Source organism: Acinetobacter sp. LMB-5, from assembly GCF_001541635.1.
Taxonomy (GTDB): Bacteria; Pseudomonadota; Gammaproteobacteria; order Pseudomonadales; family Moraxellaceae; genus Acinetobacter; species Acinetobacter pittii.
The window spans coordinates 230,687-286,953 of record NZ_LRDR01000007.1 but is presented as its reverse complement, the minus strand read 5'-3'; the positions used below and the strand labels follow the sequence as shown (position 1 = coordinate 286,953).

Genomic DNA, 56,267 nt, shown 5'->3' with positions numbered 1-56,267 from the left:
AACGGCATTGACTCGAATTCCGTCTTTAGCATGTTCAAAAGCAAGCGATGCCGTTAAAGCATTTACACCACCTTTAGATGCTGAGTAGGGAATACGGTTAATACCACGGGTTGCAATTGAAGATACATTTACAATCACACCTGCTTGTTGCTTAATCATGGCGGGGAGCACAGCGCGGCAACACCATAACGTTGGAAACAATGAGCGATTCACTTCCTTAATGATCTCTTCTTCAGAAAACTCTTCAAAAGGTTTCATCCAGATCGCACCACCCACATTATTAATCAGGATATCTACCCGACCATAGTGTTCGATGGCTTTTGCAACTACCGCTTGCGCACCTGCATAGGTTTCAAGGTCAGCATTAATCGTGACAGCATCACCGCCTGAACTCAGAATTTCTTTGAGAACTTCTTCGACATATTCAGAGCGGTCAGCCATGATGACTTGTCCGCCTTCAGCTGCAACTTGCAGTGCCACACCACGACCAATGCCTTGAGCACTACCTGTGACAATTACGACTTTATTGGTAAATCTTTGACGGTTTGACATAGATAACTTCTCCACCTTGAATTAGTTTGCAGAGAATTTTTCAAACAAGAAATTAGCAGGTTTGATATTTTCAGTTTCTAACCAACCACGTACCGCTTCTACCATTGGAACAGGTCCACATAGATAAACATCGACGTCGCCACCGTTTAACCAGTCACTTTCAATATGACCAGTGACATAGCCTTTACGTTCATGGTTACTCTCAGGGCTTGCGACCACAGTTCGATATTCAAACCATGGGAATTTCGCCTGCAACTCATTGAGTTTTTCTAGAGCAACCAAATCAAAGTCATTGGTGACACCAAAGACTAAACGTACAGGTTGGTCAGAACCTTTCTCTTCGAGTACTTGTAGCATTGACATAAATGGGGCAATCCCAGTACCGCCTGCGAGCATCAGCACTGGACGCGCTACATTACGCAAATAGAAGCTACCGAATGGACCGGTAAATGTCATTTTGTCGCCAGCTTGGGCATTTTTGCTCAGGAATTCACTCATTTTGCCGTTCGGTACGTTACGGACCACAAAGCCTGTTAAACGATTGCCCGGTTTTGAGCTAAATGAATATGAACGTGTTTCGCCAGTTTCAGGAATTGCAACGTTAACGTATTGGCCTGCAAGGAAATGAATATCTGGTTGACCTTCATCAAGTTGAATATCAAATGTGATGGTTGAGTCTGATAAATTTTCAACGCGAGCTAATGTACCTTGGAAGCTATGAATTGCAGTTTTGCAAACATCTGACGAGGCTTGAATCTGGAATACCGCATCTGAAGTTGGTCGACATTGGCAAGCAAGAATATAGCCTTGCTCAGCTTCTTCTGGGGTTAGTGCATCTTCAATATAGGTTTCTTCTGGCATGTCATAACTGCCGGATTCGCAAAATGCGCGGCAAGTTCCACATGCACCGTCACGGCAATCCAAAGGAATATTAATTTTTTGGCGGTAGGCTGCGTCAGATAGGGTTTCGCCTTGAGCTACGTTAATGAAACGTGTAACACCATCTTCAAATTGAAGTGCGATATTGTGGTTTGACATGGCATGTATCCTACAAAATATTTGAAACTTTTACCCTCAGCCAACAGTCCGTTTAACTGAGGGGGTATGTCTTAAAGGTGGTAAATATCAATCACTTGATTGATGTAGTCATTTTTCAAAACGACATACTTGCTCAAGATTTTTGGTTGATCACCTGAAAAATCGATCACATAACGTGACATACCGAAATAGCTATAATTTGTCTTGTAACGGAAACTCAAGGTATTCCAGTTAAAGCGAACAGTAACTTTGTCGCCGTCGCGCTCAACGACTTCAACATTGGCAATATTGTGGCTTGTGCGAGTATCTGGCATGGTTGCAGATGAGCGCTCGGTTTTAATACGGAACACACGATCTTCTAAACCTTGACGGTCTGGATAATAAATAAGTGAAATTTCAGATTGTGGGTCTTCAGTTAATCTATCGTCGTCGTCCCAAGCTGGCATCCAAAAAGAAGCTTCAGGTGCGTAACATTCAAGCCAGTCATCCCATTGTTCATCATCTAAAAAGCGAGCTTCACGATAAAGAAACTGAGCAATATTTTCTAAAGTTGCTTTGTCTTGAGTGCTCATGCTGTTTCTCCCTGATCAGCAATTTCTTTCTCTGATGCAATCGCGTGTTTCATGGTGTGTAACCAATATTGATGTTGGGCAAGATAAAGTCCCTCATCTTCAGTTTTTATCCCACTTAACATGGGTTTTAAACCGATTTCATTCGCTGCATCGTCTGGTCCATAAATCCAGTGTTTTGAACCACGGCACATGTCATTCCATTCAAGGGCAATACCTGCGTAGCCTGCCTGACAAGCACGGAACTCTTCTAAATCGTCTGGTGTTGCCATGCCTGAAGCATTAAAGAAATCTTCATATTGGCGGATACGACGTGCGCGAGCTTCGGGTGCTTCGCCTTTAGGCGCGATACAGTAAATGGTGACTTCGGTTCTATTGACCGAAAGTGGGCGAAGTACACGAATTTGCGAACCGAACTGATCCATCAAATAAACGTTTGGATAGAGACACAAGTTACGTGAGCGCTCGATCATCCATTTCGACATCGCTTCACCGTATTTTTCGGTGTATTCATCTGCTTTCGGGAAGTTTGGACGGTCTTCTGGGTTTGCCCATTGTGTCCAAAGCAACATGTGGCCATTTTCAAAGCCATAGGAGCCACCGCCTTGTTTACCCCAAGAACCTGCACTCATCGCACGGATATTATCGGCAGCTTGAGTTTCTTTACGGTGCTGAGTTGTTGCTGCGTAGTTCCAGTGCACAGCAGAAACGTGATAACCATCGGCACCATTTTCAGCGGTGAGTTTCCAGTTACCTTCGTATGTATAGGTAGATGAACCACGTAAAACTTCCAAACCATGTTCAGACTGATCAACAATCATGTCGATGATTTTGGTGGTTTCACCCAAGAATTCTTCAAGTGAAGGAACATCGGGATTTAAGCTGCCAAATAAGAAGCCTTTGTAGCTTTCAAAACGAGCCACTTTTTTAAGGTCATGTGAGCCGTCTTGGTTAAAACAGTCAGAATAGCCTGCTTCACTTGGATCTTTAACCTTGAGTAATTTACCCGAGTTATTAAACGTCCAACCGTGAAAAGGGCAGGTATACGTTGCTTTGTTACCACGCTTGTAACGGCAAAGTTGTGCTCCGCGGTGTGAACACGCATTGATCATGGCATTCAATTCACCGTTACGGTTACGTGCAATAATGACCGGCTGACGACCAATGTAAGTGGTGTAGTAGTCATTATTGTTTGGAATTTGGCTTTCGTGTGCTAAGTAAACCCAATTGCCTTCGAAGATATATTTCATTTCGAGGTCAAAAAGAGCTTCGTCAGTAAACACTGAGCGATGAAGTTTAAACTCACCTGTATCGATGTTATCGATAAGTAATTCATCAATACGGTCAAGATGGCTAGTATTGATTACAGGAATACGTGGCATGTCCGTTCTCCGACTTTCCAAAAGTGTGGAAGTCACCAAGGCCTTAGCTACGATCTACAAGGTCTTGATATCCTAATATTGTCAATGAAGCGCATGAGTGCGCTAGGTGTTTAACCGTGAATTGATGAAGATGAATAACTGGAAGATTGGCAAGAAGGCTTGTTCACAAAGCAATTCATCACTTCATCGGTTTGTTGCTTGTATATACCTTAAAAGAATGGTTAAACTGTGTCTAAGACTGAATTTGCATTTTTTTATATCTTAAAGGTATGGAAAACTTATGGAACTAAGACATTTACGGTATTTTGTGGCTGTTGTTGAAGAACAGAGCTTTACAAAGGCAGCCGAAAAACTATTTATTGCTCAACCACCTTTGAGTAGACAGATTCAAAATCTGGAAAGCGAGCTTGGCATTCAACTGTTTGAGCGTGGAAGTCGTCCTTTACAAACTACACAAGCAGGGCATTTCTTTTACCAGCACGCCGTTAAACTTTTGTCGAATGCTGAAGAAATAAAAAGTATGACCAAGCGTATTGGTCTCATCGAAAGAAGTATGACCATTGGTTTTGTTGGGTCTTTACTCTATGGTTTGTTACCTCGAATTATTTATTTATTTCGTCAGCAGCAACCCCATTTGAATATTCAGCTCATGGAGTTAAGTACTACTGAACAGCTACAGGCATTAAAAGAAGGACGTATTGATGTCGGTTTTGGACGTTTAAGAATTAGTGATCCTGCTGTGAGACGAATTCTTTTACGTAAAGAGCGTTTGGTGGTTGCTGCACATACCAGCCATCCAATTGCACAGCGCACGGAAGGGGTATATCTAGCTGACTTGATTGATGAAAAGATGTTTATGTATCCCACTTCACCGAAACCCAATTTTTCGACCCAGCTTTTGAATATTTTTGCCGAGCATAGTTTGGTTCCAAAAAATATGCATGAAATACGAGAAATTCAACTGGCTTTGGGCTTAGTGGCAGCGGGAGAAGGGATCTGTATTATTCCGGCAAGTGCCGATACCATTCGATTTCCACACTTAAACTATATTCCGATTTTAGATAACGGCGCGGTCAGCCCAATTTTTATTACAGCACGGGCAATGGACCGAAGTGAAGATTTACAGTCATTGTTTGATTGTATTTATCAGGTTTATGACTTAGAAGGGATACCTTATCAACGGACTGTCTTTACACTTGATCAGAACCCGATAGATGATTCAAATGGTATCGACTTTTAAATAAAGGAGGTGCATAGCCTCAAAGGTTGAAGCTATGCGTTAAATGGTTCTAGAAAGCCCAAGTCAGTTTTAGCCAGCTGGTATGGCCTTCGGGACGATATTCGGCTTCGGTTTCTTTTAGAAATTTGGCTTCGATAGACCAGTTTTTATCGGCATATTGAATGCCTGGCCCAATTGCAAAAGCCTGTCCTTTAAACCCAATGTCACTTCCGTTTACTTTGTCATCTGTGGTTTGTTTAAAAGCATAGCCTTCAACTGCAACTTTGAGTTTGGGGTTAATGCGGTAGCCTAAGCTATAGTCACCCGCAATGTATTGTCCAGACTTATAGTCGGTCGCGTCGTTACGTGTATTCCAGCTATAAGACAGTTTAGTTGAAAGGTCTAAACCTGCTGCGTTGGCATAACTATAGGCAAGAATAGGTCGAATGGTGTGATAGTTTTTTCCGAGATTGGCTTCAACTGGATGTGTCGTACTTGGAGTGTCGTATTCACCTGTCCCAAGTACCGTTTCTAGGGCTGCAATCCAGTGATGATTTCCTTGATGCCAGCCGAGTATACCACCCAAAATCAAGTCTCCGAGTCCTTGGTTTGAGTCAGCCATTCCATTTACTTTGAGTCTTAGATCAACCAATGGCTGGGCTGCATAAAACCCGAGTTGTCCATCCAGAATTTTTTGATCGGTCATCCAGACCAACCGAGGAACCACGGCGTTGACATCAACATGGAACTGATCGGGACCATTTTGAAACTCTGATGCATGATAATTTTGATAATAACTGAGTAGATAAACCCCAGCAGGTGGTAAGGCACCCGCCATCATACCTTCGGCACCTAAAGCAAAAGAGTCCGAGCCATTTTCTGTCGCAAATGCAGAGGGAAGGTAAAGGGCGCTGGTTACACCACATATGATTGCAGCAATTTTGTTATTCATAGAATGTCCTATTCTGTGTTGTTTGGCTTGTCACTAAAAAATGTTATTCCTTAACGGTCTTTAAAAGTTTGAGTCTGTTTAAGCTAAAAATTTGGGATGCAGAACTCCTGTGAGCCTTGTATTTGCTTTCTAAATTACAAATACAAAGCTCATTTGAAAAAGTGGGTGGTTTAACGATTTATCTTTAAATATGTTTGAATAAAGCTGAACGCGATTGTCCAGCAGCGCCATCGGCTGCACTTAAGAACCGTTCAGTATGAATGTCCCGTTCAAATAGGCGGCTTTGCATGAGCGTTGAAATTGCAGAGTCGATCATGATTGGTGGACCGCACAAATATGCTTTGTGTCCACCACATCGATTTTCAAAGTAATCGGCAACAGCCTCATGCACAAATCCGATAAATCCAGTCCATTGGTCTTCTGCTTTTGGTGCATTGAGAGCAGGGATATAACGGAAGTTCGGATAGTCTTTTACGAGTTGTTCAAATAATTCTCGGTTGTATAGCTCTGCCAAGTCTCGTGCTCCTTGGAAGAGGTAAATCGTGCGACTATCTCCAGACTCAAGCAAATCTAAAATCATCGATTGTGGACTTGAAAGACCTGAACCACCTGCAATGAAAATGGCATTTTGATCATCTGACTTGCGTACAAAAAATTGACCATATGGGCCTGAAATATCAAGCTGATCACCTGTAGTAAGTTGTTCATGTACATAAGTCGTTGCTGCACCACCTTCAACTTTACGAATATGCAGCTCAACAATGCCCACTTCACTTGGCGAATTAGCAATTGAAAATGCACGAGTTCCTTCAATATCTGGGAACTGGACATTGATATATTGACCAGCTTGGAACTCAATTGGATAATCTAGTTGTAGTCGGATTCCTTTGATGGTTGGCGACAGGTCTTTTATTTCAATGACTGTCGCTTGATAGTCTTGAACCAAATGACCTAAGAAATCTGGGTCTTCATCGACATCGGCTTCAATGACCATATCGGATTGTGGTTTGCAGCAGCAGGCAAGCACCTTATTTTCATCACGTTCAATATCCATGAGCGCAAATGGAGAGGCTTCACCAACATCGTAAAAACCGTCGGTGACTTGAACCTTACATGTCCCGCAAGTGCCATGACCACAGGCAAAGGGTAACCAAACGCCTTGACGTAAAGCGGCATCTAAAATGGTTTGGTCTTCTTCTACTTCAATCGTTGTTCCGATCGGTTCAATGGTGACTTGATAACTCATGACACACCTCCGAATTAAACGTAGCTGTCGTTATAGCCATTTAATTCTGGCGTAACGAAACGAAGTAATGACTTATGACCAAAACCAAGCTCTGCCAAAGTTTTTGTACTCTCTGGTTCGATTGTTTGACCATCTAAGGTGTATTGCACTTTTGACCAATCAATTTTGTCAAAATCTGGATGTTGAGCAAAACCACCTGTAATTTGTTGCTCAATCAACTGTCCCAAAGTTTGTTGAGGTGAGGCAAGCATGGCATGTGCCGAGCAAAAAAGGGTGTGCTGATCCCAACCTACGTAAATTAAGAATTGATCGCCGTAATTTTTTTGCAGATCAAGCGGTTCAAATTGATAGTTGTTGTGTATCGCGCGAACAGTCATGTTCAATCTCCTTATTTCCGATCAGGCAGCTTGATGACTGCCTGAACAATTCCTTGTGCTTAAGCTGCGTTGCCTTTCCATTTTTTCCAGCGCTGTTGGTCTGGTGAACCTTCAATATCCAGATTGTCGGCGCCGACATTCATGCGGTAATAATCGCGGAGCATGGTTTCGAGGTCACCGCCACCACAGTTGCCTTGCAAAATTTGATTTACAGGTAACCATGCTTGTATATATTTCTCAGGCTCACGTTCGAAAATGTCATGACAGCCATCTGAACAGGTGTGGTAGCGTTCGCCTTGGTAGATGCTATGGCGATAACTAAACTGAGTCGGGTCATCGCCCATTTCGGTAAAGGTCATTGGAATCTGACAAACCTGACAAAGCTGCGGTAAACCTGCGCTATAGAAGCGTTTACCTTCAGCCTCCATTTTGCGAGCCAACTCCCATTTTGTACGGTAGTATTTGTCGAAAGTGTCTGGATATTTAGCCGATAACCAATCCATTTCTTCGTCGGTTGGAATCCAAGTGTGGAAACCAGCAGCATGACCAAAGTTATAGAAAATCCACCATGCTTGATGCGAGACATGTTCTTTTTCTTTCACAATGACATCGCTATATTTCGGCATGCGAATGCCATAACGGCTTAAATCTTTAAATAGCGCACCACCTGCCTGTTCAAAATAAACCTCCCAAGCTTCTTTCCAAGACATCACTTTGTTTGGCAGCATGTAATCCATCATCATGCCTACAATTGAAAGCAAACGCGTTCCACGCCAGAACCATTTATCAATCCATTCCTGAACAATAGGTACGTTGTCCTCATGTTGTTCGAGCAAGAATTTTACGATTTCAAGACCAAGCGTCATGTGACGAGCTTCATCTGACTGCGCACTAAAACCAAAGGTCACGGTTGCCATATCGCCGTTATAAGCTGCACCCGACATAAATGGAACAAACAGTAAGTTGGTAAGTACATATTCAAAAGCAAAACTAATCGCTAATAAAAACTCGAAAGGGCCAGCAGAACGGGCATCTTCAAAAAATGATTTAGGCACAGACAAATACCAAACGCGGTCATGCATGTGCGCCCAATCCTGAAAGCCATCAAAGAACTTGTTGTAATGGCTCATGGCATGAATTTGGGTCTGTACATGACGCAGCTCATCAATCGACTGCATCTGAGAAGCAATACGTGCTCCAATTCCACCAAACTGGCGGCCTACATGGGCATAACCTTGATAAGCTTGATATTCAAGTGGAGTCACCGCCGTTAAAAAGAGCTTGATCGCATTTAAGTAGCGTTCATTGCTGACATTCATCTGACCATTGTTTTGAGCAAAGGCATCAAAAATGGCATAAAGTTTTTTCTCTTTTTCTGCCTGATATTTCCAGTAAGCATCCATGGTTAAACGAAATGGATCTTCCCATTTAGACCAGTCAGTAATTTTGATGCCTTCAAACTCTTCATAAGGGAAAGCATCTTTACGGTCAGCATAGGAAAAGTCCCAGTCCAGATCACGGGTTAATGCACGGTAACGATCTTTAGCATTTAACTTTTTGCTGGTTTCTTTGGTTTGAGTTGTCATGATTGATCATCCTTAAATCTTTGTTAAACAACATCTATGTTGTGATTAATTCCAATGAAGGCGGAAAGTATCGTCATCTTCTTCGACGTTGCCGCCCAGCGTAATCATGTTGAGTTGTAACGATTGGATATCCCAATCTTGGCCTAGTTTTTCAGATACGGTTTCGGCTTTAATGACCAAATCAGTTTCACTTTCAATTCGGATCATGGCGGGTAAATACTGAATTGAAGCTTCAGGGTTATCTTCTTCAATCGCTTCAAGGATGTAGCGTGAAGTATCGTTGTCTTGTAACGCGAGATAGACTTTAGACATGTTGCTTCTCCTTAAGCATTTGCAAGTTCTAGTTGTAGGCCGAGTTTTTTTGCGCGATCAATCACGACTTGTTCTGCTTGATCGACTGCATCTGCTGTTAAGGCTGCTGTTGCCCAAGGTGTAAAGGCTGCTTTTACTTGAGCTAAAGACTGGGTGAACCATTCATTTAATAGCTGTTTGTTATGATCGGATTCTGCTGCCGCAGTTTTAATGACGGTGTCTGACCACTTACGTAAATCACCTAAAGTGTCTTTCATAAATTCAGTCAGCATGGCTAAGTCACGAGCATTTTGACCCACTAACCACTGATCAAACTGTTGATAAACAAGCTCGGTCACAAAGCCGTCAATCACAAGATTTTGTAATAAAAAGAGTTTGAAGTAGTCTTGCTCGGTGAGGCTTTCTTCACACAGACGGCGTAAGCCTTGCCATGCAGGATGTTGCATCCAAGCCTGTTTTGCCTGCTGTAGTGAGTCGCCGCTGTTGCCATCTAAAGCTAAGCCAATCCGTGAGATGTACTGCGCAATTCCTAAATGATCCATCGCGGCATAAATACAAGCTTGGGTAAGTACGGTGCCATAACCATAGGCACTGCCAGACATCATGTGTAAGTTTGCAGTTTGTTCAACGTGGCGAAATGGCAATAGGCATTCAATAACCTTGGCTTTGACTTCGTCAGACAAATGCTCTGCAAGCTGACGTTTTTCAAAAAAAGCAAAATTACTTTCGGCTGTGTCCTGTAAACGCGCACGGTGCTGAACATAAGTTCCATAATAGAATTGACGTGGATCTTTAAATGCATACCAGTCTTGCATTTGCAGGGCAGTATGGGTTTTATCATTTAAGGTCTTTTCAGGTTTCCACAAAGGACGATAGTGAAAGTTAGTTTCTGCCTGTACATCAAAACTTACTTCTTGATATCGAGTTGCTGGCTTACTACCAAATCGTCTTTCGATATAGGCGTAGTTCTGGCGAATAGGTTCGACATTTGATGTCTTGATTTCTAAAGTCATGGCTTTATCTCCTTATATTTTTTACATTTGATCATCGTGATCGTTGCTATTACGTTGCGTGCCGACTAAGGTTGCTTCAGTGCCATAGCGCCATTTTTCTTCCTGAGCATCATTAAAAGCTTGCTGTTCTTGGGTCATTTCAACCACTTGATTGGTCTTACAAAAATCATTAAATGCATGTTTAGGCAAAACCAGTTCCACAAATAGACTTGGGTCGTGAATGGCAAAATCGAACTCAATAAACTCTGCATTTAAGTCGCCAGTGACTCGAATATATTTGGTTAATGCTTCGACTTGAGGTTGCGTCATGCTGTACTCCATCAAGACATGGTCTTGAAATTGATGAATGCTCCTTGCTCTCGCTATAAGCTTTACAAAAGCTATGCCAACTTTATTTTTACAATTAAAAACAATTACTTAGAATTTATATTAAAAGTGCAGCATTTTTAAAATTCACCATTTCATTAATTTTTTTGAGTGGTGAAATAGATATATTCATGATTTGATGAAGAGGGCCGTAAAAATTTCTTTTTAGAATGTTTGAGGCTTTAAAAAGGAGAGATTTAGAAATACTTTTTTAGTATGAAGTTATGTCTTTAAGGTACTAGGACATTTATCTGGTTCTTCGATAAGATGAGATAAAACCCAAATGTGTTTAATGGATTAAAACAGATCACTCATGGCTCGAGTAAAATACGATACAACGGGACGATACGCAGATCATCCGCAAGAAATTCACGATTTGCTGTCTAAATTGCACTTTGATACTGCCCACGGCCAAATCTGGTTTGATGAATATCGGATGCTGCTTTTACACACCAGCATTATGGGATATTTGCGTAAAGACTTAGCGCACATGATTGGGCTTGAACGGACCAAGCGTTTTTTTATTCGTTTAGGTTATCAAGCTGGGTTAAAAGATGCAGAAGTTACTACAAAAATGCGTCCCGATTTAAATGAACACGATGCTTTTATGGCGGGTCCACAAATGCACGCCATTCGTGGAATGGTGCAAGTACAGGCCAACCAGCTCAATTTAAGCCACGATAAAAAACAGTTTTATGCCGATTTAAATTGGCTCAATTCTTTTGAAGCCGATGTGCATTTAGAGCATTTTGGCCCAAGTGATGAACCTGCGTGCTGGATGCTTCTGGGTTATGCGTGCGGCTACAGTAGTTTTGCGACGGGCATGACCATTATTTATCAAGAAATAGAGTGTAAAGCTTGCGGCGATGAGCATTGCCGTATTATTGGTAAGCCTTTAGAAGAGTGGGAAAATGCTGATGAACTGATTCAGTTCATGTCTCCCGAACCCATGGAAAAAGAACTGATTGCGTTGCAGGCTGAACTTTTTGAACTTAAAAAATCAATTTATAGCGACAGTGAAGCCGATTACCAATTATTTAGTTCTGTGGGTAAGTCAGCATCTTATAAACAGGTCTGTGCATTATTAACAAAAGCAGCAGGTTCGAAAGTTTCTATTTTGCTACAAGGTGAAACCGGCGTTGGTAAAGAAGCTTTTGCTCGAGGAGTTCATGCAAATAGCCAAAGAAAAGACCAACCTTTTATTGCAGTAAACTGTGCAGCGATTCCACCAGAGTTAATTGAGTCTGAATTATTCGGGGTAGAAAAAGGTGCTTATACAGGAGCGTATCAATCTCGCTTGGGGAAGTTTGAACGAGCCAATGGTGGTACGATTTTTTTAGATGAAGTGATTGAGCTTTCTCCTCGTGCACAAGCAGCACTATTACGCATTTTGCAGGAAGGTGAATTTGAGCGAGTCGGAGATTCACAGACACGTATTTTAGATGTCCGTGTAATTACAGCAACCAATGAAGATCTTGAGCAGGCTGTAAAAACAGGGCGATTTCGGGCAGATTTATATTATCGCTTAAATATTTTCCCAGTACAGATCCCGCCTTTGCGAGAGCGCCGTGAAGATATTCCTTTATTGGTTGAACACTTTCTTCGTCGCTTTGAAAAAATGTACGGCAAAACCATTCAGGGTGTAAGTGAAAAGACCAAAGTTTTTATGCAGCAATATGAATGGCCGGGAAATATTCGTGAGTTGGAAAATTTATTAGAAAGGGCTGTTTTATTAACGGATGATCAGCAACTGATTAAGTTAAATGCCATTTTCCCACAGATCAAGCATGACCCAGAGCAGGCTGTAGTTGTTGAAACCGACTTTGAGCAATTGTTGCAGGCAGAGTTTAATTTAGAAGAACACGAGAAGCAGTTAATTTTAACGGCTTTAAAAAAGGCAAATCATAATGTGTCTGAAGCGGCACGTTTATTGGGGCTAACTCGGGCAGCACTGGATTATCGAATTAAAAAATTTCAGCTTTGAGTCAATATCAACAAGCTCAAAAATAAAGGCCTAACTTTAAACGTTAGGCCTTATCGACTATTGCACTTTCGCTGGGAAACCATCTTCTTCAAGTGCTTCGGTAATTTTGTCGATGCTTTCACTGCTTTCAACAGTCACGATTTTGGTCGCTAAGTCTACATCTACTTTTGCATTTGGATCGACGTCCTGAATCGTCGCAGTCACTCCACGAGCGCAGCCACCACAAGTCATATTTTCAATAAGTAGTTTCATATTCATACTCCATCAAGAATGAGATATTTGTTTGGATAACACTGAGTCTAAACCTTGTCATGATTGTAAGGTCAAGACCAAATTTTTAAAAAAATATGCTTGACCTTCCCATGATGGGAATCTGTATGCTCAATACAGAATATTAAATTTTGCAGATTTGCAGAGGTGTTTGATGGACTCAAAAACCACAAAATTGCCAGCATATAGTGAAACACTTCCAATCGAAGGCATGACGTGTGCCTCGTGTGTAGGTCGTGTCGAAAAAGCACTTAAAAAAGTTGAAAATATAGAGATTGCCAATGTTAATTTGGCAACAGAAAAAGCGGTTGTTTATTCAAATCAACCAATCCAGCGCGAAGCACTGGTTAAAGCAGTTGAACGAGCAGGTTATGATGTTCCCAAAGCTGCGCCAGTGGAGTTGTCTATTGAGGGCATGACCTGTGCGTCTTGTGTTGCACGTGTAGAAAAAGCCCTTAAAAAAGTAGACGGTGTTCAACAAGCTACGGTCAACTTAGCAACAGAGCAGGCTTGGGTACAAGCAGATGCATCAGTTAATGTTGAAGACTTAATTCGCGCTGTTAAAAAAGCAGGTTACGACGCTAAAGCATCTGAAAAAAATCAAGATGAGCAACTCGATAAAAAAGCGTCAGAGTTAGATCAGCTAAAAAAAGATTTGATCATTTCGATTGTGTTGGCCTCACCTGTGTTTATTTTGGAAATGGGTTCACATCTCATTCCAGCTTTTCACATGTGGATCATGGACACCATTGGCCAATACAATAGCTGGCTTTTACAGTTTGCTTTGACCACATTAGTGCTCGTTTTTCCAGGTCGCCGTTTTTATCAAAAAGGGATTCCAGCGCTGTGGCGTTTAGCACCAGATATGAACTCGCTAGTGGCAGTTGGAACCTTGGCTGCCTACAGTTTTTCAGTAGTGGCAACCTTTATGCCGCAGGTTTTACCACAAGGTACGGTCAATGTTTACTTTGAAGCGGCTGCTGTAATTGTCAGTTTAATTTTACTCGGACGATATTTCGAAGCCAAAGCTAAAGGACGTACTTCGCAAGCTATTCAACATTTAGTGGGCATGCAGCCTAAAACCGCTCGCATTCAGCGTGATGGACAAATAGTGGAAGTTGCAGTTGCTGAAGTAGTCAGTGGAACTATTGTAGAAATCCGTCCGGGTGAGCGTGTGCCTGTCGATGGTGAAGTGGTTGAAGGGCACAGCTACATTGATGAATCTATGATTACGGGTGAGCCAGTCCCTGTTGAAAAAATAGTTGGACAACAAGTAGTTGGGGGTACGGTCAATCAAAACGGTACTCTAAACATTCGGGCAACTGCTGTTGGTTCTTCATCTGTACTGTCACAAATTATTCGCATGGTTGAGCAGGCCCAAGGTTCTAAACTTCCGATTCAGGGCTTAGTCGATAAAGTCACTATGTGGTTTGTGCCTGTAGTCATGTTAATTGCTGCAATTACTTTCTTGGTTTGGTTTATTTGGGGGCCAGAGCCTGCGCTGACTTTTGGTTTAGTGAATGCTGTTGCGGTACTGATTATTGCATGTCCTTGTGCGATGGGACTTGCAACACCAACTTCTATTATGGTCGGTACTGGACGTGGTGCTGAGTTAGGTGTCTTGTTCCGTAAAGGTGAAGCTTTGCAGCTTTTACAAGAAGCGCAGGTCGTTGCAGTTGATAAAACGGGTACACTCACCGAAGGCAAACCGACACTGACTGACTTTAATGTGCAACAGGGCTTTGAACGCAAACAAGTGCTGACTTTAGTTGCCTCAGTCGAAGCCAAGTCTGAACACCCGATTGCACTCGCGATTGTTCAAGCAGCAGAAAGTGAAGGCCTAAACTTATTACCAGTAACAGCATTTAACTCGATTACAGGTTCAGGTATTGAAGCGGAAGTTTCAGGCCAGAAAGTACAAATTGGTGCAGATCGTTATATGCACCAACTTGGTTTAGATACCAGCTCATTCCAAGCGATTGCTGCTCAGTTAGGTGAAGAAGGTAAAACACCGCTTTATGTTGCTATCGATCAGCAACTTGCAGCAATTATTGCCGTGGCAGATCCAATTAAAGAAACAACCTATGCTGCGATTGAGGCCTTACATCAGCTTGGGTTAAAGGTTGCAATGATTACTGGAGACAACCGTCATACGGCACAAGCCATTGCCAAAAAGCTGAACATTGATGAAGTTGTGGCAGAGGTTTTACCCGAGGGCAAAGTGGACACAGTCCGCCAACTGCAAAAACAGTATGGGCGCTTAGCTTTTGTTGGTGATGGTATTAACGATGCACCAGCCTTGGCACAAGCAGATGTCGGTTTAGCTATTGGTACAGGAACAGATGTTGCCATCGAAGCAGCTGATGTTGTGCTCATGTCAGGTAGTTTAAAAGGGGTACCGAATGCAATTGCATTAAGTAAAGCCACCATGCGAAACATACGTCAAAACCTGTTCTGGGCATTTGTATATAACGTAGCCCTAATTCCAATTGCAGCAGGTGCGCTATATCCAGCATTTGGCGTTTTACTCTCGCCAATGTTTGCAGCAGGGGCGATGGCACTTTCTTCGATTTTTGTTTTAGGCAATGCATTACGTTTAAAACGCTTTCATGCGCCAGTAGAGTAAGCGTGCTGAAAATCAACTTTTGGTTTAAGATCATGACAGCAGGTCTTAAACCAAATTTAATATTTGAGGTGTGAGATGAATATCGGTCAGGCATCCAAACATTCGGGCATTTCGGCGAAAATGATTCGCTACTATGAAGAAATCGGTTTACTTGAAGCAGCTCAGCGTTCTGCTTCTGGCTATCGCATCTATTCAGAAACAGACCTTAAAACTTTAAACTTTTTAAAGCATGCTCGAGAGTTAGGTTTTTCATCTGAACAGATGAAAGAGCTTATTTCACTTTGGAAAAATACTGATCGGCATAGTGCAGAGGTGAAAGCCTTAACCGTCAAACACATTGCCGAATTAAAGCAAAAAATTGCCCACCTACAAGAAATGGTTAATATTTTGCAGGCTTCTGCCGATGATTGCTGTGGCGACCAACAGGCTTCTTGTGCCATTTTAGATCATATTGAAAAAGGGGTGGGTGTAAGCTAAATCCCATAAAAATAAAAAGGTAAAATCATGATTTATACAGCTTCTTGTCTTTGTAATGGTGTTCAACTCAGCATTAATGCTGAATTAAATCCCATTATGGTTTGTCATTGTAAGCAATGCCAAAAAGCACAAGGGGCTGCTTTTGCTGCCATCACTCAAGTACAAAAAAGTGATTTAAACATTGTGCAGGGTGAAAACCTGTTACAGGCTTATTTTGCATCACCTAATAAAAAGAGAGTGTTCTGTAAAACTTGCGGTTCACCGATCTGGAGTGAACGTCTAAATCAGCCAGAAGTGGTACGCCTGAGGGTCGGACTTATTAATGAAGAAATATCGACGCCAGTCATCTCTCATGCTTTTGTCAATTCACAAGTGAAGTGGTATCCAATTTGTGATGACGCTCGCCAATATCCAAATGGGGTAGAAAATCCTTAAATATTAAGGTTAGATCGTATTTTGTTCATTTGTAAAAAAACGTGAACAAGACTAGTCATGAATAAATAATGTGCTATAACTGTACATAAGGTAATCGTAATATCTCCTCGCTCCACAGGGAAACTTGGGACAGGGCAAAAGATACGATAAGACCTTACATATAGCTAGCAAAGAGCAAACAAGAGTTGGATAGACACAACGCTTACATTGCTCACCGTTGCAGAAAAGCCCGTGAAACGGGCTTTTTTAATGCCTGTAAAAAAGATATTTCTTATTTGGAAATATCTTATACTTTTAAACTATTTATGAAAAAGTAATGTAAAAATAATAAAATATTTCAAATATACAGACTTTTCTGTATTGCAATTTGTTTTTATTAAGGGTACATTTGGTTAACGGTTTAAAGTTCAAGTTTAATAATGAACTCATGGTCGTTGTGGGAGATCTAAGAGCCTGCATTTTCCCCAAGATGCGGGTTTTTTTTATGCCTGTAAAAAAGTAAAAATTGTAATCAGCTTAAATAAAAAATATCTAATTTACTGTTATCTAAAATATTTTAATTAGCCTACGATCTAAAGATTGCGTAGGCTTAAAATTGTGAATACCACTTAGGAACGATATGCCAGACAAGCTTGTGCGCAAGCAAGACATGCTTTAGCACAAACTTGGCAGTGTTCGTGGTCATGTTTACTGCATTCTGCTGCACAAAGTTGACAAGCGTTCGCACAAAGTTGCATGGCTGATTCTGCTAGTTCAGAGTTTCTTAGTTCTAAAGACGTACAAAGTTGGCAGGTTTCTACACATGTCATGCAATGCTTAATACATTCACGCATCATACTTACATGTTCTTCTTGCAAACATGCTGCTGCACATGTTTTGCAGGCAATCATACATTCAATGCAGGCTTGAATTGAGGTAGAGGTATTACAAAATAAAGAAGAGTTGGTTTCTTGTTGAGTTTCCATAAAAGTTCTCCTGTCGAAGACTATTATTAAAAAACAGAATATTCTTATCTCTTTTCATTTTATAAAATCATTTCTTTGGTAGGTGAGTTTGAAATGAAAGGTCTACAAACGCTCAATAGGGTTTAACCTCGTATAAGAATGTTACATCTAGCTACTTCAGTTATAAATTTCAAAACTATTTGCCCAGCATTAGATTTAAAATTTGATTCGATATAATACTTTTGGCTAATTTCTTATTGTGTGAAAATTGTGCAAATTATCAGTGTGAACTTTAAGGGCACACGAAATGGAAAACGTTAATCAATTTGCTCACGGAGCTGAGCATGAAGTCCACATACATTGCAAACGATCATTAAGCACTTTAATACTGAGTATGCTCGTATTAATTACAACTGGTCGTTAAAAGAAAAAGCACCTAAGGGTGCTTTTTCTATATGAGTTTAAAGTGAAACCTTTACTTAAGAGTCTATAAAGCCACGCCGTTTTTTGTAGGCTTTACGGTCATAAGAAGGGATGTTTGATTTCTGGAGATCAATCGCAAGTTGTTTCTTGCGTTGAAACTGGACTTCACTTAGAAGAGCAGCATAAATTTTGGGGCGATCAGTTTTAAACTTTTCTACATCCAACGGAATCGTATCTTCGTTCTTAACAATGTATAGCACAGAGCCATTGCCATTCATTTCATAAACCGTCCAACCAACTCGTACAATGTAGAGTCCGGTTTTCTGATTCTTACCTAAATAAGATTTAAAACCATCTGGATGAGGGCGAACATAAGCATTCATCATGCATCCTCCATCATCTGATTTATTTGATGAAAGCGACAATCAAAGAATTGATGGGGAACGGGACATCATATTCAGTAAAATCACGATTTCTAGTTGTTTATATATTGATCATTTTTCAAATTTCAAGTCAGAAAAAAGCGTTTATTAAATAAGCTAAATAAGGGTTAAATATTAAAAATAACGGCTTATTTTTCTGTGAAAAAAAGCTTGATTTAATTGTTTAGCGAGCATAAAAAATAGCGCTTATTCTATGTTTCTGTGATCGATTTTGCATATTTAAAATTATTGAAATAGTAAGTGAATTTGTAGTCAGGTGGAGTTAATTATTTGTTTTAAAATTAAAAAAATAAAATTCAATATTTCTTGTTACAACCATTATGTCGACAATAGATATTCCTTTTTGACATATTTCGCCTAGCATAACTAAAGAGTTCGTTGCCTATGGTGTCATTTATGTTTATTGGACTTGTGGTCACCATTTTGTTGACTCCAGGCCCAACAAATACATTGTTAGCCTCGGCTGGAATACAAGCAGGGGTGAAGCAGTCTCTTAAACTTATTCCTGCTGAAGTGATGGGTTATCTCATTGCAATTACTTCATGGGGTGTTTTGCTTGAGTCAGTTTCACATTTTATCCCTTGGCTTCCTGCCTTATTAAAGTTAATAAGTGCAACTTTTATTCTCTACCTTGCATTTAAACTTTGGATAACATCAACAAATGACATCAAATTAGACAACCCACTAATTACGCCTAAGGCTTTATTTGTTGCAACACTTTTGAATCCTAAAGCTTTACTCTTTGCTTCGGCTATTTTTCCACATGCAGCATGGGAAGTGCTTCACGTTTATTTTGTGCATATTGCTATTTTTTTATCATTAATTACACCCATTGCATTTTTATGGATTGCTTTTGGAACCGTATTAATTTCAAACAAAGTAACTTGGTTAAACCAACGTAATTTACAACGTACGGCTGCATTTATTTTAACTTTTTTTGCGATGCCAATCGGCTATTCTGCGATTAGCTCATTTTAAACTTAACCCTTTATTTATATTAAAAAATTTAATTTTCAGGAGATTTTCATGACAAGATTAAAAGTAATTATCAAGGACCAGTTTGATAAAGAATCAATTGCTTTGGCAAAAGTTAGACCCATGAATGACCATGCGCTTGAGCTTCATAAAAGCGTTGAACATATTGAAATTAATGATGATATTATTTTACCCAATATGGATTTGCTCTATGAAAACCCTAAAGATGGCAAAATTTATCAGTTAATTGGTCCATTCAGTGAGGAATAACTCTTAAATTAAATTTAACAATAACCATGAGCAGAGTTTGTGTTTGGTATAGTCTTAGATGGTGAAAATTAAGCCAAACTAACGTATAGACACAATTAAAATATTGAACATCTAAAATGGTTATGGGACTATGCCTGTGTAAAAATGTGACCTAATCCACATTTTTGCATTTCAGGATTAAGTGGATTTCACTAAGCCCATTCCTTCAATGAGAAGTAGGAGTGGGCTTTTTTTATTCTTTGAATGTCTCATCTAGAGCTTGTTGAACAGCTTCTATACGTGATTTACACGCTTTATAAGCCGTAATAGATTCTTCAACAATTTTCATTAAATTATCGATATCCGGGCTTTCCTGAGATTCAAGTAATTCGGCATTTTTCTTCAAAATGTCATGACCATCTTTAAACGTTAACTCTTCATTCTTCATTTGGAATTACCTGTGTAATGTTGGCTTCAACCACACCATCTTGCATCTCAATAGCAATGGCGGGGCTTGAAATTTGATGTATAGAGCGAATCGCTTTTCCTTCTGATCTAACAATTGCATAGCCCTTGGCCTGAACCTGTTTCGGGTTTTGCAAAAGAATTTCTTTCATCAAAGATTCGATTTGGGCTAATGAAAATTTAACTTGTTGCTGTGAGCTAAACTGAATACGTTCTTTCATCTGGTCAAGCAAACGATGTGCCGAGCTAAGTTGACTCTGTGCCGAAGATTTAATGTGATGAAGCAGTTGATCATTTTTGCTTTGATAGGTTGTGATTTGATGCTGAGAAAGTAGCTTAATCGTTTGCAGACTATCTACTGCTTCTTGTACGCGTTCAACAATGTGGTTTCGGATACCAGCAATGACTTTACTTGGTGTATCAAATGAGCGATGGGCAATTTCATCAAGAATAGTACGGTCTTTTTCATGACCAATACCTACCCAAATGGGTACACTACGTTTGCAAAGTAGAGCGGCAAGTTCATAATCATTTAAATAAGCTAAATCATTTACCGATCCACCACCGCGAATAATCACAATCAAATCAGGTGGAAAGTTAAAGGTGCTGGCCCATTGTCTTAAACCTGAACCTAAGGATTCAATCAAACTGGTTGCAGCCGTGTTTCCTTGAAAAGTAGCGGTGTGATACACAAAATGGCAAACCCCATTTCGCTCAAGTGCATCTGCATCTTTTTTAAAGTCACCAAGGCCCGCAGCATTTTGAGGGGCAATGACTAAAACATTTTGAATATCAAAAGGAGTGGGAAGAAGTTTATTTTTATGGATTAAACCTTCTTGAGTAAGTCGTTCAATAATTTGCTGATAACGTTTAGCAATTTCACCCAACGTAAAGCTTGAGTCAATCTCTTCAATATTGACAGAAAATCCATATTGAGGATCAAAACGTGCTCTAATTTTGATGAGTACATTTAAGTCAATTGAAATCTCAATCCCAGTTTCACGTTCAAACTTTAAAACAATTTTACTCGCTGAAAATTTCCAGATTGTGGCTTTACAGCTTGCAATGACTTTATCAGTCTCTGCATCTTTTTCTGCGAGCTCTAAATAGTAATGGCCGCCCTTAATATTTAAATTTCGAATTTCTGCTTTTACCCAAACTGGCTCATCAAAAGCCACACGTATGACTTCCTGAACTGTGCCGAGATATTCACTAAGGGAAAACTGAGGTTCAGACATACGAACTAAAAATTAAAGGGCCAAACTAGATAGTATAAAAGCCATCCAACCAAGGCAATTGTTGTCTATGAATATCGGGTTCTATTTAAAATAAATACAACAATTTAAAGAATTAAAAATTGAAATTGATAAGTGAATTTAGACTGAATGGTTAAAATGAAAAAATAATAAAAAGAGAATTGTTAATAATTACAACCGATTAAAAAATAAAGTTTGCTTTATAAAATAGATGAGCGTATAAAGCTTACTTCCAATTGCGGGGTGGAGCAGTCTGGTAGCTCGTCGGGCTCATAACCCGAAGGTCGTTGGTTCAAATCCGACTCCCGCATCCAAAAATATTATGCTCTGTGATGTACCACTTTTCATAATACGAAAATTATGAAAAGCAATTAGCTTATAAATAACCCTATATAAAGCTAAATATTAAATTCTAGACGAACTGTCCATACCCTAAATCTAGCGTTCTAATTACATACCGTAAAATCACATGAGCTCAGTGATGAGTGAATGATTGTGAATATAGTAAATGAGTGGCACATTGCCACAGCCGTAAATGGCAACGAAATTAATGTGAGGATTGTTCCTCATGTGCGTAAACAAAACTCTCTCGATGGATATCGTTGGGTCGAAGTTGGTAAAAAAATTCAACTTCAATCTGGTGAAGAAATTGAGTTAAACCAAGATGGTAAAAGCTTCTATGCCGGGTTTAATCAACTTTATCGTTTAAATACATATTGTTGATAAAACCATGGTAATAAAGCGAGAAAACCTATCTCTTTTAAAGGAGATAGGTTTTTTTATGTCTATAAGTTATATAAATAATTAAAGTTATAAAAAGGCTGAAGTGATTAAAAATAAGTGCATTATTATTTTAATTATATTTAATAACTAAATTAGCCTGCCCGCCAAAACTGGCGACCCATAACCTTAAAGTTTTTACCGTTCTCTTCTGTTACACGTCGGTCTCTAAATTTTTCATTTAAGCTATGCAAAATTAAAGAGCCATCTGCCTCTTTAAAAATCTGTTTAATCATTCCTTCGCCAGCAAAGTAAACCGCATAAATCTCGCCATCAATGACTTCTGTTTGAGAGATATCAATACCCACCAAATCTCCGTCTTTAATGTAGTCGGTCATGCTATCGCCTTTAGCTTTAATAATACGCATGCATTCTTGAGCAACGCGTTTTTCTTTAAAGAATGAAGCAGGGAATGGAATTTTTCCATTAATAGCATCAAAGTGAAATTCAATAGATTCACCTGTCCCGCAAGAAAAGTTAGCTTCTACAACTTCAATCCAGACATATTGATCGGTAGATTCTGCACTTACTACAGTCGGGCTAAATACATCACTTTCTCTAAAAGAATCTTCAGTATTGCCCGTCGTTAACCAATAACCATCCACTCCTAAAAATTGAGCAATTAAAGGAAGAAATGCGGATTTTAAATTTTTCCCTGACTCTAAAGCCTGATAGGCAGGTTGCGACATCTTTACAGCTTCTGCCACTTCAGCCTGAGTTTTTTTGGCTTTAATTCTAGAGTCTTTTAAACGGTCTTTAAGAGCCATAATGGTTACACCAGTAAACTTATAACAAATATATAACTTAAGTTATATAGAGTAAAACAACTATAGTTATTGACTAATAATAACTATAGTTATAATATCAGTTATATCTCAAGATGAATAGAGAAAATTTAAATGGTACCTAAGTCACTATTTATCGCTTTATCAAAGCTTTGAGATGGAAGCTAAATTTATTTTGTTTCTACAGGTAGCAGAATAAAAGGGAGATAGCTCAATTATTATTTGCAAACAGGCTATCAAAACAAAAATTGGAATAAAAAAAAGCCCGATTCCGTGGATCAGGCTTAATGTTCGTCGATAAAGGGTATCAAGAACATGAAGAATTTAACAAAGATTGTGAGACCTAACAAAAGTTTCCGATATACGGCAAAGCCTTATATGAACTTTTTGGTCAAAAAATTAAGGCGTGTAAAAAGCTTAAATCCAAAAAATTTAATACTTTTTTACATTTTTAGAAAAGGAAATATTTGTTTATAAATTAGTGGCTTAATTGCATATAGTTTGGTTCTTTAGGATTGTTGTACCAGATGAAACGTTTTGAACACACATTTGTAGTCATAGCTTAGCTATATTGCTCAAAGAATGTATCAAAACCTCAAGAATAACAAACGATAAAGACGCCTTACTAACGAGTACATTGAGTTGGAGATAGTGAATGACTACAGCAATGCAGAACAGAGCTAAACAACTTAAAAATGCAAAACGTGGAGGGTATATCCCGACAATTGCCAAAGACGTAAACAAATATAAGGTACAAAAAATAAAAAGGGCACTTGAGGAGGCCAAGCAGATTGTAAATGAGCTTGAAGATGACGCATTCGAATTCGATGATCAAGTCTCTATGCAAAAAGCGATTGGTGCAATCACAGTGATTGAGTTGATTGAACAAGCCTTAAACGGTGCACACTAACAGGCTTTAGCATACAAACATTCTTTCTCGGACCTCTGAAATAAATGGGGTCAAGGATAAGTTCGTCTTGCAATTTAGCGCTGCTTTAAAGCGTTAGTGTTTTTTATTGACTGTAATAAAGAAAAAGAAGGGATTAATAAACATTGAAAACCACTAGCTGGTCAACGTGGTGAGTTTTCAAGTTTTACCCTTTAGCGCAGGACAAAGTCATGGAAACAGTTTCTAGCAGTGGGTTAGCCACATTTTTAAATTTTTATAGTATTGCAATTATGGTGGCTCTAGCAGTCAGCTTAGTTGTCGCAGTTGTATTAATGATGCGTTTTCGTCGTTCTCCACAAGAATGGATTGTTGCTCTCATCTGTACCGTAGTTTCAAGCCTAACAGGCGGCTCATTCATTATTATGAAATGGAACCTGCATGAATGGGTATCCGATATTTGGGGAATGATCACCCTATCTGGATTCTTCTTCATATGTGGTTTACCGGGCTGGGCTATTGTGAGATGGATATTTAACTTCATCAATAAACAAGAAGGTAAAACGATTGTAGAGGTCATCAAAGACCTAAAAAAAGCAAAAGATGATCTTCAAAATAGCTAAAGACAGCTTTAAATATAAAGGTAGAATAAAATGAATATTGATCAATACTTAGAAAAAGTTATCAGCCGTGAAGGCGGGTATGTTAACCATTCATCAGATCATGGCCATGCGACTAAATTTGGCATTACAGAAGCAGTCGCTCGATCGAACGGATATCAAGGCAACATGCAAGACTTGCCCTTAAGCGTCGCTAAATCTATTTATAAGCAAAAATACTGGCTTGAACCCCAGTTTGACCAGATTAATGCGATTAGCCCAGCTATTGCAGAAGAGTTACTGGATACAGCTATAAATTGTGGCGTCAATTTTACAAAGCCTTTATTACAACGTGCTTTAAATCTGCTGAATAAGCAGGGGAAGGAAGGTTGGCCAAATCTTGTGGTAGATGGCCAGTACGGACCTCTAACTTTGCAAGCACTGGCGACCTACTTAAATAGACGTCGTAAAGAGGGAGAAAAAGTATTTGTGCGCATTTTAAATATTATGCAAGGGCAGCATTATATTGAAATTACCGAGAACAACCCTAACTACGAAGATTTCTTTTATGGTTGGATATTAAACAGAGTAACACTCTAAAAATGTATTAGAAGAGAACATGTTTAAAGATCTAATGAGTTAAAAAGCCTAACCATGAGTTAAGGCTTTTTAACAAATAATAGGTCGAGCAATGCTTTATTGTATGATGAGTAAAATGGCAAGTAGAAAGAAAATAGCACCACTAATTTTATTGAGTATCGTGAAATTATTTCCAGCTAACATTTTCTCTTTAAAAATTGAAGAGAAGTTTGCGTAAACTAAATGAATTAAAAAACCAATAAAACAAAAGGTTAAAGAAAGAATTAAAAATTGATTTAAAATCTCTTTCTTGATATCAATAAATTGAGGGAAGAGTGCGATAAAAAATACGATTGTTTTAGGATTAAGCAAAGATGCGAATAGGCCCTGATAAAACAATTTAGATTTACTTACAGCTTTATCTTTTTGTTGATCGGTCATTAACTCTTGGGTTGCAAGTTTTTTAGTGAAGTTTTTATATCCGAGATACATTAAATAAAATGCACCAATAAACTTTAAAACCGTAAAAATAGTAGGGTTACTGGTAATAATAAGTCCTACACCGCTGGCAGAAATTACAGCAATCACAAACATACCAATAATTAAACCACTTATTCCAAACAAAGCAGTTTTAACACCATAGTTAATTGAATTTGTGACAGTAAATAAAACTCCCGGGCCTGGGCTTAATAAGGTAAGAAATGCTATTGTTATAAATACTAAAAGACCGCTCACGCTGATATATCCTATTTATCAATTGAGGCAAGATTGTGCGGTTACTTTAAATGAGAAAATAATCGTTGTATACAGAAGGTTATGTATATTTAAGTCTTAAATAGATTAAATATTTAAAATATAGATTTGTATAAATAAATAGGGCATATAAAACTATAAAAGTGAAAGCAACATAAACACACAACGTTAAAAATTGAGCATGTTAGTATGCTAAGTCTATACCTCAAGAAATCTATAGTATGACGAAAAATGAACGGCAGTTTAAATCTGGCGAGTTTCAATTTTCCTTTTTAGCGTTTAAATATTGGGGTATATGGTTTTTAGCTTTTATTCTAATGTTATTTGCGATGTTACCTTGGGCTATTCAATGGCGCCTTGCTGATTTTCTATCAAAAATAGCGTGGAAATCTTTAAGTTCTCGAAGAAAAACGACACTACGTAATTTACAAGCATGTTTTCCAGAAAAAACACCTTTGCAAATTGAGGCAAAAGCTAAACAGGTTTTTGTTGATACTTTAACGGGTGTATTTGAAGCTCTAAATGCTTGGTATTGCCCAAATTGGTTTAAAAGTCGTGTTCACATAGATGGTTTAGAAAATTTAACCAATAATCAGGAAAATGGCGTACTTTTATTAGGTACCCACAGTACGCTTTTAGATGCAGGTGGAGCGGCGTGTACTTTATTCTTTAATATGGACGTGGTTTACCGACCTCAAAACAATCCGTTTTTAGATTTTCTGATTCATCGTAGTCGTGCGCGAGTGTATAAAAACCAAATTGCTCGAGACAACATGCGTGGACTCATACAAAACCTTAAACATGGGCATGCGATATGGTATAGCCCAGATCAGGATTTTGGCTTAAAACAAGGCGTAATGGCATCATTTTTCGGTATTCAGGCAGCTACCGTTACAGCGCATCGCAGACTAATGGATATCTCAAAAGCAGCAGCCGTGCCTTTATATTTTTACCGTAGTGGTGATATTCGTAATCCGCAATATCATGTTTTAGTAGAACCTAAATTAGAAAATTTCCCGAGTGGCTGTGAAGTCAGTGACGCTGAAAGGGTAAACAAGATTATTGAAAACCAAATTCGCATTGCCCCTACACAATACATGTGGTTTCATCGACGCTTTAAAACACGTCCTGCTGGTGAACAGAAATTCTATTAATGGCGTCAGTAACTCAAGAATTAAAAGTACTTCTTTCAATTAAAATATAGAATATTAGATTTTTAATTGAAAGGATCTTTAATCAAATCAAGATGAAAGATGTAGAACCAGCAGTATAGAATTTTTCTTGCTTTAATTATTTTGAATATCGATTGCAAATGATTTTGAAGCGTGTATAGTCGAGCATAACTAACAAAATATTCTTGTCATCATAAATTTCTATTTCGCAGTTTTATTTATAAGTCTTCGGTTCATTCAGATATTTAAGTTTTCACGTCTATTTTTTAGTTAAATTGGTTTCCCCAATAATAAGTTATAATATTTTAAAATTTAGGATAAATATATGTCTACTTCTACTGGTACAGTAAAATGGTTCAATGAAACTAAAGGTTTTGGTTTTATTGCGGCTGATGAAGGTAAGGATATTTTCGCTCATTTTACCGATATTCAAACACAAGGTTTTAAAGTTCTCTTAGAAGGCCAACGTGTTGAGTTTACTGTAGTACAGGGTAAAAAAGGCCCACAAGCTTCTAATATTGTGATTCTTCAGAATTCATAACTTCATAGAGCGACTAGAGTTGTTTTGAATATATTATTTAAATAGAATATGTTTAAAGCTAAAGCGCTTTAGTAGAGTTTAAAAACCCACTCTATGTTGTGGGTTTTTTATAAGTTTTAATTAAACTTATCTTTAAAATAAAAAGCAGAATAAAAATATGCTCTTACAAGTGCTTCTAAATTTTTTGTTAAAATATAACTAATTAGGTGTGTGGTACTCAAATGGATATTTGTATTGGCGGTATTTTAGACGGTCAAAAGATAGAAAATCATAATGATGTTTTTAAGATAGAAGAGCACTATTCAGACAATAGCTCTCAGTATGTTAAGCAGCATTTTCACCTATTTGGAAAAATTTTTACTTTTTGGGTGTGCGAAGATATTGATTTACAACAAGCGATCAGAAAAGCTGAGAGAATTTTAGCGAATAAGAAAGAAACTCTTTAGTTGTTTGAACTAGGCATTTCTGTGCCTTTGTTTAATTTAAAAGATTTTCTTAGCAAACAATAGGTATTGTTTATATGAAATTAATAGAATGTTTTACAATACTATTGTGGTGTTACACAATTTAACATTTCTTGTGTGGTATTTACTAACAATAGTAATACATTAGGCTTAAGCTAAAATTGTTTTATTTATTGTGTAAATAAAACAAAAATCACTTTAATAATATACTTTATTAAAGTTGGTTCTTTATTCGATCTGTTATTATTAATTCAATATACATAATTAAATTATAGATAATATTTATTGTTATACACCTCTCTTAACAAAGGAAAACATGTTAAATGTTAAGTGCAGTACAACCTAATATTTGTTTTATTGGCAGTAGTAATCTCGCTTTAGCTTTAATAGGAGGGTTGGTTTTAAAAGGATTTAAAAAAGAAAAAATACATCTCATTGAAGAGAAAAAGATTAATGATACAAATACTTTGAAGCAAAAAGAAAATGGACTAAAAAAAGCTGAAATTGTTGTTTTGCTATTAGAGCCTAAACAATTAAAAGAGACACTTGTACCGCTAAAAAAATGGTTAGCTAGTAAAATTATAATTTCTATGATGGCGGGAGTAGATATTGCAAACTTGACTCGTTTTACGGGTTCGAAAAAAATTGTTCGTGTAATTTCAAATCCACCTGTGCTGACGCATACTGGGACGCATGTGCTTATTGCTTCAGAGCAAATGGACCAGCTTGATAAAGACCTAATCGAAATGCTGTACTCTGCAACGGGTCAGACTTTTTGGGCGCCGTCTGAAACGCAGACAGACGCAATTATTGCTTTGTCTGGTTCGGGACCAGCTTACTTTTTCTATATTTTAGATAGCATGATCAAGACAGGGGTTTCTTTAGGGCTCGATAAACAATTTGCTCTAGATTTAGCACTCCAAGCGGCTAGTGGTGCAGTTGAAATGGTCCGTAAAAGTAATGTCCCGCCAGCGGATCTGTGTGGTAAGGTGACGTTGGCTAACGGGATTACCGAATCAGCACTCAGAATGTTTGAGCTAGGAAATGTATCTGATGATATACGTTTAGCTATGAAGGCCGCATATCATCGTAGTAAAGAAATCACTTCAGAAATTATTACTGAGGTGAGTTAATTATTCTTTAGCAAACTAGGCCTTTAAAAAGTATTCCCAAATCACGAAGCCTAAGCCAAACCCAATAAACGAGTAGAGAGTAATAATAAAGAATACAAAACTGGCCTTATTTTTTTTCTTCAAAATGTTCATGGCGATGCCTCCAATTCAGATTAATTACATTTTGAAGAAGTGACGGCTGTAATCATAGATACAGAATTTTTTAAAAAAAATATAACAGAGCTATCATCTGTTATATTTTTAAGGGTTTTTCTCAATAAATATTTTAAAATCAATAAATTAAAGATTTAACTGTCAGCGTTTAACCTTTTTATTCAATTAGCATTAAATCGGCTGTATTTGCAGATTTGAGAGGGCGTAGGGCAAAGGTCGAACGGGTGTGGCGTATTCCTTTAATTGAATAAAGTTTCTTTCTTAAAAATCGTTCGTAATGGTCAGCATCTTTGACTGCTACTTTAACTAGATAATCATAGTCACCTGTGACGAGATGCGCTTCCACTACTTCAGGTATATCTGCTAATGCTTCACTGAAATTTTCTAGCATTTCGTCATCGTGGCGCTCTAAAGTAATTTCAATAAAAAAAACTTCATGAATGCCAATCGCTTTTTGGTTTACGTTTACCGTATATCCTTCAATAATTTTTAAAGTTTCCAGACGTTTCAGTCGAGTCCAGCATGGAGAAGATGAAAGACCTACTTCTTCGGCCAGTTGAGCAACGGTTAAACGGCCATTTCCACGTAATGCAGATAAAATTTTCCGATCAATACGATCTAGTGTGTATTCTGTTCTGTTCAAAATATAAACCAAAGAAGAATCTTCTGATAAAAATCAATATACTTCATTTTTATGCTGTGAATGTTTAAAAATTTTAAAAAATACAGGAAACATTTTGAGTCAAAGGTACATACACTATTTCTATGCATCGAACCTTTCTGGATAGAGGTTGGGATGGAGCAAAGAGCACTGTTTCAGTAAGGGTGACTAAACAGTGCTCTTTGCGGATTTCTTATTAATCTTTAAATCTATTTTTATTAACTGGCATGACATATCAAAACAAATCAAATAATAACTTTTATTTATCAATTGAAGAAAAACTAATCATTATTTTTTATCTAACTTTTCCTTTAATGTAATTCCATTACAAAGGAGGAGCAAGGTTATGATCACCCAGCATGATATAAATCAAAAACAATATCAAAATAAATCTCTCGACTATTTAAATAGCCAAGCTCATTCTGAAGGTATTGAATTTAATAAATTTATTAATGAAATTCAGAAAATTGAAAAAGCTGTAGTCCTTGATTTAGGCTGTGGTGGTGGGCATGTTTCCTATAATGTTGCTCCGCATGCCGACCTTGTTTTTGCTTACGATTTATCTCATGAAATGTTAGACATCGTGTCTAAGACGGCAAGCCAACGCAAATTAAAAAATATCTTTGTGCAGCAGGGCATTGCTGAGGACATGCCTTTTAGTGATCAGCAGTTTGATGTGGTCATTAGCCGATATTCTGCGCATCATTGGCAACATGTTCCGACTGCCATGAAAGAAGTAAACCGTGTGCTTAAGCCTGATGGTATTGTTATTTTTGTAGACATTATTAGTTCTAGCTCGCCCATATTAGATACGTTTTTGCAGACCATCGAAACTATTCGAGACCCAAGCCATGTACGAAATTATAGTGTAAAAGAGTGGGTCTATTTTATTGAAGATACAGGCTTTGACTTGGTGGGTTTAGATAAACAAACGCTTGCGTTAGACTTTGATAGTTGGGTAAAGCGAATGAAAACGCCTGAAGATCAAATCAAAACTTTACGTTATTTGCAGGAAGGTTCATCTGACCTTGTGAAGAAATATTTCAAAATTCAAAATGACGGTAGCTTTGAAAGCCATGTGGGTTATTTTGTCTTTAAGAAATTAGGGTTTTAACGTGGTGTCATGAATAAGGGTTTTAGTAGATTTGAAATGAATTAAATATCACTAGAACTCTTTTTTCGAATAACTCTAATTATATTAAAGGTGGTTATAAAAAAAATTAACATCATTTATTTGTTAAAACTTAATCACACAATTTTTGTAAGGTGATTAAGTATTCAAAAGAGATAAGGGTTATCTAATTTTCTTTATTATTAATAGACACTTATAAATAATTATTATTTAATACGCCCGCAATATTATCACTAATACTTTTAAAAACTTTGTCGGGGAAATAATGCGTAATTTTTTAGTAACGATTTTCACTCTATTCGTGGGAACATCAATTTATGCTGCTCAAGAATCTAAAAGTCTTGTAGGGCAAACACAATGCGAGAAAACAGTAGAACTGCATGGTTTCTTAAGCCGTGCTCAACTTGATTGTAATTATCATTATTCATCAGAGGCACTAATTCATGAAGCTGAAAAATGCACTAAACATGAATTAGGTGATAAATATGGTAAAGAAGTCATGAGATTCGGCATGAATCAATTTGAAGAACGTAAGAAAGAAGATACAAAAGGTCAATTATGTAGTAGAGTTTTAAAAGAATTTCCAAACTATATTAAAAAATAAAAAAAATAAGGTTTTAAAAAACGATTCTAGCAAGCCGATAAGATGGATTTAATTATTCATTTTATCGGTGTATCACCAAATATAATCTGCTAATTACAGTAGAAAATAAATGTACTCATTACCACATTGATACTTAAAATCGCTCTCATTATTCTCTGCGAAAGAACGGAGGCGGGACGCTTAGTGCGTGCCAGTTCCTAGATGACTGGTCTGTCAACCCACCTCCGTTCTTTCATCATGATTTCATAAATGAATTAATTGTTTTTAAAAGTAGTCTGAATAATATTTATAGCTTTTGAAAAGTTATTAAAAGGAATAGCCTTTTTAGAGAGTTGAGCATTACTACTCAGAAATTCTTCTAAACGTTTATCAAAACTATGTGAAAACTGAATCAACTCTAATGTATTTTTTAGAGTTTCTTTGGGTTTCTTGCGTGTAACTATAGACTTTAAATAACGTTGTAAAAGCCTTATTGTTCTTAAATAAAAAGGAACTTCCATTTTTAAAATTAAAGAGCATTCAAGAAGTAATGGAAGTAAGCGTTTATCGTAAGCTCCTTCTACAATCCAGCTATCTTGTAAGATGATTTCTTTAATACCCTGTGAAATCGTTTCTTTGGAATTTTTTACAAACTCAGTTCCACTTATATTCCAGTAGATTTCATCAAACCCATAAGTTGATATCTTTAATTCATCAGCTAATTTCTTAGTGATAGTTGTTTTACCAGCGCCAGAAGGGCCTACAATACAAATTTTCATGGTTTATCTTTTTAAAGGGATATTTCAACAAAATGGTTATAAATAGAAACTAGACTAAAGTTTATAAGTCACTCATCTGTTTTATCAAAGCTTAATAATTTTATTTTGTACAATAAAAACTCAATTATAATTCTGACTTGAAGGAAATAAACTCATGAAAAAACTTTTATTCATTTGTCTAATCGGTTTAGCAGTTACTCAGGTTAATGCTCATTCTGGGGGTACAAACTCTAAAGGATGTCATACGAATAGTAAAACTGGTGACCATCATTGTCATTAAATAAGGGTATGAAAGAGTAAGCTGATTTCTGGTTTACTCTTTTTAATATCTTTAGTTTTATATTTTTTATAAATAATAAGAGGAAAAAGAATGGAAATGATATTGGGAGTATTTGGCTTATTGGTTTTATTTTTAATATTAAGTAAAAAGCATAAGAAGAAAAATCTCACTGGTGTAAGATCAATAGTCTATTTGGTTGATATTGTTGGGGAGCAATCCTATCAAGCAAATTTAAGAAAGATTGCTGGGCCTAAGCAAGAAAAGTCAAAATATGTAGAAGTAATGGCTAGAGTTGTCTCTGAACCTTTTAATGCTTATGACAAGAACGCAGTTAAAATTGAAATTAATGGTTTAACAGTTGGCTATTTAAGTAGGGATGATGCCAAACTATTAGCTGGTAAAGTGATAAATAAGACTGTGCCAGCTTTAATTAATGGTGGTTGGCTTGATAACGATAGTGAAGGTAGCTATGGCGTAAAACTCGGTATTCAACGTCTTAATGAATTAATATAACGAAGTGCATTTTTAAGTTTTACTTACATTTTAAGATCTAAAAAAAATAAAAGCATTCTCTAAGGTATTAATAAATCTTTTTATTCATGTTTTTAAAGCTTTATTTGTAGCCAATATCACATTGACACCTAAAACCCCTCCGATTATCCTTTGCCTGCTGGCCACATTGCCAGTCGGCTTTGACAGGCCGCATACCCAAAGCACACGAAAAAGTCTCTCTTTTTTGTGGGCATCCCTGCGTGCCCCCTCTGCGGCGGAACGGGAGGGGGACACCTTCGGGTGTGCTGATCTTTTGGGTATCAGTCTGTCAACCTTCTCTCGTTTCGCCACCATTATTTGACAGTAATGTGGTGAAGCTTCTTTATACCCAAAGGAGTCCGCTATGCGTACTATTTCTTCTTTATTGGCTTTTGCCAAAGTCTCTCTATTTATACCACTCGAGCAATCTATAAAGCGGTTCAATCGACTCGAGGTTTTCTACACCTTAAGAATCTAAAACACAGCAACTATAAAACTTGAGATAGGTCAGCACGCCATTTTGTGCGGCTTTTGCATGCCTGTTTTTAGCACTCATTTTAAGAGTGACGGCATTTCTATCTCATTTACATACAACAAAAAATTATTTTAAGCGGTATATCTATGCCAAATTTACAATCTTCCTTTAAAGCATTAAAAGTGCTTCACGTAGCAAAAGACTTATTTAATCAATATGGGTTTCATAAGGTCGGTGTCGATCGAATTATTAGTGAAGCCAAGGTTTCCAAAGCCACTTTTTATAATGCCTTTCACTCAAAAGAACGGCTCATCGAGAGGTGTATCAGTTTCCAAAAAGACACGCTAAAAGACAAAGTGTTTTCCATTCTCTATTCTTACAATGAACTCATGGTGCTGGATAAACTTAAGCTAATTTATTTTTTACATGCGAGTTTAGAAGGGCCATATCATTTACCCTTTAAGGCATTGTTTGAAATTAAAAGTGTCTATTCCAAAGCCTATGGCGTTACGATTGAGTACCGAACTTGGCTCATCAATGAAATTTATAAACTACTTTTAACCGTCAAAACTACGGCTTCGATTGAAGATGCTTACATGTTTTTATGCATGATTGACGGGGCGATGTTCCGACTTTTTGAAAAAAACAGTATTGATGAAAGCGCGCTAGTTCGATTGTTTCTTTTTAATCTGTGTCGGTCTAGATAACTCTTAAACGGAAGAAAGCCTCTCAACAAGAGGCTTTACTTTGTATTGAAATAAGCGCTTAGCTTGATTACACAGGTTTTGCAGCCTGCGCCATTCCTTCAAAATATTGAACCGCAGGCGAGCGAGCCATATAAGCTAAAGCTTGCTCAGTGTCTCCCTCATGAATTGGGTTAAATTTTGGAGAAGCCCATCTTAATGTCGCTTTCCACAAATATTTAATAGTCGGTAAGTTGTCTGAGCGAGTCGCAGTTTTTTCAAATTCACGAATAATTTTAAAATAGCCACGGCGCATCAATTTTTGAATATCTTCATGCTCTAAATCTTGCTTACCTAAACTACGGGCAAAGTCAGCAAGGAAGTAAATAAACAGTGGGAAAACCGCCGCCATAATCACTTGGCGTGACACGTAAAAACCAAACTTGTTTGTTAAAAGGTGCTCAAATAAATCATAAGCAACACAGCGATGTTCAACTTCTTCAGCTAAATGCCAACGGAACAAATCTGCCATAGCAGGGTCAGCTTGGTCCCAAGTCTTACTGTCCAGCGTCCATTGACCAATGGTTCCCGTAAAGTGCTCGATTGCAGCAATCACGCCCACTCTGAAAAGTAACCAATATTCATCAAGCTTTTCGCCTTTTAAAAATGGTATACCTAGAGGTTTGTCACCCAACAAAATATTAAAAACAAAATGGGCACGGTTGAGTGTTTCTTGAATGTCGTAACCATTTTCACGTAAGAAGTCCTGTGCTTTTTCATGGGCACGTGCATGAGCAGCTTCTTGACGGACAAATCCAATCACTTCTTGTTTTAGTGTTTCATCGGTAATCAAGGGAAGGGTTTTATTAAACACACGGCAAAACCAAAACTCACCAGCGGGTAAGAGCATGTTAATGCCATTGGCGACATGTGAGCATAGCGGATCATTCGGCATCCAACAGACCGATGATTCGGTAAAATCGAAATGGACCTTTCTTGCTTTAAGCTGATGATTCCCTGTGATCATATACGTCACCCTATTCATAATTGTTCATTTAATGCGAATGGACAATTTTTAGCATTAAGTAAAATTGATCACCATGTGCTTAAGGGACAAAATGAGCCTCAAAAAGGTTTATAGAGATAAAAGCAACTCTGTTAAAGATTGGGTATATTTAACACAACACGAGGGTAAGCTTTATTTATTTTAAATATGAGATGAATAAAAAAAGCTCCTTAATAAAAAGGAGCTTTAGTTTTTATAATTTAAATTTTTAGTTATAAATTTATTTTATTTTAATCTAGCTAAAACTAGCTAGCTTACTTAGAAGTTTAGATCGCTTGCCACTGATCTTTAACTTCTTCTGAGTTTTTATTCAGAATAACTTGGTCTTCTTTTACCTCCCCAATCCATCCAGTAGGAATGAGGTGATGTTGACCACTTTCGTCTCGGGTAAGTTTTAACTGGTTTTCACCATCGAGATGATCGACAGTACCTACTTTAGTACCACAAGAAGCAATAACATCTGCGTGTTTTTTAATATCATTAATATTTAAAGTGTTCATTTTAGACCTCTTCTTTGGAAATAGAAAAACGGTAAGAACTAAACTACTTTAAATAATCGATTAAATGTTGAGTTTTTAATAAACCTTACATGATCGGATTATAAGTTCACTTAACCGTGATATTTGAGTAACAATGAAATAATTAGATATAAAACTAATAATATTTTTCTTTTTATTACAATTTATATGTTTATCTAAACAGAAATCTTTAGTTATGGTTGGGTTAAGTCTTATAAATAATTATTTGCAATGAATATTAAAATACCTATAAACATAACGATACTGAGCAGTTTGAGTGAATTTGAAGCTGCCCTAGCTGAAGATAAAAGTAAGCTTCGTATAAATTTACTTTTTCAGCTTGTAAATTTAACTCAAAATTTGCCTCATCCAGCTTCGGGTCAAACCTATCAACGTTGGCAACTTTTTGCGCAGATTGCTGGAGTCGACTTAAGTCTAGCTAAGCTATTTGAGTCTCATTGTGATGCTTTAAGCATTTTAAATGAATTGGGCTATCAGCAAGAAATAGATGACCAGACTTGGGCAGTTTGGGCAGCAGACGGTGGACCAGCACCATTGCAAATAAAAGACAATCTTTGTAATGGTATAAAACCTTGGTGCTCTGGCGCAGAGTTTATTCAAAAAGCTTTAATAAGTTATAAAGATCAGCAAGGGCTGGCGCAGCTTTGTATTGTTGACTTAAGTCATCCCTCCATTACAACCGATTTAAGCCACTGGCACGCTGTAGGCATGCATGCGACACAGACTGCGCAAGTAACTTTTAAAAATACACCTATTAAATTGATTGGTCAGCCAAATAGTTATTTAAAACGCCCAGGTTTTTGGCATGGTGCAGCAGGTGTTGCTGCGTGTTGGTATGGTGCCGCCGTGCGCCTAGCTAACTTTTTGCAAGAAAGCTGTCAGGCAAATCCGAATCCTTATAAAAAATCGTATTTAGGGGAGGTCGCTCAACAGCTAGAAATCACCAAGCAATATTTTCAATATGTGGCCAAGCTCATAGACCAGAAACCAACGCTAAGTCATGAGCGGGAAATACGCATATTACGTGCTCAAACAGAACAATGCTGCCTGAGCGTTATTGAGCGAGTAGGGAAAGCTTTGGGTGCACGTCCTTTTTGTGAAGATGCGACATTTGCTCAGCTCATGGCTGATCTGCCTGTGTTTATCAGGCAAAGTCATGCCGCGTTTGACTATGAACAAATTGCGGAACTCTGTTTATCGGAGCAAAGCCTATGGGAACTTTAAAACATCCTTTGGTTGAAGACCGCGTTATTTTTGGTGAGGGGACAGCCAAAGAACAATGGTTAAAGGCATTTAAAGAACAACCGTTAGCAGCTTTAGATCTTGAGCTATTTCGCTCAAAAAGAGTGATAATTGTTGCGCCACATCCGGATGATGAAGTACTTGGCTGTGGCGGATTAATGCAGCAGCTCATTGCACTGAACTGCAAGATTTTGGTTTTAGCAGTAAGTAACGGCACCCAAAGTCATCCTAACTCTACAAAATATCCTCCAGATCAGCTCAATATTCTTCGTCCGCAAGAAAGCTTGGCAGCCTTAAATTGTCTAGGCGTAGCAGAGTCAACAGAGCGTGTAGAGCTTAATTTGTTAGATGGCCAGATCCATTTGCAAACTGATCAACTGCGGCAGAGTTTAGATAAGTTAGTTCAAGCCGACGATATTCTAATTTGTAGCTATGAATTTGATGGTCACCCAGACCATGAAGCAGTAGGTAAAACCGTACAAGCCTATGCAACCGCTAAGCAACTACTTTGTTTACACGTATTAATCTGGGCTTGGCATTGGGCAGAGCCTTTAGACCCACGCATTGATTGGCACCGAGCAAAAGCATTTTCCTTAACACAAGAACAGCTAACTAAAAAACATCAAGCAATTTTGCAGTTTAAAACCCAACTAGAAGCAGATGAAAGCACGGGGAATGCCGCAGTGCTATCTCCAAGTGCGATTAATCGTCTTTTAATGCCTTATGAGGTTTATTTGAGTGATTCATTCTCGCGTGTACTTTGAAGATTTATATCGTCATAACAGTGATCCATGGGGCTACGACTTTCATTGGTATGAAGCTCGTAAAAGACAAATTTGTCTCGCACTGCTGACAAAACCCCGCTACCTAAAGGTGCTAGAAGTCGGCTGTTCAAATGGACATTTAAGTTTTCATTTGGCGCAAAGAGCCGAGGAGTTAGTGTGTATAGACGTCTCTGATAGTGCTGTTCGCTTGGCGTCCAAGCGTTTAAAAGAATTTGAGCATGTTGTGGTTGAGAACTGGAAAATACCCGAAGACTACTCAATTCAAAAGTTTGATCTGATCTTAATTAGTGAGATGGCCTATTACTTATCCAAGGATGAACTGCATCAGTTTATTGAAAAATTAAAGCATAGTTTAAATGATGACGGCGAGATTCTGTGTTGTCACTGGCGTCATGAAATTCAAGATTTTGAATTAAATGCAGAGCAAGTCCATCAAGCTTTTCGGCAACATTTCCCATTTCATCACTACCTCAGTTTAAACGATCCAGATTTTATGATTGATCTGTGGACGGCGAACACTTCCTCTTTAGCACAGCAGGAAAAACTAAGATGAAAATAGGTATCGTCATTCCAGCGCATAACGAAGAGTATTATCTATCGGCCTGTTTGCAATCTATTCAGGTCGCCATAGATAACATTAGTGGTTATGAGGTAGAAGTGCTTGTTGTACTCGATAGCTGTACAGATCAGTCGCGGTTGATTGTACAAAGCCATCACATTAACTGGATTGAATGCAACTATGCATGTGTCGGCAAGGCGAGGGATTTAGGAATCCGTCATTTAATCGGGCGTGGTGTAACTTGGATTGCCTGTACCGATGCAGACACCGTAGTGAGTCCTGATTGGCTGCGCTATCAAATCCAGCACCAACCCACAGATGCAATTTGCGGTACTGTAACACTCGATGATTTTAGTCATCTCTCTATAACGAAACAGCAAAAATATTTAGCGCACTATAAAGATCAGATGGACCACGAGCATATTCACGGGGCAAATTTAAGTTTTAGTGCAGAGGTCTATCTTTTGGTCGGTGGCTTTGAGCCTATTTCATGTCATGAAGACGTGTCTTTAATTAAAAAATTGATCAAGCATTGTTGCAATATTACTTGGAGTAATCTAGTTCGAGTAACCACAAGTAGTCGTTTAAATGGACGCGCCCCACAGGGATTATCGTATTTTTTAAATAATCTCTAATGACCTAAATCATCACTTCGCCCAATATCGAAATATTCTTTAAGTTTTTAGGGTCATATTTAATATTAATAATACTACCGACTTTATATTTATAGTGATCTTGCTTAGAAATAAGCACCTTTAGATTTTCAGTAATGACTTGGCCTTGCTCAGTTTGAAATTTCAATTTGATATAGCATAAAGGGCGATATTGCACCTTAGCTAATGAGTCTTGAAAATATACGACCTCGGCAGAAGCAATCTTTCCTCGTTTATAAATTAAAAATCTTTGAACCTGACTTTTAAGAAAAAAGGTCCAAGTAATATAGATAAACAATAAGCTGAACCAGACTGTTCCAATAAAAGTCAAAAAATCAGAAAATTTCACTCACTCAAACCAGAATTATTCGTTTAAGGCCTTATTCTAAATGAACTGATAAGCCCGATCTAGCTTATATAATTGGTCTAAAACATAAGCAAATGAAGCTTTAAAATTAACGGATCATAATTAAATTTGGGCAGGGTATATAACTTAGTTGTTGTATTTATGACTACATATGTAAACAAACCTTATGAGAAACGTTCTTAACCCCTAAAATTCTACAAAAGAAATTTTAAAGGTGTATAGGTTTGGATTTTTTAAATTTTTTCCGTGATATTCGGGGTGAGTTAAGTCAATATCCTTGGCTAGAAATGTTGGTTTCACTCACGATTTTGATTTTATTTGCTGCAATAGCAAATTTTATTGCCAAGCGTATTATTGTTCGGGGCGTTCGTCATTTAGTCACAAAACTCAAATCACCAAATCAGTCTATTTTCGCTCAGCATAGCGTTATAAAGAAATTTGCAAATATTGTTCCTGCTGTTGTGATTATGAATGGTATTGCAACCGTGCCTCATCTATCTCCAAAGTTTATTGCTTTTGTAGAAATGGCAGCGCAAGCATTTATTTTTCTTACACTCGCGCTTACGGTCAGCGAGCTGTTAAATATCTTTAACCTTATTTATCAGCGTAATCCAAAATCTAGAAATAAGCCGATTAAAGGTTACTTACAACTGGTTAAACTCATTTTATTTGTTGTATGTGGCCTCATGATTTTGGGAACATTCCTTAAAAAGGATGTGTTCACTTTACTTGCAGGCTTCGGTGCGATGGCAGCGGTATTAATGCTGGTTTTCCAAAACACCATTTTGTCTTTGGTGGCGAGTGTACAAATTGCCTCTTATGACATGGTGCGTATTGGGGACTGGATTGAAATGCCATCACTCAATGCAGATGGTGATGTAATTGATATTTCACTGCATACCGTGACTGTTCAAAATTTTGATAAAACCTATACCACCATTCCAACCAATAAGCTCGTGACCGATACATTCAAAAACTGGCGTGGTATGAGCAATTCGGGTTGCCGTCGAATGAAGCGTTCACTTTTTATAGATCAAAGTAGCGTTCATTTCATGAGTGATGAAGAGCAACAAAAGCTCAAAGACTTTTTATTGTTAGATCAATACTTAAATGCAAAGAACTCTGAAATTGAAGAATTCAATAAGCATTTAAGCAATCAATCTCGTTACAACAAGCGCCGTCTAACCAATATCGGTACATTTAGAGCTTATGTTGAATTTTACTTACGTCAGCACAAGGGCATTGCTCAAAATCAAACCATTATTGTTCGTCAATTACAGCCGACCAGCCAAGGTTTGCCACTAGAGATTTATGCATTTACCAACACGATTGCGTGGGTTTCTTATGAAGCAATTCAGTCAGATATTTTTGACCATTTAATTGCAATTCTTCCCGAGTTTGGTTTACGTGTTTACCAAGCACCTTCGGGTCATGACTTGCAAAGATTGACGGCAGAAATTCACCCAAGTTAAGTTTTTAAGTTATAAATAACAGCGCATAAACTATTTGGAAAAAGCTCCCAGACGGGGGCTTTTTTTACTCATACTCTTCACAAAAGATTATCCTACAAACCAAATATTCTGATGATCACACATGGGGCTCAAATGCTTAATACGTAAATTGTCTTGCTCAAAATTACCAATACCTCCAGCAATATCTAATATGCCCCCTAAGCTGATCTGCTGACCTTTATAACTTAAAGTGTTTTTTTCAGCATCCCACTGAGCGCTATGTTCTGGAAAGACAATGAGTATATCTTTCACATAAAGACATCCTTGCTTTAACTCTAAGTTTCCTTTTAAGCGTGCTGAACCAGAGAAACCATCGTACTGATAGGCTGGGAGTTTCACAGTATTTGTACTGTCGTTTGCTTCTTGTTGGTGGCATCCTGCAACAAGAGCAAATACAGCCGTGTAAAGCAATTTATTATTAATACCCAATTTTGTTCCTATAGGGATTTGCATATATTTGATAGTAATTGTCTAAAGTTGCATATCAATCTTTAGATTGTTAAAGAAGATTTCATTCTATTACCGTTCGAACTTAAGATTTAAAGACTAAACTTTCTTATTCATGGGCTTATAAAACTTTGGATTATTATATTTTATTTATTTGTATATTGTTATCTTTTTTCATGAGTGATTTGAGGCATGATATGGCGTGTCATCTTCCAAAATAATAATGCCAGAAAGCTAACACTTGCACCGAGTGCACACACGCCAAGCCAACCAGCATAAGCATAAGTCGCTGTTGTGCTGATTGCACCCAATCCGCTACCTACCGCGTAAAAGAGCATGTATAGACCAACAAGACGGCTATGCGCTTCTGGACGAGTGCGAAAAATCATACTCTGGTTGGTCACATGTAAGGCTTGTCCGCCTAAGTCTAGCAATACGATGCCAATCACGAGTGCCCAGAGCGAGTAGGCCATGAGTGAAAGTGGGCCCCATGCGAGCAGTAATATTAACAGTGCCGCCAAGCTTGTGCGCTGAGCATATCCACGGTCGGCCCAGTAACCGGCACGTGCAGCAGCCAAAGCACCAATCACTCCAACGAGTCCAAAAGACCCAATTACAGTATGCGAGAAGCTATAAGGCGGGGCACTTAACGGCAGTACCAATGCGCTCCAGAAAATATTAAATGCCCCGAACATGAGTAAAGCTAACACACCGCGCACTTGGAGCACTTTTTCTTGGCGTAGTAGTTTTAACATCGAGGCTAGAAGCTGCGGGTAGCGCATGGCACTGGGTTGAATATTTAAATGAGGCAGACGTTTCCAAAGGGGCAATGCAATCATGAGCATGATGAGGGCTGCACAGAAGTACACGCCGCGCCAACCCGCCACATCACTAATTCCTCCTGAAAATACACGGGCAAGCAGTAAGCCAATGAATACACCACTTTGTGCAGTACCGACTACATGTCCTTGCTCATGTGGGGCCGCAGCACTCGCAGCATAGGCAATAAGACCTTGTGTCATGGCTGTGCCGAGTAAACCCACGGCGAGCATTCCTACCAAAAGAATAATCGTAGAGTGAGTAAAGCCAACCACGAGCAATGCAGATATTAAGGCAAGTAACTGTAGGGCCATTAACCGACGCCGATTTACCAAATCACCTAACGGCACTAAAAAGATTAAAGCTAGGGCACAACCTATTTGAGTGGCTGTCACTACACCACCAATGGCGGCATGACTAACATTAAAGTCTCTTGCCAAAATGTCGAGCAAGGGCTGCGCATAATAGACATTTGCTACGCTTGCACCACTAGCAATCGCAAATAGCAAAATTACGCCACGAGGCATGCTTGAAAGCGGTTTATTACTTTCGGTGGATGAAGTTGAAGATGCAAGAGAAGCTTTCATGAGCCTAAATCCATTTAATCTGGTTTTAAAATGCAACTAGTTGAATATTAGATCGACTAGTTTTAAAATGCAACTAGGTGGCTTATTGCTGATGATTGGTAAGGAAACTCGATGAAGAACTCTACGCTGATGAAAGATGAACCTTGTCCTGTTGCACGCTGTGTCAATCTCATAGGAGACCGCTGGTCATTGCTTATTGTGCGTGATGCTTTTGATGGAATGCGCCGTTTTGGAGATTTTCAGCGCAGCTTGGGAGTGGCACGAAATATTCTTTCAGATCGACTGAAAAAATTAGTCGATGCTGGTGTTCTTGAGCTACAAGATGCTTCAGATGGCACGGCTTATCAAGAATATGTATTGACCGCTAAAGGGGAGAGTTTGTTTCCAGTGGTTGTGGCTCTACGACAATGGGGAGAACAGAACCTATTTGAAAGTGGAGAGCGCCATTCTCTGTTAATTGATAAAACTACAGGTCAGCAAATTCCATTTATGGCACCAGTCGCGGCAGATGGAACAGTGCTGAGAGCTTCTAATACTCAAGTGCAAAAGGTGAAATAAAAGAAGAGAAAACAAAAATAACCTTTTTTAACTTAAATTTGGGCACATTAGTTGGTACCCTTGCGCGTCAAATTAAGGTGAGATTATGAGATTTATATTCCTCTTTATAAGCGCAATTTCAATTCAATGTTATGCAGCATCAGAAGCCATGGAACTTCATTACTGTGAAACTGTGAAGAAAGCAGCGAGTGGGGTGATGGACGCAAGACAACATGAAGTGCCAGCTCAAGAGTTACACGACATCGCCAATCATCTTGAAGAGCAACAAGCCAAGCAACTTTATCAAGAGCTTATCAAATCTGCATATTCTTCAAAATTATTTGAAGATCCTCTCATTAAGTCAAAAGCTGTCGAAAATTTTCAAACTACTTGGCATGAACAATGTTTGGCAAAAGAATTAGCTAAAAATATATGAGGGGCTTTAGCAATAAATAATTAGGGTTTGGTAGGCAAAAACAATGTTATTAACCTCCAAAACGTTGAATATTTTGCAACTCAAATTTTTAGGTTTTTTATCAATGAGTTTATATTTATTAAGTGAGAAATATTTTATTGATAGTAAATTAAAATAAATAAAAACCGACCCTCTAACGTTGATAGAGGGTGCATAGTTTTAAGTTTTTACGGGCGTAAGCGAGATTGTAAATTAGATCGGATATCCGCAATTGCAATTCCGGAAGCATTGAGATGGGCTCTAACTTCATTAAAAATATCATTTTCTTTACTAGGATCTGATATTGTCAAAATTACGGTAAAAGGAACTGGCTCTGTTATTTCATATCCAGCTCTTGCTAAAGGTTCTACTACTAATTTGCAACGAGAGGAGTTACCTTTACCTTTAAATGTTTGATTAAAACTTCTAACTGGCCACCACTTTGAACCATGCTTTACTCTTTCTTTTTCAAGAATTGGTGCCTGCTTATTACTATTAGATGTATTTAAAATATTACTAAAAATAGGCTCTCCAGTTACTGCATTAACCTCATTAGTTTGCTGTCTTAACCAAACATCAAGTGTATGCAAAACAAATTCTGCCCCATTTAAACGATTTATACCTGGTGAATATACAAGTGTAATTTTAAGATTTCCTATAATACCTCCCTTGTCGTTGATGAGACTTTGGGGCCAAGAAAATTCAAAATTGAGTTCTTGATTTTTAGATATTTTACTTTCAAATACCATGGTGATTTCATGGTCTGAGGTCATCAATGAGGAGGCTGAATTCGAAGGAATACCAAATCCCATAAAATCATTTCCTACTAACTTCATTTTGGATGATTTAGACCATTTCGGACGATTACAGTGATGGAAAAGAAGTGCTCGTAAGGTTTCTGTTTTTGCAGTACTTTCAATAGCATGATTTAAATTTGCTAATGTTTTTGCAACTAATGGAGCTGCATAACTTGTTCCACATCCATGAGTTAAATTGCCCATTGGATCTATAGAAGACAAGTTGTGAGGGGGGGTATAAGCACCGCCAATATGTACTACATCAGGTTTGTGGCTAAATGAAACTCCTGGTCCGCGTCTTGTATACTGACTAGGTCGTAGATGATTAGATGTTCTTTCAGGATCAATAGCTCCAACTGATACTGAATATATACTTTCAGCAGGTTGATAAACTCTATCTTGGCCTTGAAATCTATATTCTGCTAACATTTTTAAAGCATCAATTTCTTTATGTGGCCACTCATTGCGTACATTTATTGAAGATAAGTTACCAGCTGAAATTACAAATATAACATCATGCTTTTTACTGATATTGTCTATTATATTTGCAAAAATACTATATCGATTATCCTCTACACAAGTTAATAGATTTAAACTCATATTGAAAATTCTAACATTATGCTCTTTGGCAATAGGAATAAAATCTTCTAATTGCTTGAGTAAATCTATAAAACCTTTAGGGTAATAGTCTTCAAAGTCACCGGACGTAGGAAAAAGATCTAAATCATAAATTTTACAATCGTGTTCATCTAGAAGTTGTTCTGAATTCAAGTGCTTAGATGCTGCTAATAATCCAGCTATAAATGTGCCATGAGATAAATCTTGTTCATTTTTATCTAGAAAATCAATACCTCCTGTTAACCAGTGATTCAGGGAGTTATTTAAGGAAACACCTGTATCAATTACCCCAACGACAGGATAGTTCTTACCTTGTTCTGGTAATGGAATAGATGTTTGTGAAGAGGTATTTTCAAAAGTATGAGTTGTTTGTAAAATTGGAGGTAAATGAATTGCTCTGACTATAGATGAATGATCTAATACTTTTAATAATTCATCATGTCGCTTTGAATCTATTAAGTCATCAAGGTTTGAAAATTTAATAATAATTAGTATTGTTTCAAGCCAAGATTCATTTAAATAAGAAATCTCTAAATTAGGATAAATCTTTCGAACCTTATTCAAGCAATTTTGCAATGAACTTACTTCTTTTGTCGTTTTATGATTATTATTGATGAATGTCTCAATATAATAAGAATGACCAGTAGTAGAATTTATTAACCATTCAATTGCTTGATTAGTTGAAAAAGTTCTCTTATCTACTTGATCATATAATCGGATTTCTTTGATAACTCCAACTTCACTTCTTAGAGAGGTGATTTTTGGTTGAAGTTTTCCATCTTTCTCAACTATTTCATTAATATCTGGCGCTTCGTTTACAAGTTTTCGAATTTTTTGTAAATTATCTAAAGTTAAACCGACAATAATTTCACCTAAATTATTACCTCCCATAATACTAACGGAGTTATTTTCTGTAAATATTTTGGCAGTGGGTCTATGAGTTTTTGCCCATCCGTTATCTTGAAGAGTAACATTTGTATAGATAATTTCCTCGTCACTAAATTTCTGAGTTTCAAGGATTTGCGAAATCGACGAGTCTAATAGAGTTTTATGTTTAACAAATTCCTCATCTCTTCCTGAATAGAAATCTTTGTTGCTTCCCCCTGGAAGAGGGGTTACATTATTTACAAAATTATTTGAATTTAAAATTATTTGAACCGGATTATTCATATAAGATCCCCATCTTATTTATTTAATAAGCGACTAACATTTGGTTGGGTTGTATTTAATAGCTCAGCTATTTCTGTTTGAGTTAATTGAAATATAGCATTATGTTTTAAAAACTTAACTAAATTTTCATCATCTGAATTCAAATTATTAACAAACTCAGTATTAGTAAGGTTTGCATTGAGTTTAACGAACTCTTTTATTGTGTTAATAAAGTTGAAATCTTCATTTGCTAAAATCTTTTTTCTGTTTAGAAAGCCCATTAATTTAGTGATATCTGAACCACTATAGTTTTGAGTTAATTTAGCAAGAAAAATGATCTGGACCTCAGAAAAATTAATAATCTGTTTAGCCAAACTATTTATTATTTCTTTACGTACTTCAATTGTAGGTTTTGGAATTTCAATTCTTAAGTCAAATCTTCTCCAAATAGCAGGATCTAATAAATTTTCATGATTTGTAATAGCAATTGTATAGCCAAACTTACTTCTTTCATCTAAGCATTGTAATAAGGTATTGACCACACGTTTTAACTCTCCCAGCTCATTAGGATCATCTCTAAGTTTTGCAATCGCATCAAATTCATCTAAAAGTAAAATACATTGATATCTATTTACAAAAGTAAATAAATTAGCAATATTTCTAGCGGTTGTACCGAGAAATGAAGATAGCAATCCATCTAGCTTGGCTACTACTAGAGGTAAATTTAATTGAGAGGCTAAATATGTTGCTAATAAAGTTTTACCAGTACCAGGTAAACCAAAAAGCATTAATGAATACGCTGGGTTGAGGCCATTTTCTTTGAGTTTATCTACATTTCTCCATTCTTCTAGCAAATAATTAATACTTTGCTCAAGTATCGGATCAAAAGTTGGTTTACTTAGATTGAAATCCTGTGGGGATAAAATTTCAGCTAAATAATTACCTGATTCTTTATCAACAGGGGGCTTCAAACCTAAGGGTAAAATTTCACCTCCTAGAGCCATTTTAGATAGTGCTATACGACTTGGTTTCAATTCTGTTTCAATACTTTGATTGGCTATTATTTCTTTTAGCACTTGAGCTTGGTCATTTTGGTTATCTTTCTCTAATGCCTTGATAAGTTTTTTAATATGGTTGATTAAAGCATTAGAAGGGCTTTTCATGCTTGCGCGACAGATAGCCGAGACAGTAGAAAAATATTCCATGATAAGTCCTGTATTTAATTTTTAAAAACATGAATATTTTATACATTTTTTATTATATTTGAAGTGGAAAACTGTATATTTTAAAAATTTATATGTAAAAAGGCTCTTGTTTAAAATTTTTCTGCTTGGCTGGTGTAGGAGCTGACTAGTTTTATAAGGCTGGAAATTAAGATTTATACAAATGCGTCTTTGAATTCGAATTTAAGAGGCAGTGAGTAGTTTTTATGATCGGTTCATAATATTTGGCATCTTTTTACTAATAAAATTAATGTGGATGATGTATGTTTTTATATTAATTTAAATTAGTCCCATCTAACCAATAGACAATAAAAAAACCACCTAATCCTTTCGAATTAAGTGGTTTTTAAATTTTGGAGCGGGAAACGAGACTCGAACTCGCGACCCCAACCTTGGCAAGGTTATGCTCTACCAACTGAGCTATTCCCGCAATGTGAGCACATTATAGAGTGTTTCATTAAAGTGTCAACACTCTTGTGATCTAATTGAACGTTTAATCAGCACGACGCCAAACTGTACCTTGGCGAGTGTCTTCAAGTACTACACCTTGGTCGAGTAGAGACTGGCGAATACCATCTGCTTTAGCAAAGTCTTTTGCTTTTTTCGCATCTACACGTTGTTGAATGAAATCTTCAATTTCCGCATCAGACAGAGCAAGCGCTTCTTGTCCAATATCCGATTTTAAGAAATCATCTACATTGTGTTGTACCAAACCTAAAATGTTAGTGAGGTGACGTAATGTCGAATAAAGCACAGTTGCTTGGTCAGCTTGCTCTTCTTTTACGGCACGGTTTAACTCTTTGTTCAGTTCAAACAATACAGCCATTGCTTCGGCAGTGTTGAAATCATCACACATTGCATTGTTAAAACGCTCAATAAAGCTTTGATCAAGCGTTTCAATTGTCGTTTGGCCGTACACTTGTTGGTAAGCTTTAAATGAATGATAGAAGCGAGTTAAAGAAGTTTTTGCTTCTTTAAGTGCTACATCAGAGAAGTTCACAGGACTACGATAGTGTGAAGATACAATAAAGTAGCGAATCACTTCAGGGTGGAATTTCTCCATCACGTCACGAATCGTAAAGAAGTTGCCTAAAGACTTAGACATCTTTTCACCATCAACGTTAATGAAGCCAACATGCATCCAATAGTTTACATATTGCTCACCAGTTGATGCTTCACTTTGCGCAATTTCATTTTCATGGTGCGGGAACATTAAATCTGAACCACCACCATGAATGTCAAAGTGATTGCCTAAGCAGCAAGTCGACATTGCAGAACATTCAATGTGCCAACCCGGACGGCCATTACCCCAAGGTGATGCCCAAGACGGTTCATTTTCTTTTGCATGTTTCCAAAGTACAAAGTCAAAAGGATGTTTCTTTTCAACTTCTACATCAACACGTTCACTTGCGCCAGCTTGCATGTCATCAAGCTTACGGCCAGAGAGGCGACCATATTTTTCAAATTTGGTCACTTCAAAATAAACATCGCCGTTTGAAGCAGGGTAAGCAGCGCCTTTATTCACCAAATTGCCAATCATATTTTGCATCTGGTCGATATATTCAGTCGCTTTAGGTGCTTCATCTGGTGCTAAACAGCCTAGGTTCGCTGCATCTTCATTCATTGCATCGATGAAACGAGTGGTGAGTTGTTGGATTGTTTCACCATTCTCATTCGCACGTTTGATGATTTTGTCGTCAATGTCGGTAATGTTGCGAATGTAGCGAACATTCCAGCCTTGACTACGTAAGAAACGAATAATGTAGTCAAATGCAACCATAACTCGAGCATGCCCGATATGACAGTAGTCGTAAACGGTCATACCGCAGACGTACATATCGATGTGACCTTCTTTGCGAGGTACAAATTCAACTTTTTTTCGTTGCTCAGAGTTATATAAAACAAACGGTTGCATAAGGGTTTTCAAACACTCAACAAAAACAGTGTTACATAATAACTGATGCATCATTTTTCACAAAGGTTTATGCAAGAATTTTATAAGCTTGTGAAATCTTATACATTTAAAAACGTGTAGATGATTGAGTTATGTTAGAATGCCCCCAAATCTTTTGATTAAAATCACCGATCTTCACAAGAGATCAGATCAATTATTTTGAGTCAAACTCGTATGCCCAATCCTACAGATTTCCAAAGCAGCGCATTAGCAACATTGCGTATTGAGCAACAAGCCTTAGACGTGTTAGCAACACAAATTGGTGACAGTTTTAACCGAGCTTGTGAAATATTGTTACAGTGTAAAGGTCGTGTTGTGATCACTGGCATGGGTAAGTCAGGGCATATTGGCCGTAAAATGGCTGCTACTTTCGCCTCAACTGGTACACCATCTTTCTTTATGCATCCGGGCGAAGCTGGACATGGCGATTTGGGAATGCTGGTTCGTGGTGATGTTTTAATTGCGATTTCCAACTCTGGAAAAAGCGATGAAATCATGATGTTGATGCCTTTAATCAAACATCTTGGCGTTCCTCTTATTACCATTAGCCGTGATGATAAAGGCCCAATGCCGCAAAATGCCGACATCGCTTTAACTTTAGGTGAGTCTGACGAGGCATGTCCATTAGGTTTAGCGCCTACGTCGAGTACGACAGCAACTTTAGTATTGGGTGATGCACTGGCTGTCGCTTTACTTGAAGCGCGTGGTTTTACCGCAGATGATTTTGCCCGCTCCCATCCAGCAGGTGCGTTGGGTAAACGCTTACTTTTACATGTAAAACATCTGATGCATACAGGCGATGAGCTGCCAAAAGTTTCACCAGATACGCCAATGAATCAAGTGCTTTATGAAATTTCTAATAAACGTTTAGGCTTGACGACAATTGTAGATGAACAAGAACATTTACTTGGTATTTTCACCGATGGTGACTTGCGCCGTTTAATTGATAAACAGCAAGGTTTTGATGTGAATTTGCCTGTTTCAGAAGTGATGACAAAAAAACCATCAACGATTTCTCAAGAAGCACGTGCGGTAGAAGCTTTACAACAGCTGAACCTGAAAAAAATTAGTCAGTTTGTGGTGGTAGATGACCAAAACAAAGTGATTGGTGTAATTAGTATGCATGACCTTATTCAGGCAGGGGTAAATTAATCAATGGCATCTTATGCATTGTTAGAACAAGCACGTCATTTACAGGCATTGGTTCTGGATGTTGATGGTATTTTGAGTGATGGCTTCGTAACCTTAACCAATAGTGGCGATGAAATTAAATCATTCGATATTCGTGATGGTTTAGGAATGAAGCTTGCACAGCAAGCCGGCATGAAAGTTATCATTATTACAGGCAGAAAAAGTAATATTGTTGAAAAACGTATGTCTGATTTAGGCGTAGACCTCGTTTTTCAAGGCCGTGAAGACAAAGGCTCAGCACTTCGTGAAGCTTGTGCGCAGTTTAATATTTTGCCGTCTGATTGCTTATATATGGGCGATGATTGGCCTGATTTATCTGCTTTTGCAATCGCAGGTATGAGTGTTACTGTGCCAAATGGTCACGAAGAAGTACGTCGCCGTGCGCATTTGGTTACGCAATCGATGGGTGGGCGTGGTGCAGTTCGTGAAGTCTGTGATATGTTGCTGATCGCAAAAGGCATTTACCAAGAACTTCTTGAAAAATATCTTGCAGTACCGCATTAATAATAAGATTACTTAAAAAGGTAGGCTATTCCTGCTCATGGATACCAGAGTTTTATCAATTGTTGCTGTAGTGGTTGCTGCTATAAGTGGTGGTTACTACTACTATAGTGGCAAGGCAAAAAAACTAGACATTGGTTCTGCGAAGAATATGACATATTCAGCGCAGGGCGTCCATTTGACTCAAACTGATGATCAAGGCAATTTGTATATTCGTGCTGAAGTTCGTCAGCTTGAACAGGATATGCAACAAAAAACATCAAAGTTGGATCAACTTAATGCCTCGATGTATAAAGATGGCAAAGTTGATGCGACATTCTTTGCAAAACAGGCAAATGGCTACGATGATAACCGTAAAGTTATTTTATCGGGTGATGTGGTCGCAACTAAACTGGCACCACAAGGGAAGATTGAATTCCAAACTGATGAGTTAACCGGATATCCAAAAACCCGAGAAATTGAAACAGATCACCAAGTGGTTGTTCAATCTCCGCAAGCCGAGTTTGTCAGCAAAGGGTTAAAAGCTAATTTGAATAATGGTCAGTACGAATTTTTTAATATTCGAGGAAAGTATGCACCAAAGTCTTAATTTAAAACGTTCTTCAGCTTTCCTAAAACAAGCTGCGGTAATTACATTCGTTGCTTTATCATCTGCTTCGACTTTTGCTTTACCGTCTGACCGTAATCAACAAATTTCGTTAGTGGCAGACCGTGCAACTTATAATGAGAAAACGGGTTTAACGACTTATACGGGTAATGTCGTGATTGAGCAAGGGACGATGAAGCTTCAAGCCGACTCAATTGTTGCTACGCTAAACTCTAAACGTGAAATTCAAACGATTACTGCCAAAGGTAGACCGTCTAAATTCCAACAGCAAATTAGTGCTGACAAGGGCGTTGCACGAGGCGAGGGTCAAACCATTGTTTATAATGCAGATACAGGCATTATTACTTTGACTGGTGGTGCATATCTATATCAAGATGGTTCAAGCATCCGCGGTAACTCATTGAAATATAGTATGAACAAAGGTGATGTTGAAGCTCAAGGTTCATCATCAAACCGTGTTCAAATTATTATTCCGCCATCAACTTCAAAAAGTTTCCCAGGAGCGCGTGACTAATGCAACAAGCTCTTCAACCCCAAACTTTGTGTATTAAGCACTTAGCAAAAAACTATAGTAAACGTTGGGTCGTCAAAGACGTATCTTTTAGTATGCAAAGTGGACAGATTGTTGGTTTGCTTGGCCCTAACGGTGCAGGAAAAACAACAAGCTTCTATATGGTTGTTGGGCTAGTGCGTATGGACAAAGGTGAAATTCACCTTGATGATCTTGATATGTCCGATTTGGCAATGCATGAACGGGCACGTAAAGGAATCGGATATCTTCCGCAAGAAGCTTCTATCTTTAGAAAGCTGACAATTGCTGAAAATATTATGTCTATTTTAGAAACACGCAAAGATTTAAATAAACAACAGCGCCAACAACGTCTTACTGAATTGTTGAATGACTTTAAAATCAGTCATATTAAAGATTCATTGGGAATGAGTGTGTCTGGTGGTGAGCGCCGCCGTGCTGAAATTGCACGTGCATTGGCTGCTGATCCTAAGTTTATGTTACTTGATGAACCGTTTGCCGGTGTCGATCCAATTTCGGTAGGTGATATTAAAGATATTATCCAGACCTTAAAAGATCGTGGTATTGGTGTGCTTATCACAGACCATAACGTACGTGAAACTTTGGCGATCTGTGAACGTGCATATATTGTGAGCGAAGGTGCGGTAATTGCAGAAGGCACTCCACAAGAAATTCTGGATAACGAACAGGTACGTAAAGTCTACTTAGGTGACGATTTTACAGTTTAAATAAAAAAGTTAATCTATTTGGCTAAAAAGAGGTCAATGCTTCTTTTTAGCTTTTTTGTATTTAATTATTAAAAAACAATAAATTATACGGTTCATTTGATGAAAAAATAATGTGTGAATTATTCCTGCATTTATGCTTCTTTATGCAAAAAAATATGTAGAATGTAAAAGCTTTTAAACGATAACAAACAAGATCAACAAGACAAGCATGATTGGATATAACCAGAGAAGAGTAAAAAGGACATGTAAAAAGCCAGCTTTCCTGAAAGGGTTGATGCTTTTAACTTCACTGCATGTACCTATGGTGATATATGCCGCTAAACCAAGTGAGCAATATCACACATTAAAAGACAACTTATCACAACTTTTTGCCCCTAAAAGTAGTGATGAATTTAAAGTCGCTAAGATGCAAGAGTTGAGTAATTTTAGGCTAGATCGTTCTAGAGTGCAGGAGTTTCCGACTGTTCAGCTCAATGATAGAGCAGCTTCATCTTATTCAAATTTGCCATCAAGGAAAATGACTCTACAGGAAGCGGTGAAAATCGCCATCCAGCGTAACCCTGATATTTCCCAAGCCATTTCAACTCTAGCTGGCCAAAACGCTGGTATTGATGTTGCGAAGGCAGGTTACTATCCTCAAATTTCAGGTGGTATTACCACAGGAGACTTGAGTAGTGGTGAACGTGGTCGGCAGTTATTGACTTTAAACGCAACTCAAATGCTTTATGATTTTGGTAAAGTCAAATCAGGCGTATCGGTTGAGAAGGCTAAACTCCAAGTCGAGCAGGCGAATGTGTTGGTCAGCATTGATGATATTGCACTTGATGTGGCTCAGTCGATTATCAATATTCAGCGCTATCTCCAATTAAATAAAATTGCCGAGCAGCAAATTGCGGGTATTCAGCGAATTCAGGAAATCGCTAATTTACGTGCAAATGCTGGTATTAGCAGTCAGGCTGACCCGATCCAAGCTCAGTCTTATTTACAAGCTGCACAGTCCGGTTTGATTGCACAGCAATCTTTATTACGTCAGTACCAACAACATTTAAGAACATTGTTGGGTGCTGATGTTTCGCGTACAGGTTGGATTATTTCAGATGATTTGGTGAAAGTATCTGATTTATATGGTGAGCCTGAGTTTAATACCATTCCAAAAATGATCGCTGCACAAGCGGGCATTGAAGTGGCTAAAGCTCAAAAGGAACAGACTCGTTTAACACGTTATCCAACTTTGGCAGTGAAAGGCTCGGTGAGTCAGGCCATTAATGGAAAAAACCCAAACAATGATGAGGACGACGGTTTATATAGTTCCATCATGCTTGAAGCCACCAGCCAGTTTTATCAAGGTGGGGCAGTTTCTTCCCAAGTAAAAATGGCAAGTTATGCAGAAGAAGCCGCTAAATCTAAAGTGAATTCTGTGTATCTGGATGTGCTCGATCAGATCAGAACTAGCCGTGAACAAATTGAAAATAAACAACGTCAAATGCAGGTTTTAGCCAACCGCCAAGCGACAACAGTTCGTACACGCGAACTTTATCAAGAGCAGTACAAACTCGGTACCCGTTCATTGGTTGACCTACTGAATGCTGAACAAGCGATTCATAGCGCCAATTCGGAACTTGAAACTGCACGTTATGACATCTACAGCAGTATTGTTCAGTACATTGCAGCAACAGGACGTTCCCGCCAAGCTTATGACTTAAATAATATTTCAATTCAGGGGTTCGAAGTACAACCATGATGACAAAAATAAATTACCAGCCCTGGTTACAGGCGGTCTTAACGATTGCTAAACATTATAGAATTGAGCCTTCAGAAGAAAGGATTCGTTTACAACTTGACTGGAACCAAAATCAAAACCTTGATGATGTTTTACAGCTCATTACACGTCAGGTAGGACTCAATTTACGTAAAGTGCCGTTTTCTTTAGAGTTGCTCAACCCATGGCGTTTACCTGTCATGGTCGAGTTTAATGACGGACAAGTTGGTGTAATTGATAAGGCTGATACTCAAGGAAATGTCAGTATCCAGTTTAGTGGAGATCATGGCCTTTCCCAAAATTTAAGCTTAGATGTCTTAAAAACAACAATTAAGAATGTCTATATTCTGCGTCCTGAAACGTCTATTCCCGATGCGCGTATTGACGAATATATCAAACCGTACGAAGCAAGCTGGTTCTGGTCGATTGTTCTAAGAGACTGGAAGCGCTACGTTGATATTATGTTTGCCTCACTCATTGCCAATGTCTTGGCACTGGCAACCATTATTTTTTCAATGCAAGTGTATGACCGTGTTGTACCCTCACAGTCTATCCCGACTTTATGGGTGCTGGCAGGGGGTGTACTCATTGCAGCACTTTTTGAGTTTACCTTACGTATATCACGGGTATATTTATCCGATATTATTGGTAAACGTGCTGACTTACGGGTGTCTGACCGTGTATTTGGTCATGCCTTACGCATCAAAAATAAAGACCGTTCAAAGTCTACCGGTAGTTTTATTTCCCAGATTCGTGAGCTCGAAGGTGTTCGTGAACTGGTGACTTCAACCACCATTAGTGCTATTGCTGATTTCCCGTTCTTTTTCCTTTTCCTGATCATTTTTGCGATTATTGGCGGAAAGCTATTTTGGGTGATGTTGCTGGTTGTGCCACTTATGATTTTGCCGGGTATTCTGGTGCAAAAGAAGCTAGCGCAACTCGCACAAGAGGGCATGAGAGAGTCTTCAATCCGTAACGCAATTCTTGTCGAAGCGGTGCAGGGCATCGAAGATATTAAGCTATTGCGTGCTGAATCACGTTTCCAAAATCAGTGGAACCACATGAATGAAGTTTCAGCCGATATCGGGATGAGACAGCGTAAAATTGTCGGTACCTTAATGGCATGGACTCAAATGCTTCAAGGTTTGACCTATGCAATTGTGGTATTGGTAGGATGTTTTGCCGTAATGGACGGTGAAATGACTACAGGTGCGTTAGTAGCTTGCTCCATTCTATCTTCACGTATGTTGGCACCTATTGCACAGATTACAGGTGTTTTGGGTCGTTTACAGCAAGCAAAAGTCGCAAAACAAAGCCTTGATGAACTCATGCAGCGTCCGATTGATCAGGCTGACCGTTCGCATCTGGTACACAAAGCAGTTTTAAATGGCGACTATGAATTAAAAAATGTCTTATTCCAGTATGGCGAAGAAGACCCGAAACCAAGTTTGGCAATCCGTCATTTAAAAATTCGCGCTGGTGAAAAAATTGCCATATTGGGGCGTAACGGTGCAGGT

At 38.0% G+C, this 56,267-nt stretch carries 61 protein-coding genes, 2 tRNA genes and 3 pseudogenes (2 of these 66 running past the window's edge); 36 read left to right on the top strand and 30 right to left on the bottom strand.

What is annotated here, in order from left to right:
* The 4 genes and pseudogenes from AW165_RS12065 to benA all read right to left on the bottom strand — a co-directional run.
* A protein-coding gene (locus AW165_RS12065; protein ID WP_060465965.1) for a 1,6-dihydroxycyclohexa-2,4-diene-1-carboxylate dehydrogenase crosses the window boundary here: on the bottom strand, positions 1-552 show its 5' portion. The gene continues 234 nt to the left of window position 1, outside the view; 552 of the gene's 786 nt are visible here — the first part of the coding sequence; the start codon lies at positions 550-552; its stop codon lies off the left edge, out of view.
* A gap of 21 nt (positions 553-573) precedes the next feature.
* Positions 574-1,590 carry a benzoate 1,2-dioxygenase electron transfer component BenC gene (gene benC, locus AW165_RS12060; protein WP_060465964.1) on the bottom strand — a complete coding sequence of 339 codons (1,017 nt, stop codon included), beginning with the start codon at positions 1,588-1,590 and terminating at the stop codon, positions 574-576.
* Between the two features lie 52 nt (positions 1,591-1,642).
* Positions 1,643-2,162: pseudogene (benB, locus tag AW165_RS12055) on the bottom strand (benzoate 1,2-dioxygenase small subunit).
* Complete coding sequence (benA, locus tag AW165_RS12050) at positions 2,159-3,541, bottom strand: benzoate 1,2-dioxygenase large subunit (RefSeq protein ID WP_060465963.1); 1,383 nt, start codon at positions 3,539-3,541, stop codon at positions 2,159-2,161. Before benA ends, benB begins: the two are co-directional and overlap by 4 nt.
* 106 nt (positions 3,542-3,647) lie before the next feature.
* Between benA and AW165_RS19300 the strand changes: the two are divergent.
* A pseudogene (locus AW165_RS19300) lies at positions 3,648-3,777 on the top strand (hypothetical protein).
* A gap of 44 nt (positions 3,778-3,821) precedes the next feature.
* Positions 3,822-4,781 carry a LysR family transcriptional regulator gene (locus AW165_RS12045; protein ID WP_017386346.1) on the top strand — a complete coding sequence of 320 codons (960 nt, stop codon included), beginning with the start codon at positions 3,822-3,824 and terminating at the stop codon, positions 4,779-4,781.
* Between the two features lie 49 nt (positions 4,782-4,830).
* Here the strand turns inward: AW165_RS12045 and AW165_RS12040 are convergent, their stop codons facing one another.
* The 7 genes from AW165_RS12040 to AW165_RS12010 form a co-directional block, all read right to left on the bottom strand.
* A complete protein-coding gene (locus AW165_RS12040; RefSeq protein WP_060465962.1) occupies positions 4,831-5,712 on the bottom strand; it encodes a SphA family protein in 882 nt (293 codons plus the stop codon).
* Positions 5,713-5,896: 184 nt separating this feature from the next.
* Complete coding sequence (locus AW165_RS12035) at positions 5,897-6,958, bottom strand: NADH:ubiquinone reductase (Na(+)-transporting) subunit F (protein ID WP_060465961.1); 1,062 nt, start codon at positions 6,956-6,958, stop codon at positions 5,897-5,899.
* Between the two features lie 14 nt (positions 6,959-6,972).
* Positions 6,973-7,335, bottom strand: a complete 363-nt coding sequence (locus tag AW165_RS12030; protein ID WP_060465960.1) for a phenol hydroxylase subunit P4 — start codon at positions 7,333-7,335, stop codon at positions 6,973-6,975.
* A 59-nt stretch (positions 7,336-7,394) separates the two neighbouring features.
* Positions 7,395-8,921, bottom strand: a complete 1,527-nt coding sequence (locus AW165_RS12025; RefSeq protein ID WP_060465959.1) for an aromatic/alkene/methane monooxygenase hydroxylase/oxygenase subunit alpha — start codon at positions 8,919-8,921, stop codon at positions 7,395-7,397.
* Between the two features lie 45 nt (positions 8,922-8,966).
* A complete protein-coding gene (locus AW165_RS12020) occupies positions 8,967-9,233 on the bottom strand; it encodes an MmoB/DmpM family protein (RefSeq protein WP_000049450.1) in 267 nt (88 codons plus the stop codon).
* A gap of 11 nt (positions 9,234-9,244) precedes the next feature.
* Positions 9,245-10,246 carry an aromatic/alkene monooxygenase hydroxylase subunit beta gene (locus tag AW165_RS12015; protein WP_060465958.1) on the bottom strand — a complete coding sequence of 334 codons (1,002 nt, stop codon included), beginning with the start codon at positions 10,244-10,246 and terminating at the stop codon, positions 9,245-9,247.
* Positions 10,247-10,267: 21 nt separating this feature from the next.
* On the bottom strand, positions 10,268-10,555 hold the full coding sequence (locus tag AW165_RS12010) for a phenol hydroxylase subunit (protein ID WP_000193471.1): 288 nt from the start codon (positions 10,553-10,555) through the stop codon (positions 10,268-10,270).
* A gap of 370 nt (positions 10,556-10,925) precedes the next feature.
* Here AW165_RS12010 and mobR point away from each other — a divergent pair, with 370 nt between their 5' ends.
* Entirely contained in the window at positions 10,926-12,596 is a 1,671-nt protein-coding gene (mobR, locus tag AW165_RS12005; protein WP_060465957.1) for a phenol degradation transcriptional regulator MobR, read from the top strand.
* 57 nt (positions 12,597-12,653) lie between these two features.
* Here the strand turns inward: mobR and AW165_RS12000 are convergent, their stop codons facing one another.
* Positions 12,654-12,854 (bottom strand): heavy-metal-associated domain-containing protein, encoded by a 201-nt coding sequence (locus tag AW165_RS12000; RefSeq protein ID WP_078210158.1) that lies wholly within the window; start codon positions 12,852-12,854, stop codon positions 12,654-12,656.
* A gap of 166 nt (positions 12,855-13,020) precedes the next feature.
* Between AW165_RS12000 and AW165_RS11995 the strand changes: the two genes are divergently transcribed.
* From AW165_RS11995 to AW165_RS11985, 3 genes are all read left to right on the top strand, one after another.
* Positions 13,021-15,492: a heavy metal translocating P-type ATPase gene (locus tag AW165_RS11995; RefSeq protein WP_060465956.1), complete on the top strand. Its 2,472-nt coding sequence runs from the start codon at positions 13,021-13,023 to the stop codon at positions 15,490-15,492.
* Between the two features lie 75 nt (positions 15,493-15,567).
* Positions 15,568-15,969: a Cu(I)-responsive transcriptional regulator gene (gene cueR, locus AW165_RS11990; RefSeq protein WP_001020650.1), complete on the top strand. Its 402-nt coding sequence runs from the start codon at positions 15,568-15,570 to the stop codon at positions 15,967-15,969.
* A gap of 27 nt (positions 15,970-15,996) precedes the next feature.
* On the top strand, positions 15,997-16,404 hold the full coding sequence (locus AW165_RS11985; RefSeq protein WP_060465955.1) for a GFA family protein: 408 nt from the start codon (positions 15,997-15,999) through the stop codon (positions 16,402-16,404).
* Between the two features lie 608 nt (positions 16,405-17,012).
* Here the strand turns inward: AW165_RS11985 and AW165_RS11980 are convergent.
* The gene (locus AW165_RS11980) at positions 17,013-17,369 is read right to left on the bottom strand and encodes a four-helix bundle copper-binding protein (RefSeq protein WP_017403103.1); all 357 of its coding nucleotides are present in this window, start codon (positions 17,367-17,369) and stop codon (positions 17,013-17,015) included.
* Positions 17,370-17,827: 458 nt separating this feature from the next.
* Positions 17,828-18,157, bottom strand: a complete 330-nt coding sequence (locus AW165_RS11975) for a hypothetical protein (RefSeq protein ID WP_002119931.1) — start codon at positions 18,155-18,157, stop codon at positions 17,828-17,830.
* Positions 18,158-18,598: 441 nt separating this feature from the next.
* Here AW165_RS11975 and AW165_RS11970 point away from each other — a divergent pair, with 441 nt between their 5' ends.
* Both AW165_RS11970 and AW165_RS11965 read left to right on the top strand, forming a co-directional pair.
* A complete protein-coding gene (locus AW165_RS11970) occupies positions 18,599-19,192 on the top strand; it encodes a LysE family translocator (protein ID WP_005076893.1) in 594 nt (197 codons plus the stop codon).
* Between the two features lie 48 nt (positions 19,193-19,240).
* Positions 19,241-19,459: a hypothetical protein gene (locus AW165_RS11965; protein WP_016141649.1), complete on the top strand. Its 219-nt coding sequence runs from the start codon at positions 19,241-19,243 to the stop codon at positions 19,457-19,459.
* Between the two features lie 232 nt (positions 19,460-19,691).
* Here AW165_RS11965 and xseB read toward each other — a convergent pair whose 3' ends face one another.
* Together xseB and xseA are read right to left on the bottom strand one after the other, a co-directional pair.
* On the bottom strand, positions 19,692-19,886 hold the full coding sequence (gene xseB, locus AW165_RS11960; RefSeq protein ID WP_002119890.1) for an exodeoxyribonuclease VII small subunit: 195 nt from the start codon (positions 19,884-19,886) through the stop codon (positions 19,692-19,694).
* Complete coding sequence (xseA, locus tag AW165_RS11955) at positions 19,876-21,141, bottom strand: exodeoxyribonuclease VII large subunit (protein WP_060465954.1); 1,266 nt, start codon at positions 21,139-21,141, stop codon at positions 19,876-19,878. Before xseA ends, xseB begins: the two co-directional genes overlap by 11 nt.
* A gap of 255 nt (positions 21,142-21,396) precedes the next feature.
* Between xseA and AW165_RS11950 the strand changes: the two genes are divergently transcribed.
* Positions 21,397-21,473, top strand: a tRNA-Met gene (locus AW165_RS11950).
* 175 nt (positions 21,474-21,648) lie between these two features.
* The gene (locus AW165_RS11945; protein ID WP_002119938.1) at positions 21,649-21,882 is read left to right on the top strand and encodes a hypothetical protein; all 234 of its coding nucleotides are present in this window, start codon (positions 21,649-21,651) and stop codon (positions 21,880-21,882) included.
* A gap of 152 nt (positions 21,883-22,034) precedes the next feature.
* Here AW165_RS11945 and AW165_RS11940 read toward each other — a convergent pair whose 3' ends face one another.
* Positions 22,035-22,706 (bottom strand): XRE family transcriptional regulator, encoded by a 672-nt coding sequence (locus AW165_RS11940; RefSeq protein ID WP_002119885.1) that lies wholly within the window; start codon positions 22,704-22,706, stop codon positions 22,035-22,037.
* A gap of 673 nt (positions 22,707-23,379) precedes the next feature.
* Here AW165_RS11940 and AW165_RS11935 point away from each other — a divergent pair.
* The 3 genes from AW165_RS11935 (at position 23,380) to AW165_RS11925 (ending at position 24,809) form a co-directional block, all read left to right on the top strand.
* Positions 23,380-23,634 carry a hypothetical protein gene (locus AW165_RS11935; RefSeq protein ID WP_002119927.1) on the top strand — a complete coding sequence of 85 codons (255 nt, stop codon included), beginning with the start codon at positions 23,380-23,382 and terminating at the stop codon, positions 23,632-23,634.
* A gap of 209 nt (positions 23,635-23,843) precedes the next feature.
* Positions 23,844-24,233, top strand: a complete 390-nt coding sequence (locus tag AW165_RS11930; protein ID WP_060465953.1) for a hypothetical protein — start codon at positions 23,844-23,846, stop codon at positions 24,231-24,233.
* Positions 24,234-24,263: 30 nt separating this feature from the next.
* Positions 24,264-24,809: a glycoside hydrolase family 108 protein gene (locus tag AW165_RS11925; RefSeq protein ID WP_060465952.1), complete on the top strand. Its 546-nt coding sequence runs from the start codon at positions 24,264-24,266 to the stop codon at positions 24,807-24,809.
* Between the two features lie 96 nt (positions 24,810-24,905).
* Here AW165_RS11925 and AW165_RS11920 read toward each other — a convergent pair whose 3' ends face one another.
* The gene (locus tag AW165_RS11920) at positions 24,906-25,523 is read right to left on the bottom strand and encodes a LysE family translocator (protein ID WP_032003989.1); all 618 of its coding nucleotides are present in this window, start codon (positions 25,521-25,523) and stop codon (positions 24,906-24,908) included.
* A gap of 239 nt (positions 25,524-25,762) precedes the next feature.
* Between AW165_RS11920 and AW165_RS11915 the strand changes: the two genes are divergently transcribed.
* The 4 genes from AW165_RS11915 to AW165_RS11900 all read left to right on the top strand — a co-directional run bounded on the left by AW165_RS11915 (position 25,763) and on the right by AW165_RS11900 (position 28,851).
* Entirely contained in the window at positions 25,763-26,695 is a 933-nt protein-coding gene (locus AW165_RS11915; protein WP_032006555.1) for a lauroyl acyltransferase, read from the top strand.
* Between the two features lie 343 nt (positions 26,696-27,038).
* On the top strand, positions 27,039-27,254 hold the full coding sequence (locus AW165_RS11910) for a cold-shock protein (RefSeq protein ID WP_005070223.1): 216 nt from the start codon (positions 27,039-27,041) through the stop codon (positions 27,252-27,254).
* Positions 27,255-27,475: 221 nt separating this feature from the next.
* The gene (locus tag AW165_RS11905) at positions 27,476-27,700 is read left to right on the top strand and encodes a hypothetical protein (protein ID WP_002117453.1); all 225 of its coding nucleotides are present in this window, start codon (positions 27,476-27,478) and stop codon (positions 27,698-27,700) included.
* A gap of 341 nt (positions 27,701-28,041) precedes the next feature.
* Entirely contained in the window at positions 28,042-28,851 is an 810-nt protein-coding gene (locus AW165_RS11900) for a pyrroline-5-carboxylate reductase family protein (RefSeq protein ID WP_060465951.1), read from the top strand.
* A gap of 15 nt (positions 28,852-28,866) precedes the next feature.
* On the opposite strand, the gene AW165_RS19285 is transcribed toward AW165_RS11900, so the two are convergent.
* Together AW165_RS19285 and AW165_RS11895 are read right to left on the bottom strand one after the other, a co-directional pair.
* Complete coding sequence (locus tag AW165_RS19285) at positions 28,867-28,983, bottom strand: hypothetical protein (RefSeq protein ID WP_002117441.1); 117 nt, start codon at positions 28,981-28,983, stop codon at positions 28,867-28,869.
* Between the two features lie 178 nt (positions 28,984-29,161).
* Positions 29,162-29,647 (bottom strand): Lrp/AsnC family transcriptional regulator, encoded by a 486-nt coding sequence (locus AW165_RS11895; protein WP_031944142.1) that lies wholly within the window; start codon positions 29,645-29,647, stop codon positions 29,162-29,164.
* Between the two features lie 364 nt (positions 29,648-30,011).
* On the opposite strand from AW165_RS11895, the gene AW165_RS11890 reads away from it, so the two are divergent.
* Both AW165_RS11890 and AW165_RS11885 read left to right on the top strand, forming a co-directional pair.
* Positions 30,012-30,779: a class I SAM-dependent methyltransferase gene (locus AW165_RS11890; RefSeq protein WP_060465950.1), complete on the top strand. Its 768-nt coding sequence runs from the start codon at positions 30,012-30,014 to the stop codon at positions 30,777-30,779.
* A gap of 283 nt (positions 30,780-31,062) precedes the next feature.
* Complete coding sequence (locus AW165_RS11885) at positions 31,063-31,401, top strand: hypothetical protein (protein ID WP_060465949.1); 339 nt, start codon at positions 31,063-31,065, stop codon at positions 31,399-31,401.
* A 254-nt stretch (positions 31,402-31,655) separates the two neighbouring features.
* Here the strand turns inward: AW165_RS11885 and AW165_RS11880 are convergent, their stop codons facing one another.
* On the bottom strand, positions 31,656-32,159 hold the full coding sequence (locus AW165_RS11880) for an AAA family ATPase (RefSeq protein WP_060465948.1): 504 nt from the start codon (positions 32,157-32,159) through the stop codon (positions 31,656-31,658).
* Positions 32,160-32,313: 154 nt separating this feature from the next.
* On the opposite strand from AW165_RS11880, the gene AW165_RS20295 reads away from it, so the two are divergent.
* The 3 genes from AW165_RS20295 (at position 32,314) to AW165_RS11865 (ending at position 34,152) form a co-directional block, all read left to right on the top strand.
* On the top strand, positions 32,314-32,439 hold the full coding sequence (locus AW165_RS20295; protein ID WP_005076872.1) for a YHYH domain-containing protein: 126 nt from the start codon (positions 32,314-32,316) through the stop codon (positions 32,437-32,439).
* A gap of 90 nt (positions 32,440-32,529) precedes the next feature.
* Entirely contained in the window at positions 32,530-32,952 is a 423-nt protein-coding gene (locus tag AW165_RS11875) for a hypothetical protein (RefSeq protein WP_005076869.1), read from the top strand.
* Positions 32,953-33,591: 639 nt separating this feature from the next.
* Positions 33,592-34,152 (top strand): TetR/AcrR family transcriptional regulator, encoded by a 561-nt coding sequence (locus AW165_RS11865; RefSeq protein ID WP_060465947.1) that lies wholly within the window; start codon positions 33,592-33,594, stop codon positions 34,150-34,152.
* A gap of 67 nt (positions 34,153-34,219) precedes the next feature.
* On the opposite strand, the gene AW165_RS11860 is transcribed toward AW165_RS11865, so the two are convergent.
* Entirely contained in the window at positions 34,220-35,155 is a 936-nt protein-coding gene (locus tag AW165_RS11860; protein ID WP_060465946.1) for a metal-dependent hydrolase, read from the bottom strand.
* Positions 35,156-35,460: 305 nt separating this feature from the next.
* Entirely contained in the window at positions 35,461-35,694 is a 234-nt protein-coding gene (locus tag AW165_RS11855) for a DUF2171 domain-containing protein (protein ID WP_002113991.1), read from the bottom strand.
* A gap of 249 nt (positions 35,695-35,943) precedes the next feature.
* On the opposite strand from AW165_RS11855, the gene AW165_RS11850 reads away from it, so the two are divergent.
* The 4 genes from AW165_RS11850 to AW165_RS11835 are packed head-to-tail and all read left to right on the top strand — an operon-like array spanning position 35,944 to position 38,954.
* A complete protein-coding gene (locus AW165_RS11850; protein WP_060465945.1) occupies positions 35,944-36,957 on the top strand; it encodes an acyl-CoA dehydrogenase family protein in 1,014 nt (337 codons plus the stop codon).
* Positions 36,945-37,739, top strand: a complete 795-nt coding sequence (locus tag AW165_RS11845; protein ID WP_060465944.1) for a PIG-L deacetylase family protein — start codon at positions 36,945-36,947, stop codon at positions 37,737-37,739. Before AW165_RS11850 ends, AW165_RS11845 begins: the two co-directional genes overlap by 13 nt.
* On the top strand, positions 37,714-38,313 hold the full coding sequence (locus AW165_RS11840; RefSeq protein ID WP_032053037.1) for a class I SAM-dependent methyltransferase: 600 nt from the start codon (positions 37,714-37,716) through the stop codon (positions 38,311-38,313). The genes AW165_RS11845 and AW165_RS11840 overlap by 26 nt, the downstream gene beginning before the upstream one ends.
* A complete protein-coding gene (locus AW165_RS11835; protein ID WP_032053038.1) occupies positions 38,310-38,954 on the top strand; it encodes a glycosyltransferase in 645 nt (214 codons plus the stop codon). The genes AW165_RS11840 and AW165_RS11835 overlap by 4 nt, the downstream gene beginning before the upstream one ends.
* A 4-nt stretch (positions 38,955-38,958) precedes the next feature.
* Here the strand turns inward: AW165_RS11835 and AW165_RS11830 are convergent, their stop codons facing one another.
* A complete protein-coding gene (locus tag AW165_RS11830; RefSeq protein ID WP_060465943.1) occupies positions 38,959-39,321 on the bottom strand; it encodes a DUF3592 domain-containing protein in 363 nt (120 codons plus the stop codon).
* Between the two features lie 242 nt (positions 39,322-39,563).
* On the opposite strand from AW165_RS11830, the gene AW165_RS11825 reads away from it, so the two are divergent.
* A complete protein-coding gene (locus AW165_RS11825; protein WP_005070199.1) occupies positions 39,564-40,811 on the top strand; it encodes a mechanosensitive ion channel family protein in 1,248 nt (415 codons plus the stop codon).
* A gap of 87 nt (positions 40,812-40,898) precedes the next feature.
* Here AW165_RS11825 and AW165_RS11820 read toward each other — a convergent pair whose 3' ends face one another.
* Both AW165_RS11820 and AW165_RS11815 read right to left on the bottom strand, forming a co-directional pair.
* Positions 40,899-41,303, bottom strand: coding sequence for a hypothetical protein (locus AW165_RS11820; protein ID WP_060465942.1), 405 nt, complete (start codon positions 41,301-41,303; stop codon positions 40,899-40,901).
* Between the two features lie 133 nt (positions 41,304-41,436).
* Positions 41,437-42,703, bottom strand: a pseudogene (locus AW165_RS11815) (MFS transporter).
* Positions 42,704-42,814: 111 nt separating this feature from the next.
* Between AW165_RS11815 and AW165_RS11810 the strand changes: the two are divergent.
* On the top strand, positions 42,815-43,261 hold the full coding sequence (locus AW165_RS11810) for a winged helix-turn-helix transcriptional regulator (RefSeq protein WP_060465940.1): 447 nt from the start codon (positions 42,815-42,817) through the stop codon (positions 43,259-43,261).
* Positions 43,262-43,346: 85 nt separating this feature from the next.
* A complete protein-coding gene (locus AW165_RS11805) occupies positions 43,347-43,676 on the top strand; it encodes a hypothetical protein (protein ID WP_005303733.1) in 330 nt (109 codons plus the stop codon).
* Positions 43,677-43,882: 206 nt separating this feature from the next.
* On the opposite strand, the gene AW165_RS11800 is transcribed toward AW165_RS11805, so the two are convergent.
* From AW165_RS11800 to cysS, 4 genes are all read right to left on the bottom strand, one after another.
* Complete coding sequence (locus AW165_RS11800; protein WP_060465939.1) at positions 43,883-46,279, bottom strand: S8 family peptidase; 2,397 nt, start codon at positions 46,277-46,279, stop codon at positions 43,883-43,885.
* Positions 46,280-46,293: 14 nt separating this feature from the next.
* Entirely contained in the window at positions 46,294-47,463 is a 1,170-nt protein-coding gene (locus AW165_RS11795) for an AAA family ATPase (protein ID WP_060465938.1), read from the bottom strand.
* A gap of 372 nt (positions 47,464-47,835) precedes the next feature.
* Positions 47,836-47,911, bottom strand: a tRNA-Gly gene (locus AW165_RS11790).
* A 63-nt stretch (positions 47,912-47,974) separates the two neighbouring features.
* On the bottom strand, positions 47,975-49,396 hold the full coding sequence (gene cysS, locus AW165_RS11785; protein WP_060465977.1) for a cysteine--tRNA ligase: 1,422 nt from the start codon (positions 49,394-49,396) through the stop codon (positions 47,975-47,977).
* A gap of 213 nt (positions 49,397-49,609) precedes the next feature.
* On the opposite strand from cysS, the gene AW165_RS11780 reads away from it, so the two are divergent.
* From AW165_RS11780 to AW165_RS11750, 7 genes are all read left to right on the top strand, one after another.
* Entirely contained in the window at positions 49,610-50,587 is a 978-nt protein-coding gene (locus tag AW165_RS11780) for a KpsF/GutQ family sugar-phosphate isomerase (RefSeq protein ID WP_002122342.1), read from the top strand.
* 3 nt (positions 50,588-50,590) lie between these two features.
* Positions 50,591-51,130 (top strand): KdsC family phosphatase, encoded by a 540-nt coding sequence (locus AW165_RS11775; protein WP_002122322.1) that lies wholly within the window; start codon positions 50,591-50,593, stop codon positions 51,128-51,130.
* Positions 51,131-51,167: 37 nt separating this feature from the next.
* Positions 51,168-51,716, top strand: a complete 549-nt coding sequence (lptC, locus tag AW165_RS11770; RefSeq protein ID WP_005070181.1) for an LPS export ABC transporter periplasmic protein LptC — start codon at positions 51,168-51,170, stop codon at positions 51,714-51,716.
* A complete protein-coding gene (lptA, locus tag AW165_RS11765; protein WP_002122334.1) occupies positions 51,700-52,248 on the top strand; it encodes a lipopolysaccharide transport periplasmic protein LptA in 549 nt (182 codons plus the stop codon). Before lptC ends, lptA begins: the two co-directional genes overlap by 17 nt.
* Positions 52,248-52,991 (top strand): LPS export ABC transporter ATP-binding protein, encoded by a 744-nt coding sequence (gene lptB, locus AW165_RS11760; protein ID WP_002122331.1) that lies wholly within the window; start codon positions 52,248-52,250, stop codon positions 52,989-52,991. Before lptA ends, lptB begins: the two co-directional genes overlap by 1 nt.
* A gap of 274 nt (positions 52,992-53,265) precedes the next feature.
* On the top strand, positions 53,266-54,732 hold the full coding sequence (locus tag AW165_RS20290; protein WP_017481420.1) for a TolC family protein: 1,467 nt from the start codon (positions 53,266-53,268) through the stop codon (positions 54,730-54,732).
* On the top strand, positions 54,729-56,267 hold the 5' portion of the coding sequence (locus tag AW165_RS11750; RefSeq protein ID WP_032003909.1) for a type I secretion system permease/ATPase. It continues 603 nt past the right edge of the window; 1,539 of the gene's 2,142 nt are visible here — the first part of the coding sequence; the start codon lies at positions 54,729-54,731; its stop codon lies off the right edge, out of view. The genes AW165_RS20290 and AW165_RS11750 overlap by 4 nt, the downstream gene beginning before the upstream one ends.

Bases quoted from the DNA above. Each gene is read 5' to 3' on its own strand.
- AW165_RS11975 (WP_002119931.1), bottom strand. From the start codon at position 18,157: ATGATGAATGCTTATGTTCGCCCTCATCCAGATGGTTTTAAATCTTAT.
- AW165_RS11905 (WP_002117453.1), top strand. From the start codon at position 27,476: ATGGATATTTGTATTGGCGGTATTTTAGACGGTCAAAAGATAGAAAAT.
- AW165_RS12000 (WP_078210158.1), bottom strand. From the start codon at position 12,854: ATGAATATGAAACTACTTATTGAAAATATGACTTGTGGTGGCTGCGCT.
- AW165_RS11865 (WP_060465947.1), top strand. From the start codon at position 33,592: ATGCCAAATTTACAATCTTCCTTTAAAGCATTAAAAGTGCTTCACGTA.
- AW165_RS11875 (WP_005076869.1), top strand. From the start codon at position 32,530: ATGGAAATGATATTGGGAGTATTTGGCTTATTGGTTTTATTTTTAATA.
- AW165_RS11820 (WP_060465942.1), bottom strand. From the start codon at position 41,303: ATGCAAATCCCTATAGGAACAAAATTGGGTATTAATAATAAATTGCTT.
- AW165_RS11985 (WP_060465955.1), top strand. From the start codon at position 15,997: ATGATTTATACAGCTTCTTGTCTTTGTAATGGTGTTCAACTCAGCATT.
- AW165_RS12015 (WP_060465958.1), bottom strand. From the start codon at position 10,246: ATGACTTTAGAAATCAAGACATCAAATGTCGAACCTATTCGCCAGAAC.
- lptA (WP_002122334.1), top strand. From the start codon at position 51,700: ATGCACCAAAGTCTTAATTTAAAACGTTCTTCAGCTTTCCTAAAACAA.
- AW165_RS11925 (WP_060465952.1), top strand. From the start codon at position 24,264: ATGAATATTGATCAATACTTAGAAAAAGTTATCAGCCGTGAAGGCGGG.
- AW165_RS11800 (WP_060465939.1), bottom strand. From the start codon at position 46,279: ATGAATAATCCGGTTCAAATAATTTTAAATTCAAATAATTTTGTAAAT.
- AW165_RS19285 (WP_002117441.1), bottom strand. From the start codon at position 28,983: ATGAACATTTTGAAGAAAAAAAATAAGGCCAGTTTTGTATTCTTTATT.
- cysS (WP_060465977.1), bottom strand. From the start codon at position 49,396: ATGCAACCGTTTGTTTTATATAACTCTGAGCAACGAAAAAAAGTTGAA.
- AW165_RS11940 (WP_002119885.1), bottom strand. From the start codon at position 22,706: ATGGCTCTTAAAGACCGTTTAAAAGACTCTAGAATTAAAGCCAAAAAA.
- mobR (WP_060465957.1), top strand. From the start codon at position 10,926: ATGGCTCGAGTAAAATACGATACAACGGGACGATACGCAGATCATCCG.
- AW165_RS11780 (WP_002122342.1), top strand. From the start codon at position 49,610: ATGCCCAATCCTACAGATTTCCAAAGCAGCGCATTAGCAACATTGCGT.
- AW165_RS11885 (WP_060465949.1), top strand. From the start codon at position 31,063: ATGCGTAATTTTTTAGTAACGATTTTCACTCTATTCGTGGGAACATCA.
- benC (WP_060465964.1), bottom strand. From the start codon at position 1,590: ATGTCAAACCACAATATCGCACTTCAATTTGAAGATGGTGTTACACGT.
- AW165_RS12040 (WP_060465962.1), bottom strand. From the start codon at position 5,712: ATGAATAACAAAATTGCTGCAATCATATGTGGTGTAACCAGCGCCCTT.
- AW165_RS11980 (WP_017403103.1), bottom strand. From the start codon at position 17,369: ATGGAAACTCAACAAGAAACCAACTCTTCTTTATTTTGTAATACCTCT.
- benA (WP_060465963.1), bottom strand. From the start codon at position 3,541: ATGCCACGTATTCCTGTAATCAATACTAGCCATCTTGACCGTATTGAT.
- AW165_RS12025 (WP_060465959.1), bottom strand. From the start codon at position 8,921: ATGACAACTCAAACCAAAGAAACCAGCAAAAAGTTAAATGCTAAAGAT.
- AW165_RS11930 (WP_060465953.1), top strand. From the start codon at position 23,844: ATGGAAACAGTTTCTAGCAGTGGGTTAGCCACATTTTTAAATTTTTAT.
- lptC (WP_005070181.1), top strand. From the start codon at position 51,168: ATGGATACCAGAGTTTTATCAATTGTTGCTGTAGTGGTTGCTGCTATA.
- AW165_RS11965 (WP_016141649.1), top strand. From the start codon at position 19,241: ATGACAAGATTAAAAGTAATTATCAAGGACCAGTTTGATAAAGAATCA.
- AW165_RS11850 (WP_060465945.1), top strand. From the start codon at position 35,944: ATGAATATTAAAATACCTATAAACATAACGATACTGAGCAGTTTGAGT.
- AW165_RS11845 (WP_060465944.1), top strand. From the start codon at position 36,945: ATGGGAACTTTAAAACATCCTTTGGTTGAAGACCGCGTTATTTTTGGT.
- AW165_RS11855 (WP_002113991.1), bottom strand. From the start codon at position 35,694: ATGAACACTTTAAATATTAATGATATTAAAAAACACGCAGATGTTATT.
- AW165_RS12035 (WP_060465961.1), bottom strand. From the start codon at position 6,958: ATGAGTTATCAAGTCACCATTGAACCGATCGGAACAACGATTGAAGTA.
- xseA (WP_060465954.1), bottom strand. From the start codon at position 21,141: ATGTCTGAACCTCAGTTTTCCCTTAGTGAATATCTCGGCACAGTTCAG.
- AW165_RS11890 (WP_060465950.1), top strand. From the start codon at position 30,012: ATGATCACCCAGCATGATATAAATCAAAAACAATATCAAAATAAATCT.
- AW165_RS20290 (WP_017481420.1), top strand. From the start codon at position 53,266: ATGCTTTTAACTTCACTGCATGTACCTATGGTGATATATGCCGCTAAA.
- AW165_RS11880 (WP_060465948.1), bottom strand. From the start codon at position 32,159: ATGAAAATTTGTATTGTAGGCCCTTCTGGCGCTGGTAAAACAACTATC.
- AW165_RS11795 (WP_060465938.1), bottom strand. From the start codon at position 47,463: ATGGAATATTTTTCTACTGTCTCGGCTATCTGTCGCGCAAGCATGAAA.
- AW165_RS11860 (WP_060465946.1), bottom strand. From the start codon at position 35,155: ATGATCACAGGGAATCATCAGCTTAAAGCAAGAAAGGTCCATTTCGAT.
- cueR (WP_001020650.1), top strand. From the start codon at position 15,568: ATGAATATCGGTCAGGCATCCAAACATTCGGGCATTTCGGCGAAAATG.
- AW165_RS11970 (WP_005076893.1), top strand. From the start codon at position 18,599: ATGGTGTCATTTATGTTTATTGGACTTGTGGTCACCATTTTGTTGACT.
- AW165_RS11910 (WP_005070223.1), top strand. From the start codon at position 27,039: ATGTCTACTTCTACTGGTACAGTAAAATGGTTCAATGAAACTAAAGGT.
- xseB (WP_002119890.1), bottom strand. From the start codon at position 19,886: ATGAAGAATGAAGAGTTAACGTTTAAAGATGGTCATGACATTTTGAAG.
- AW165_RS11805 (WP_005303733.1), top strand. From the start codon at position 43,347: ATGAGATTTATATTCCTCTTTATAAGCGCAATTTCAATTCAATGTTAT.
- AW165_RS20295 (WP_005076872.1), top strand. From the start codon at position 32,314: ATGAAAAAACTTTTATTCATTTGTCTAATCGGTTTAGCAGTTACTCAG.
- AW165_RS12020 (WP_000049450.1), bottom strand. From the start codon at position 9,233: ATGTCTAAAGTCTATCTCGCGTTACAAGACAACGATACTTCACGCTAC.
- AW165_RS11995 (WP_060465956.1), top strand. From the start codon at position 13,021: ATGGACTCAAAAACCACAAAATTGCCAGCATATAGTGAAACACTTCCA.
- AW165_RS11915 (WP_032006555.1), top strand. From the start codon at position 25,763: ATGACGAAAAATGAACGGCAGTTTAAATCTGGCGAGTTTCAATTTTCC.
- AW165_RS11945 (WP_002119938.1), top strand. From the start codon at position 21,649: ATGATTGTGAATATAGTAAATGAGTGGCACATTGCCACAGCCGTAAAT.
- AW165_RS12030 (WP_060465960.1), bottom strand. From the start codon at position 7,335: ATGACTGTTCGCGCGATACACAACAACTATCAATTTGAACCGCTTGAT.
- AW165_RS11775 (WP_002122322.1), top strand. From the start codon at position 50,591: ATGGCATCTTATGCATTGTTAGAACAAGCACGTCATTTACAGGCATTG.
- lptB (WP_002122331.1), top strand. From the start codon at position 52,248: ATGCAACAAGCTCTTCAACCCCAAACTTTGTGTATTAAGCACTTAGCA.
- AW165_RS12010 (WP_000193471.1), bottom strand. From the start codon at position 10,555: ATGACGCAACCTCAAGTCGAAGCATTAACCAAATATATTCGAGTCACT.
- AW165_RS12045 (WP_017386346.1), top strand. From the start codon at position 3,822: ATGGAACTAAGACATTTACGGTATTTTGTGGCTGTTGTTGAAGAACAG.
- AW165_RS11900 (WP_060465951.1), top strand. From the start codon at position 28,042: ATGTTAAGTGCAGTACAACCTAATATTTGTTTTATTGGCAGTAGTAAT.
- AW165_RS11835 (WP_032053038.1), top strand. From the start codon at position 38,310: ATGAAAATAGGTATCGTCATTCCAGCGCATAACGAAGAGTATTATCTA.
- AW165_RS11810 (WP_060465940.1), top strand. From the start codon at position 42,815: ATGAAGAACTCTACGCTGATGAAAGATGAACCTTGTCCTGTTGCACGC.
- AW165_RS11935 (WP_002119927.1), top strand. From the start codon at position 23,380: ATGACTACAGCAATGCAGAACAGAGCTAAACAACTTAAAAATGCAAAA.